Consider the following 57671-nt stretch of genomic DNA (forward strand, 5'->3'; position numbering starts at 1 on the left):
ATTATTACCGCCTTGCTGGCTACCACTTTTCAGACGATCGTTTCCGCCACGCTGGAAGTTGGATGCATTGTTGATATCCACCTTTTCCTTGTTGATACGGACACGTTTCTTCTTGCCATTGGCATCGGTACTGTCTTTCAAGTCCTTCGTCTTATTATCATCGCGGCGGATTTCCTTGATAATAGCCTCTTTCATCAGCTTCTTCTGATCCTGACGCTGCTTTTCTTTTTCTTCACGCTCCTTACGTTTTTCTTCTTTCGATTTTTTCTTCGGGCGTGTAGACTGGTTCAGCGCGGCGAGGTCTATTTGTCCGATGACGTTAATCTTCGATACAAACTCAGGCTGATGTATTTTGAATATTTCTTCTTTATCTTCCGAAACCGCTTCTTCGGTTGCGGCGGGAGCAAGTTCTTCGTCAGATGCCGGTGCAGGCTCAACAGCAACAGACACCGGTTCTTCCACAACAGGGGCAGGTTCTACCACCGGAGCAGGTATCGGCTCGGGCTGAGGTTCGGGAACAGGTTCCGGTTTCGGCGCCTCAACAACAGATACAGGCTCTTCCGCCTTCACTTCTTCAATCACCGGCTTCTCCGGTTCCGCTTCTTTCTCTTTTTCCACAGTATGTTTGCGATTCAGCTTATCCAAATCAATTTTACCGACAGGCTTAAACTTCGGACGTGCATCTTCGGGAACCACAGCCTTGACCACCTCTTCGGCTTTCGGTTTTTCCTGTGTTTCCTTGTCATAACCGTCAATAGACACTGATGCCTTGTTGCGATCCTTACTCTGACGTTCCTGAATGAAACGCTCCGTTTTCAATTTAAGATCCTTATCTGTACTAAACTCTTTCACGAGCAAATCATACTGCTCGTCGGTAATCTTCGTATTGGGATTTGCTTCAATGGCATATCCCTTCTTTTGCAAGAACTCAACTACCGTCGTGATTCCTACATTTAAATCTCTTGTTACTTTATTTAACCTTATCGTCATACTTTAATTTAATGAATGATGGAGAAAGAAGCGGATTTCAGTGATTAGTGATAATGATTAGTCGCTAAACACTAAGCACTAAACGCTAAACACTAATTATTCTCTTCTTCAAACTCCGATTTCAAAATGCGTAATACTTCGTCCACCGTTTCCTCTTCCAAATCCGTCTTCTCAATCAACATCTCGCGCGGAGCATTCAACACAGCCTTGGCGGTATCAATACCGATAGCCTTAATCGCATCGATTACCCAACCGTCAATCTCATCGCGGAATTCATCCAAATAGATGTCTTCATCCTCTACCGCTTCATCCAATTCGCGGAATACGTCAATAGTGTACTCAGTCAACATACTGGCCAGTTTGATATTCAAACCACCTTTACCGATAGCCAGCGATACCTCTTCCGGTTTCAGGAAAACTTCCGCCTTGTGTTCTTCTTCGTTCAGACGGATAGAAGATATCTTGGCAGGGCTAAGGGCACGCTGTATAAACAACTGAATATTCGATGTATAGTTGATAACATCGATATTCTCGTTGCGAAGCTCACGGACAATACCATGGATACGGCTGCCTTTTACACCGACGCAAGCACCCACCGGGTCAATACGGTCATCGTATGACTCAACGGCAATCTTGGCACGCTCACCGGGAATACGGGCAATCTTCTTGATAGTAATCAGTCCGTCATTGATTTCAGGTACCTCCATTTCAAACAGGCGTTGCAGGAAAACGGGTGACGTACGGCTCAAGATAATCTTCGGATTATTATTCTTGTTGTCAACGCGGGCCACCACGGCACGGGCAGTCTCACCCTTACGATAAAAGTCACTCGGAATCTGTTCAGTCTTGGGCAACAACAATTCATTGCCTTCGTCATCGAGCAGCAACATCTCCTTTTTCCAAATCTGATAAACTTCTGCATTGATAATAGTACCTACCTTATCAATGTATTTATTATAAATACTGTCTTTTTCCAGTTCCAAAATTTTGGAAGCCAATGTCTGGCGCAAGTTCAGGATAGCACGGCGGCCAAACTTCGCAAAGTTCACTTCATCCGTCACTTCCTCTCCCACTTCATACGAAGCGTCAATCTTCCGGGCTTCGCTCAAAGAAATCTGCAAGTTCGGATTTTCAAGGTCTTCATCTGCCACAACTTCACGATTACGCCATATTTCGAAGTCACCCTTGTCCGGGTTCACAATTACGTCGTAATTCTCATCGGTACCGAACATCTTTGCAATCACACTGCGAAACGACTCTTCGAGTACGCTTACCATAGTGGTTCTATCAATATTCTTCAGTTCTTTAAATTCCGAAAAGGTATCTATCAAGCTGATAGTTTCTTCTTTCTTGGCCATAGTCTTATTTAAAACTAATTAAGTATTTAGTATATTTTATCTCTTCGTATGTAAAGGTTATATCTTCATCCACCATTTTAGGACGCTTGGCTCCCTCCTCTTTCACTTTCTTCTGAACGGTAACGGTAAATTGCCGCTCGTCGGCATCTTTCAATGTTCCGCAATACTTGCGACCGTCTTTAGCCAGCACTTCCACATCTTTGCCGATATGGTTGGTGTATTGCTGCAACACTTTAAACGGTTGTCCGATGCCGGCAGAACCGACTTCCAGCTCGTAATCCTCATCCTCACGATTCAGTCGGGACTCTATGTAGCGGCTCAGCTCTACACAATCCTCAATCCAAACACCTTCTTTGTGGTCTATCTCCACCACAATCTTGTCATCAGGGCTGATTATGACTTCCACCAGGAAGTAATCTTTATCCTTCAGCCACTCGTCTACAATCTGACAAACTGTTTTCTTTTCTATCATAGATTAACCATTAAGAACGAAAAAGAGGAGCTTAATCGCCCCTCCACCTTTCATCCGTTTCGGTTGCAAAGATATAAATAATCTGTTCGACTACAAAATAATAGGAGAAAAAAAGAATATTTAGCACTCCTGCCGAAATTTATCCTCCATTCAAAATTAATCACTACATTTGCATGGTTCTTTAAACTCAATCATCATGGCACATCACCTGAATACCAATAAACAGTTTATGATAGGTAACGGCATCCTTGCGTTTGCCGTAATATTCGTTGTTGTCATTTTTGTCTATATGAGTATGCGTTTGCAGCGCCAAAAGGAAGGTGAACGATACTTTGCCGAGACCTATAATGTCACTTTAGTAAAAGGATTCACCGGTGATTCCATATCTATCCTGCTCAACGACAGCGTACTGATAGACCAACGTATCGACAAAGAGCCTTTCAATTTCGAGATAAAACGGTTTGCCGAGCAAAGCGCCCTGATGATAGTGGACAAGACAACCGACAAGCTCTCCCTGTTTGAGCTGAGCGAAAAAGGCGGTAACTATCGTTTTGAAAAAGACGACGACGAAGTGAAGTTACTGGCACAGGAAGAGTAAAACCGCAACCGCACCATCCGTGCCAGCTTATTGGCACAGCCGCGCCTGTTTGACGGCACAGTTGTGCCTGTTCAATGGCAAAACAGTGCCTATCCGTCGGCACAACACCCGTTTTAGAAGTCCGTCTTATACTTTCTCAGTTCATTGCGTAAAAGTTGCGCCTTACCGTCCGTCATGCCGTTAAGCAATGCCCAAAAGCGTTCGCCGTGGTTCATTTCACGGGTATGCGCCAACTCATGCAACAATACGTAATCAATCAAATGCCGGGGCAACAGGACAAGGAAATAGGACAAATTGATGTTTCCTCGGGCGGAGCAACTTCCCCAACGCCCGCTACTGGAATTGATTTTCACGCTTTTATAAGAAAGATTGTGCTGCAGCGAAAGCGCATAAAGCCGGGGCGGAAGAATAATCTTGGCATTACGTCGCAAAGCTTCCTCTATCACCTTACGCAGCCAGGCTTGCAGCTCTTTATTTGAGAAGTCTGCATTCGGCGGACAGATAATCTGCATCTCTCCCAATTCCGAACGTGAAAGGAAACGGTCTCGTTCTCCACTAACCAGACTCAGTTTAAAGAACTCCGTATCGATGCGGTAGTTCAAATCAATTAACGGACGGCTTTGTCTCTGTCGGGCAACCCTCAGTCGGGAACGCAACTGTTCTATGGCATTCTTTACTTCCCCAATGGTTGTACCCGGTGGAACAGTCACATGAACAGCATCCTCACGCGTACGAAAAGTCAAACGTCGGGCACGGATATTCACCCGTACCAACAAGCGTCCCAACTCTTCATCCTCTAAAACATGTTCCGTTATCATCTGTTCTTTTCTCCTTGAAATAAGGACAAAAGAACGAAGAATCGTTCGAAAAAGCAAGCGGTTCTCTATCAAAAACGAACAATGTGTTCAAAAACGCACACTGCACTATCATTGTTACAACCTCAAAAACAGAAACTTATGATTATGGCATAGAATTTGAATAGTAATCGATAACAAGACGTTCCCGGCAAAAAAAATCATGAGCCTCGCAACTTTTTGAGCATAGACTCCGTCTAACAAACAAAAGAACTTAAAATAAATGAGTATGAAAACTTTAGCAACAATCATCGCATTCAGTATTTTCACATTAAGCGTAACAGCTTGCTCACACAATCACACGTACAGCTCCGGCCTGTTTGGTGGAAAGACAATCAAAGCAAGCAAAAACTATGTAACCAAGAATATCAAAGTGGATAATTTCACCGGTCTGAACTTAGCAGGCAGTCCGGACGTTACGTACACACAAAAGGCGGGAAAGCCCACAGTAGAAGTATATACTTCCGACAATATCGTAGACCTTCTGGACATTAACGTAGTCAACAATACACTGAATATCAAATTCAAGAAAGGCGTTAATGTATCTTATAATAAACTGGAAATCCGTATCTCTTCCGAAACACTTAATAATATCTCCGTTGCAGGATCGGGAAATGTAACATTAGCCAACGGCTTGAAAACAAATCAACTGAAAATGTCTGTAGCAGGCTCGGGAGATATCAATGCAAACAACATCGCTTGCACTAACGAGCTTAGCATATCCATCGCCGGCTCCGGTGATATACAAGGCAGTAATATCACTTGCACCAATCTCAAAACATCTGTAGCCGGTTCGGGAGATTTGAAACTCAACAATGTATCGGCTACCGATACCGAAGCATCTGTTGCGGGGTCGGGTACGGCAATATTGACAGGAACAACTCAAGAAGCCAGTTATCGTGTAGCCGGCTCAGGTGACCTGTTCGCTTCCGACTTGCAGGCAAAACGTGTCTCAGCAAGCGTATCCGGTTCGGGAGACATCAAATGCCATGCCACCGACTTTTTGAAAGCGCGTACCAGCGGAAGCGGAGATATCGGTTATAAAGGCAATCCGGAGTTGGACTTCCCCAAAAAAGGATTATACAAACTCTGATTTGGTTATTCATTGCAAAGGATACATAAAAGGGACGCTGCATCACGCGGCGTCCCATCTATCTTAGTTAGTTTTTATAAAATTTTGAGAGAATTGAAACTTCACAGCCTCTGTTTTTTGTTTTAATAAAAGCACACTAACTATATTATATTTAAAGCAAATGAAAATGTTATTTTAAAAAGCAAATGAAAACATCTATTCTTTAACTTCCTTCCCCTTGTTTACACGATGCAGACTATCCAGAATCTGTTTTTCGTGTGTCACGGTTATATCTCCCGAAAGAGCAACCGACGGAGCGGAAATCTGTTTACCGATAGTATCGGCTGCGGCTACTTCCTTTACATCGGCAAAGAACGAGTGTTGCATTACATTACCCAATGAAAGTACCACTGCCACTACTGCTGCGGCTTTGAATAACGGCATGAAGCGTGCGGTCAATGTCATGCGCTTGGCTTTCACAACCGGAACCTCAATCTCAGCAAGCACCCGTGCATCAAAATCCGCACCTAAATGTTCCTCTTGCTGGAATTGCTGATATACAAACAAATCTTTATAACGCAGCAGATGTTCGGGGATTTCCTCTTTTGTAAAGAAAGCACGCAACTGCGCTTCTTCCTCAAGAGAAGTCTCACACCGCCAATAGCGTTCTAAAAGTTGTTCTATATATTTAAAGTCCATAACCTTCTATATCAATAAACCGTTGTTTAACTTTTTGCCGCGCCCTGAAAAGATTCACTTTAACTTGCTCCTCTGTCAAACTCAAGACAACCGCAATTTCTTTATAACTCTTACCTTCAACATCCCTCAACTGCATAATCAGCCGTTGTTTTTCGGGAAGCTCATTCATCAGCCGGTGTATCAAAATCATCCGTTCTTTACTTACCAAGCTTTCGTAAGGGCTTGATGCATCGGAAGTTTCTTCCATATCGGGCGTAAGTTCCACCGTTTGAGCATCTCTCCTTTCGCTACGGTCTATCGCCAAATTCCTTGCCACTGTCAGACAATAGGCTTCGACAGAACCGAACTGCGTCCACTCATCACGCTTGTTCCATACCCTAATCAGCGTTTCCTGCACAACATCTTCCGCTTCCGCCCGATTGAATGTAATTCTTAGGGCCAACCGAAAGAGCTTGTCCTTCAGAGGGAGAATGTCATCACGAAAACTGATTTCTTGCATCTCTAATTAATTGACGGTTCAGTAAGCCGAAAGTTACAACCTACCACCACTTTTTTTGAATTATTTTTTGATACGGGTTCCGCTATCACTATTTATGGCTGAAGCTAAGGTAATTACAACTTCCGAGACCCCGGTATCCAAAGCTTCAAAAGAATTCTCCAGCTTAGGAATCATACCGCCTTGAATAACTCCTTCGGCAACATATCGCTTAAACTCTTCCGGAGTAATCTGGGGAATCACACTGTCATCGTCATTCTCGTCACGCAGTACACCTTTCTTCTCAAAGCAATACACCAGCGTCACATCAAATTGTCCGGACAATGCCTTAGCCGTTTCTCCGGCAATCGTGTCGGCATTCGTGTTCAGCATACATCCCTTACCGTCATGCGTCAACGGAGCCATTACCGGCACAACTCCCTTATGAATAAGGTCACTCAGAAAAGTACCGTTCACTTGCCTTACATCACCTACAAAACCATAGTCCACCTCTTTTACCGGACGTTTCACGGAGCGGATTACATCCATGTCCGCACCCGTCAGACCGAGTGCATTGACACCGCGCGCCTGCAAACCGGCAACTATGTTCTTGTTTACCAATCCACCATATACCATTGTCACCACTTTCAAGGTTTCGGCATCGGTGATACGGCGCCCGTTTACCATTTCGCTTTCAATACCCAACCGGGCTGCGATTTTCGTTGCCGAACGTCCGCCACCGTGCACCAACACTTTATAACCTTCGATAGCGGCAAAATCATCCAACAACTTGCAGAGAGTGGCTTCTTCTTCCACAATTTTGCCACCCACTTTGATTACTGTCAGTTTCTCTCTCATTATTCCAAATATGTATATCCGTACAAACCGGAACGATAATTAGACAAAAATTCCTTCCCTTCTTCCAAAGATATACGCCCTTCCTTTACAGATTGGGTTACCCATGTTTCTAAAGTACGTACCAGCTTCTTCGGACTGTATTGCACATAATCCAAAACTTCCGCCACTGTCTCACCGTCAATGACCTGTTCTATTGTATAGCCCTTGTCGCTTACAGATACATGTACCGCATTCGTATCACCAAACAAGTTGTGCATATCGCCGAGAATTTCCTGATACGCACCCACAAGGAATACACCCACATAATAGGGTTCCTTGCTCTTCAAAGAGTGCACCGGCAAATAATGCGAAACATTTTTGGTAGAGATGAAGTTGGCAATCTTGCCATCCGAATCGCAGGTAATATCCTGTAACGTAGCCGTCCGGTCAGGTTTCTCGTCCAAACGCTGGATAGGCATGATGGGGAATATCTGGTCTATCGCCCAAGAGTCAGGCAAAGACTGGAAAAGTGAGAAATTACAGAAGTATTTATCCGCCAGCAACTTGGGAAGTCCGCGGAATTCATCGGGAGCATGCTTCAAACCGCCGGCTATCTGGTTTACTTCACGCATGATAGACCAATACAACCGTTCAATCTTGGCACGGGTCTGCAAGTCTACAATACCATGACTGAATAAGTCGAGCGCCTCTTCGCGTATCTGTTGCGCATCATGCCAGGCTTCCAGCATCTTGTTCTGGTTCAATGTATCCCAAATACCGTAAAGCTCCCGCAACAGTTCGTGATCGTTTTCGGTTACCTCTTCCTCATCGTCCCATTCGGGAAGATTGGTTGTCTCCAGCACCTCGAAAATGAGTACGGAATGATGTGCCGTCAAAGCTCGTCCGCTCTCCGTTATTATATTGGGATGAGGAATACCGTTCTTATCGCTGGCATCGACCAAAGTAGATATAGAGTCGTTCACATACTCCTGAATGGAATAATTCACGCTACCTTCACTGTTGGAAGAACGCGTTCCGTCATAATCCACACCCAAACCGCCGCCGATATCCACAAACTCGACTTTGAATCCCATGCTGTGCAACTGCACATAGAACTGAGACGCTTCACGCAAGGCTGTCTTAATGCGGCGAATCTTCGTAACTTGGCTTCCGATATGGAAATGTATCAATTTCAGACAATCCTGCATACCCTTATCCGCCATAAAGTCGAGCGCTTCAAGTAATTCGCTGGAAGACAGTCCGAATTTGCTTGCATCACCGCCGGAGTCTTCCCATTTACCACTTCCCGATGAGGCCAACTTAATACGAATACCGATATTAGGCTTCACGTTCAATTGCTTCGCCATTTTGGCTATCAACTTCAGCTCGTTCAGTTTTTCTACTACGAGGAAGATGCGTTTTCCCATCTTCTGCGCCAGCAAAGCAAGTTCAATGTAGCTTTCATCTTTATATCCGTTACAGATGATCAGCGAATCGGAGTCCATATTGATAGCAATCACTGCATGCAGTTCGGGCTTGGAACCAGCCTCCAGTCCAAGATTGAACTTCTTGCCGTGGCTGATGATCTCCTCAACCACCGGGCGCATCTGATTCACTTTAATAGGATAGATAATAAAATTCTCCGCCTTGTAGCCATATTCCTCAGCCGCCTGTCTGAAACAACAGGAAATCTTCTCAATCCGGTTGTCGAGGATGTCGGGAAAGCGAACCAGCATGGGAGCCGTCACGTCACGCAGTTGCAATTCGTCGACCAATTCTTTTAAATCGACGCCAACTCCGTCTTTACGCGGTGTTACTACAACATGACCTTTGTCATTGATACCAAAGTACGAAGTGCCCCAACCGGTAATGTTGTACAGCTCTTCTGAATCTTCAATACGCCATTTTCTCATTTCTTGTTACTCTGCTGTTTTAGTAGTTTATTTATAAAAAGGGATACAAAAATACATATAAATCTGAAACATCCTGCCTTTTCGGATGAAAAACACACATTTACAAGGGATTAAATGTCCAACAAATTACGTAACTGCTGTACGGACTCAGCTATCTGACGTCTGCTTTCCAAACGTCCGGCATCAAAACGGTAGCGAGCCTGCAAATAGAAAGGAGCTCGTTTATCCAATGCGTCCACAATAAAGGCGCGCAACTCCTCGTCCGTCTTTCCTTGCAGGATAGGGCGCTGATGGGTTGCCACTCGTAAACGATTGAATAATATATCGGGATGCACATCCAAGAATACGGTTTGCCCATGTCCGTTCATGTAGTCCATATTGTCGAAGAAACAGGGAGTGCCGCCACCGGTCGAGATAATGACATTTTCAAACTCAGATACCTCATGCAGCATATTTCGCTCCAATTCACGAAAAGAGGCCTCTCCCCGCTCGACGAACAATTCACGAATAGATTTGTGAAAGCGTTCTTCTATGTACCAGTCCAAGTCGATGAAGGGTACATTTAATTCGCGGGCAAAAGCCTTTCCTAAAGTTGTTTTACCAGCTCCCATGTAGCCGGTCAAAAAGATACGTATCATAATTGCTTACCGTTTGCGGGCAAAGATAAGCAATTCCATAGTGAGACTACCTCACAATCAACGGAAAATTTTAATCCGCTCGCTTAACTCCTGGAACTCCTTCTCTCCGGGTTCGGCGGTCGGCGTACCAAAAGGCATTTCGGCTATCAGCATCCAGCTTTCCGGTAAATCCCAGGTACGACGTACTTCATCATCGATCAGCGGATTATAATGTTGCAATGAGGCTCCCAAACCCGCGTCTTCCAGCATCGTCCAAATAGCAAACTGATGCATGGCCGATGTATGCTGTGACCAAGTCGGGAAGTTTTCGCTATAAGAGGGGAATGCGTCCTGCAATTTCTTTACAATTGCAGTGTCCTCAAAATACAGCACAGTACCATGTCCGGCAGCAAAGCAACCGTCAATCTTGGCTTCCGTCTTAACGAAAGCTTCAGGCGAAATACGCTGTTTCAACGTGTTCTTTACAATATCCCATAATTTCTTATGCTCATCACCCAGCAACAGAACGATTCTTGTTGACTGCGAATTAAAGGCCGACGGCACATTCTTTACTGCCGTACGGACAATATGTACCACTTCCTCGTCCAAAACCGGAGAATCGTTACCAATGGAATAATAGCTGCGTCGATGCTCCAACGCTTCTGCAAATGTTCTCTTCATATATTTTTATTTTATTATTAGTTTATCCATAATTCGTGAATTACAAAGCGGGGCAAGCCATATTTCCCCTTAACCCCTCAACTATCCTCAATTTAAAAGAACAAATGAAAAAGACCAATTGTTCGAATTTGTGAAATATATTTGTACCTTTGCCATAAGTTATGAAGAAAGAAAAATTCTACGTTGTATGGACGGGTGGCACTCCGGGTATTTATACATCCTGGACTGACTGCCAACTACAAACCAAAGGCTACGAAGGGGCGAAATACAAATCGTTCGAGACTCGCGAAGAAGCAGAAAAGGCCTTTGCCTCTTCACCATACGATTACATCAAGCGCAATATATCCGCAGACGGCAGGCGACCCAAGCTTTCTCAAAACACAGACGCCCTCTACCCGGCCGCCGTCCTCGAAAACAGTCTTGCCGTAGATGCCGCATGCAGCGGAAATCCCGGAGCAATGGAATATCGGGGAGTGCACGTTGCCAGCTGCCAGCAGGTTTTTCACTTCGGCCCCATGTACGGCACCAATAACATCGGAGAGTTTCTTGCCATTGTTCACGGCCTGGCCTTGCTGAAACAAAAAGGCTTCGATATGCCTATTTACAGCGACAGCGTTAATGCCATCAGCTGGGTGAAACAGAAGAAATGCAAGACCAAATTACCCCGCGACCCCAAAACCGAGCAACTTTTCCAACTGATAGAACGCGCTGAGAAATGGCTGCGTGAGAACACCTATTCCACCCCTATCCTAAAATGGGAAACCCAACAATGGGGTGAAATACCCGCAGACTTCGGAAGAAAATAACAGGGCGTAACGTTTATATCCTCATGGCTGAATACCCGAATATTCAGCGTATCATGTCGTTACGCCTAAACTTCATCCTGCAGTTGGAAAACAAGATTTACTTATAGAGCTCCCGTGTTATACATGCTCCGCCTTTATCCCAAAGACTGCATATCATTCAGTTTTTTATAGTAGCCGTCTTTAGCGAGAAGTTCCTCATGCTTGCCGCGTTCTACGATTTCTCCCTCATAGAGTACGCAGATTTCATCCGCATTCTTAATTGTAGAAAGACGATGCGCAATGGCAATCGTGGTACGAGTCTTCATCAATCGCTCCAAAGCCTCTTGCACCAAGCGTTCCGACTCTGTATCGAGTGCGGAAGTGGCCTCATCCAGAATCAGTATAGGAGGATTCTTGAGGATGGCGCGGGCAATACTGATACGTTGGCGTTGTCCACCGGAAAGTTTGCCGCCACGGTCACCGATATTGGTATCGTAACCTTTCTCGGTATCCATAATAAAATCGTGGGCATTCGCTATCTTGGCAGCTTCGATAACTTGTTCCATTGTGGCATTCTCTACACCGAAAGCTATGTTATTGAAGAAAGTGTCATTAAAGAGAATGGCTTCCTGATTGACGTTTCCTATCAGACCGCGCAAATCGGAGATACGCGTATCTTTGATGTTAAGACCGTCTATCAATATCTCGCCCGATTGTACATCGTGATAACGGGGCAACAAATCAACCAACGTGGATTTTCCGGAACCGGATTGTCCTACCAATGCGATAGTCTTGCCTTTGGGCACTGTCAGATTGATATGCTTCAATACTTGGCGGGAACCGTCATAACTGAAACTGATGTCCTTAAATTCCACCTTATCATCCAACGAGGAAAGCAGCTTCGGCCGGACAGGTTCTTTAATAGGATTCTCCGCAAAGAGTATCTTGTCGATACGTTCCATGGAGGCGAGTCCTTTGGGTATGTTGTATCCGGCTTTGGAGAATTCCTTCAACGGATTGATAACGCTGTACAGTATCACCAAGTAATAGATGAACGAAGGGGCATCGATTGTAGCGCTATTACTGAGAATCAACGTTCCGCCAAACCACAGTACGATAACGATAACGCATGTTCCCAAGAACTCGCTCATGGGATGCGCCAATGCCTGACGGGTAGCTACCCGATTGATGGCATCGCGATATTCGTTGCTGCACTTATTAAAACGTTCCATCATCTTATTCTCGGCGATGAAAGCTTTGATGATACGCAATCCGCCCAAGGTTTCTTCCAGCTGCGACATGGTATCGCTCCATTTTGCCTGAGCATCCAGCGACTGTCGTTTCAGCTTTTTACCTACCGTACCCATTATCCAGCCCATACCCGGAAGAACCAGCAATGTAAACAGCGTCAGCTGCCAACTGATAGCTATCAAGGTGCCGAAATAGGCTATAATCAGTATCGGGTTCTTTATCAGCATATCCAGCGAACTGGTAACAGATGTCTCCACCTCGGTAACGTCACCGCTCATGCGGGCAATAATATCGCCTTTCCGTTCTTCGGAGAAAAAACTCAACGGCAGGTGTAACACCTTATTATATACTTGTGCACGGATATCACGCACCACACCCGTACGAAGAGGAATCATCACAGCCGAAGAGGCGAAATAAGAGAATGCTTTCAGTAAAGTCATTACTGCCAGGAAGACACCCAAAATCAGCAATGTTAATGAACCGCCCTGCGAGGCTATCATCTCGGTGACGTAATAATAGAAATTATTAACCGCTATATCTTTCAACCCCACTCCCACAGCATCCCAAGGGATAAATTCGTAGGTCTTGGTATCCATTTTGAAAAGTATCTGAAGAATAGGAATAATCAGAGCGAAAGAGAATATATTCAGAATTGCCGATAGCAAGTTCAGGAACAATGCCCATATCAGATATTTCTTATAAGGCGGAACAAAACGCCGCAGGAGTCGGAGGAATTCTTTCATTCGGTTAGCAGTTAATTCATTACATTGTGTATTGGGGACAAAGATAGTACAAACCAAGGGGAGAATAAAATACGGAACAGATATTTTTATCAAACGCAACATGATAATCGCGGTTTTTTCGTAATCTTGGCAATAATTGTGTAGCTTTGTAGTTAAATCAAGAAATGATTAATCGACTTGATAAGTTAAGAAACTAACTCTAAAAAAGAAATGAAACCATACGATTATCTGATTGTAGGCAGCGGTTTATTCGGAGCTGTATTCGCTCATGAGGCTCATGAAGCCGGTAAGAGATGCCTTGTAATAGAAAAACGCCATCACATTGGCGGTAATATCTATTGTGAGGAAATAAATGGTATTAATGTACACAAATATGGCGCCCATATTTTTCATACTGATAATAAAAAGGTCTGGCAGTATGTAAATCAGCTGGTGGAATTTAACAGATATACCAATTCTCCAATCGCCAACTATAAAGGGAAATTATACAATCTTCCTTTTAATATGAATACTTTCTATCAGTTATGGAATGTGCGTACTCCAGCAGAAGCCAAAGCAAAAATACAAGAACAATGTAAAGAGTACGAACATATAACCAACCCGCAAAATTTAGAAGAACAGGCACTAAAACTTTGCGGAAAAGATATTTACCAGCGACTGATAAAAGGATATACGGAGAAACAATGGGGACGTTCTGCAACAGAGCTTCCGGCATTTATCATTAAACGCATTCCGTTCCGCTTTATTTTCGATAATAATTATTTCAACGATTCATATCAAGGTATTCCCATCGGTGGTTATAATCGTTTAATCGACGCTTTGCTGGAGAATATAGAAGTCCGCACCGGAATTGATTATACGGAACACCGCAAAGAACTGGACTCTTTAGCGGAAAAAGTGCTCTACACCGGCTGTATAGATGAATATTTCGACTATGCATGCGGACATTTGGAATATCGCAGCTTACGGTTCGATCACAAGTTTCTTGCCGATGTAGAGGATTTCCAAGGTAATGCAGTTGTAAACTATACTGACCGTGACACTCCTTACACCCGCATAATCGAACATAAGCATTTTGAATTCGGCAAACAGCCTTCTACTGTCATCACCTACGAATATCCCGACGACTTCGAACAAGGGAAAGAGCCTTATTATCCGGTAAATAACGAGAATAATACCCAAATCTTCAATAGGTATCAGGAATTGGCTCAACAACAGAAAACCATGTTATTCGGAGGCAGATTGGCACAATATACTTATGCAGACATGGACGACACAGTAGCAGCGGCATTGGCATTGTGGGAAAAAGAAATTACTGTAACTAATAATTAAGTATCCAGGAATTTATATCAAACTCCTCTTTTACTTTCTCACTTACTGCAGTTACCGGGGTAGTGACAAACTCCGGTAACTTACGCAGATCATCTTCTTCCAATATAAAGATGTTATTAGGGTGATAAAAAGAATACTCCTTAATACTCTTATTATTCGTTATCAGCTTCTTATCAAAAAATAGAGCTTCCAAAGGCCTTAAGGAGATACCTGTCTGTTCTGTTGTTATATCGACGACACAACTACACCGGCTCACATTCTGTATATTTTCGAAATAAGATATACCTTTCATTTTTCTTTTGAATATTAGGAATGAGCACGGCAAGCCCAGCCTTTCAAATAAAGCCTTGTATTCCAACAAGACATCTCGGCGATTCTTTTCATAACCGATAAAGTACAATCCTTGTGTTACATCAGACGTTAGTTTACTTTTGTTGGGAAATCTAAAAAAAGGAGGTTTTACCGCAATCTCCGGATAAATACGTGCATCATCCGCATTGAAGCTACTTATCCGATACATCTTACTGATAGCCTTCATATATTTACTTCTCTTTTCAGAAGTATAACGATGAAAAAGCTGACAAATTGGAGTCCAATAAAAAAGATTTCGCTCTACGGAAGAAGGTAATATTTTATCGATAATACGCAAATCTACAAGATGCCTGTTATCAATAATAATTATTCTTGCATTTTCTTCGATAAGCGAAAGTTGTTCCAAGGATTCACTTCTAATATACAAGCTGCGGAAAAACCAATATAATCCCAGTCGACGAAGCAATCCACGCACACAACGTAACAGCAACGTATCTTTAATGTCTTTTAAACAAATTTCCTTTATTTGAGAACTATCAATCCCCAAATAATATAATTCAAAGGCTGATAATCAGCATGTATAATATAAGTCATATATTCTTAAAACGATTTACTTCAGATAAGTTTCGATAATGTGTCCGTAGAAAGTCTTTTTCCCTTCCGGAGTTTTGAGAGATAACGGTATCTTATAGGTTAATTTATGAAAATCATAATTAGAACAAAATTCAGTCCACCGTTCTTCCGTGTATTCTTGATTTAAACACTTACCAAGAGGTCCCATAACTGTTATCGGTACTTCTTCAATCATTTGATGTATAGCTGGCACATTGGCACGAGCTATGGCGAATGTATAATCAATCAATAAATATTCTATCAGTTTATTATGGTTCTGCCAATATTTTAAGAACATATCTGAAATAAATGCCGGCAATAGATTTCCTTTACCACATGCCAGAAAAAATCCGGTCCATCCTCCTCTTGAAATATTATAATAAATAGGTAAATGATGGCAACTCCAAAATATCCTAGAGGGCTTGATAAAATCACCGATATTCTTGCAAGGAAGCAACACTGTGCTATCCATCCAGATTCCGCCATGAGCCTTCAACAATAACATACGCAATATATCGGACAAATGAGTCAAAGTTATGTTACCCGCTTTCCATTTCTGCAAAATACAATCCGGCAAAGTGACATATTCATGATAATTATCCCCTGTTATCAATATAACCGGATGGTTGCCAGCATGCATTAAAATAGAATTATAACAGGCTTTCACAATATCCGGCATAGAATCTCTGCCTTGCCACCAACAAACCCAAATAGGAGACACATCTGTAATCTGTTCACTGTTTTCTAATGAAGAATGTTTATAGTTAGCAATGACTTCCTTACCGCCGGAAAACAACAGATGACGTACAATAACATATTGCTTACAAGAAACAATAAATCTTTCTATGCGTTTGAAAAAACGTTTAGTCTTAGATTGTTGCATCGGGAAATGGCTCATTTCTTCAAGTTATAATTTCATATATTTAGGCTTACGTAGTTTCAATACATACGGAAGCAATTTAATAAACCGCAATAAACTGTTCTTCAAAGACAACAAGGGACGTTTACCTCTCCAAGGCGTCATATCCAAATAAGTATAGTATTCTCTTCGTAAAGGATGCATACTATCATAGTTCCAGGGTTTCTTATTAGTATAGTGTAATATAACCGGACTTTCCAAATCTTGCTTTAACGTCGGCCAATGCTCAATCTTTTTTTCCATGCCATACCGGTAGAAAGCATCTTGCATATTCCACTTTAGAGACACAAATAACTTATGTTCATGCAACAGGGCGTTCAAAAGGTCTTGGTCATTGTAACGGATTCTTTCGGGATAAGCCAAGAAATACTTAACGCATTGTTCATCTACTTTATGTTCTCTCCAATACTTCAGATTAATCAATAACACACCTGCATTGAAATAAGAATATTTAGAATCGTATTTCAAAGTTTCATAACGCTCCATATCATCGTATCCGATATCTTCTACGCATCCCACTGCATAATCCGTAAGATCTGTATTCCAAAACTCCGATATGTCTCCTAAAATAACAATATCACAATCCAGATACAACACTTTATCTACCGTTGCAGGTAAAATAGCGGAAAACATACAACGATAATAAGTAGCCATAGAAATACGTTTACCAAACTTCCTGATAGAGAAATTTGCCAATAACTCCGGCGAAGGGAAGTAAAAGCAAACCTCATTACCATAAGAAGCAGCTAAAGACTTCAATATATTCTGATCTTTTTCCGGTAAACCCGGAGCAACAATATGCACACAAATATCAGCCGTTTTATTGTTCTCAAATAAAGAAACCAATGTAACAGCGCAATGTTGCGTAAAATTAGCATCAATATTGCAAGCTATATGAATCATAAGAAGATTTGATTAATTATTATTTTGACCTGTCATCTGAAAATATTTATCCATCACAAGCAATGAAATCAACCGCTCCCGTTCAGCATCAAAAAATTGAGCGACATATTCATGAGCATGCTTAACAATCTGTTCCGCTTCTACCGGATGATTGATATAATAAGTTAGTTTTTCTTCTAAGTCGGAAAGATCATCTTTAATCTCTATGTAATGATAGTCAGGAATAAGTTTTCCTTCCATAAACCAAGTCTCACAGGTAGGACGTGTCATTACAGCAATAGAATTAGAAGACATTACCCATTTCAGATTAGAAGCAACATCATTCCCTTCAAGCGCCATAATAAATTTATAATCAAGATGTTCTCGAATAGTTTTCTTGGGAGTCATCCAAACTTCAGGATAACCTTCATTCCTACCTACCACGCCGCAGTCACAAATAGAAGAACCAAAATATTTTTGAAGGAATTTCTCACGAATACGACTAAGGCGGATTTTACCACGAAAAACAGCCTGATCGCGTTTTTGTGAGAAAGGAACAGGATCATTCAGAAAAATAAAATGACGTAGCTTATCCAATTTAAGTATGACCGAATATGCATTATCTTCTTTCAGTAATCTACTTTTTACAATCGAGGGAAATTCCGGAGTAAAATATACATCCCCGGGAATATAGGCAATACGCAAACTTCGACTAAACCAACGTACAGCATATTGCAAATCAAAATAATACGCTTTATGGAAAGTAGATGGACGAAAATTCTTTATCTCATCCAAATATACATAGTAACTATGTTTATGCTCATGCAATATTTTATCAGGCAATTCTACCGGATACTGCATTTTATTATAATAGTTCACTCGTTCGTAGATATAATCTCTATCCGGTCGAGTCTCTACTTGTTTCAAATACTCTTTTCTACGTATACGATAAAAGCCATTAGGCACACACATCTGCAGATATCCTTTTAAAAAAAAGAGTATTTTGGGCGGCTTTCCACTGCGAAGTTTATATAAGAGGCTATCGCTCATTTAGAAATAGTATATATTAAATATTCATTGAATAGACACAAAGATAGAAGTTATTTCTTATCTAAAAAATTGTTATACGTTTTTTCTCACATCTTACCCAAGCGTTCATGTATCCCGTCGTAATACGCTTTCCATAATTTAGGAATATCACCCCACTGATAGGCATCGGAAAACGGACAGGTTACAAAAGCTGTTAAGATATAACCTATTACTCCATTAAAACCGCGAAGATATTTTACCGCCCAATTACGACCATAATGATGATTCAAATAAGTAGAATTACGTATCTGGTAAAAACGTTTCCACTTTTTCTTTTTGTTCCGCTCACTCCAACTATCATTTGAAAAAAACTTTTCTTTATCCATTAATGCTGTGGGAACATACAATATCTTATAACCGGACTGCACTGTACGAAGACAATAGTCCGTATCATCACAAAAGATAAACAGTTCTTTATTAGGGTAACCTATCTTCTCAATGACCTCACGCTTTATGAATGGTCCTTCAAAGGCTGCCCCTTGTATCTCGACAGGCTCAGTTACCGTTTGCCTTGATAATTTTCCGGTATACATGGAAGCAAAAGGATTTGTCAAATTATATCCTTGAAACTCATGTGTAAAGAGCTTACCTTCCTGTAAACGACGCGGTGCAAGTATCCCTATATTCTTCTGATCGGCATGCAGTAACAACTGTTCTAAACAATCAGCACGTGGAAAAACATCGTCATCCATACACCAAATCCAATCCGCACCTGCCTGATACGCATATTGTATCCCGGTATAAAATCCGCCTGAACCTCCTACATTGGTTTGATTGATAACAGTCAGTTCCGGTTGCGTCTTCAACCACTCGGCAGTAGCATCGGTACTTCCATTATTGACAACTACGATTGAAGTAACCGGTTTATTCTGCCGTAGGCAGTGAACAGTCCGCTTCAACAGTTCTATTCGATTATAGGTGACTACTACAGCTATAATATTCATGGCTATTTTAATAAAGATTATTAATCTTTCCCGGTTGAGTACTTCTATAGGAAACCATCAACTCAAAACACTTTTCCGCATCAAATCCACGAACCTTTGCATACTCTTCCGCCATCCAACGATGCATCTGCGGAGTAGCCGGTAAACGTTCAAAGTTCTTACAACCGGCTTTCATGCCGATAGTCCCGATAAACATACGATTCAAATCCACAATCTCCAGTTTAATTCCCCCCGGTACTTTCTGAAACAGAATATTTTCGCGCCCATAATCTTTATGAGCATATCCATGTTCATGGAGGATAGCAGTTACCCGCCCTATCTCACGCAAAACCTCCTCTTCATATTCAAACTTTTGTTTGAATAAGTCATTATAAACATAAGGACATGTTGACAAACAGCTCACATAGTAACTTCTATCGAACAAGAGGCCACTGCGAACGTTAAGATATCCTACCGGCCGGGGAGTCCCCACTCCTATCTTCAGGTACATGTCGGCATGATCATAAGAACGCTTTGCTTTAGAAGGGCGGAAAATACCATACACAAAACGATTGATAAAGTTAGGACGATGAAAAGACTTGACAACATATTCTCGACCATTATACTTCATCTTTCTTAATTCATTACGCCCTTTATGAATAACAACACCTTCATTTCTTTCAAAACGTTCTGGTAAAGACAAGATAAAATCTCTTAACTCTTCAAAATCCTGATGAATAACTAAAGTACGAGGATGAAGTATATCGTTTTTCCGGTTCATTTCAGATTCCATAAATATATCAAATTTTATCTAATCCTCTCGTATACTTCAACCAATAGTATTTCAACGGATTTTTATATTTCAACTGTTTCCACGGACGGCTACCATGCGGTTGGTGTAACACCGGCAATGTAGTAAACAGATAATTCTTAAACCCTTCTTTCAAAGATTGATGCGAGATGGTCACATCATGCCAGTTCTTTTCAGGATTTAATTGATGAAAATCGAAAGCTTTCAGAAAATTCAAAGTCAGCAGAGAGCAACAAAAACTACAATGTTTCTTCTCGGGAAAAACCTGGTTCTCCTTACCTTTTGCGAAAAGATAAGGGTAATTGATTTCTCCTTTTTCATCTACTGTGACGGCGGCGGCGATACCACAGTCTATTCGTTCCGTCGCTCCGTCAAATAAAGCTTGCAATGTATTCTTCTTTACCAAAACATCCGACTCGACAATAATCAAACCTGCCTCCGCTTCAATGGCACGTTGTTGAGCCATTTGCAGAACCAACAAATAGTTCGGTGATGGATGATCCGTAATTTCTGCAAGATTCACCAACTCAAAGCCCAGTTTTTCAGACGCCTCTTTCAACCTAACCGTGTTTTCTTCCGTACTGAAATCATTGTAGACGGTATAAGTAAACGGCGTTTGAAAACCGGATGCCATAATGGCTTCCACGGTTTGCAGCGTCAATTCAATAGAATCCTTTACGGGAGTAATGATATGAATACACTTCATTGGATATATAATTAGTCTTTATTCAACAAGCTATAAGATTCCCACAAGTTGACAAAACTATACAATATTTTGCATACAGCCAAACAGTTCCCTGCATTTATTCCTTATCCGCTCTCCGCTTAACCCGTATGCTTTACTTTCAATACGGCAAGATTTAATTCGATAGTTGTTTCCGAATCCGTCGCTTGAAGATTATTATCCAATAAATCGGAAAACAAATCACCGCTTTTCTCCAATCAAGGATTTCTGTTATTCCTCAGAAGCATCTGGCAAGCTGTTTATTGTACGGGAAAGTTCACGCAATTTGGCAAAAGTCTCAATTATCGTAAACGTTGCATTATGGCACGGGAACTTTTCAAGATGGCAGCAAGCATATAAAGGCCTCTTTCTGCAAAATTTAGCAAGCGCATTCATCAGTATATAAATTTATGATTTAAACAATTGATCAAAGGTATGCATTATTACATCAGGAACATCTGTTCTCACGAATTATTTCTAACTTTGCCTGCAATAAACAAAAGCGTTATGAAAGTAATTGTCGATAATAAAATACCTTTTATAAAGGAAGCCATCGAAAAGATAGCCGATGAAGTGGTCTATACGCCGGGAAAAGACTTCACCCCTTCTCTGGTGAAAGATGCGGATGCACTCATCATCCGCACACGCACTCGTTGCAACCGAGGATTATTGGAGGGCAGTAAAGTAAAGTTTATTGCTACGGCAACCATCGGCTTCGACCACATCGATACGGAATACTGCCGTGAAGCCGGTATTACATGGACGAATGCCCCCGGCTGCAATTCCGCTTCCGTAGCCCAATACCTACATTCATCTTTAATTTTACTGCAAGAATCGAAAGGTATTAATTTATCGGAAGCTACTATTGGCATCATCGGAGTAGGGAATGTAGGTAGTAAAGTTGCAAAAGTGGCACAAGAATTGGGAATGCGTGTCTTACTGAACGACCTTCCTCGTGAAGACAAAGAGGGGAAACAGAACTTTTCATCCCTGCAAACACTTGCAAAAGAATGTAACGTACTCACTTTCCACGTACCTTTATATAAAGAAGGTAAATACAGAACTCACCATCTGGCCGACACAGCCTTTTTTCAATCATTAAAGCAAAAACCCGTCATCATTAACACCTCACGCGGAGAAGTAATCGAAACCGATGCACTGCTGAACGCTTTGGAAACAAAACTGATTTCAGACGCTATCATCGATGTTTGGGAAAATGAACCGGCTATAAACCTCACCCTATTAAAGAAGGTATTCCTCGGTACACCGCACATCGCCGGTTATTCGGCAGACGGTAAAGCCAATGCAACCCGTATGTCGCTGGATGCTCTATGCCGGTATTTCAATATACAGGCGGACTATCAGATTATTCCTCCTGCCCCAAGCCAACCGCAAATTACGGCAAAAACCTTGTCAGATGCCTATTTGCAAATATACGATCCCCGACAAGATAGTAATGCACTCAAAACACATCCGGAATTATTTGAAAAGTTACGGGGGGACTACCCTCTAAGAAGAGAAAAAAAAGCATACACAATTCTGAACCATTCGGAATAATATGTCGCTTCTCTTAGAAATCGTATTCCGAAAGGCTATCAGCGCACTTCCGACAACAAACTGTCGATAACCTTCGGATAATACTCATACTCCAGCGCATGTACTTTCTTTGCTATATCCCCTACTGTATCCTCCGCCACAACAGGACATTTGTACTGTACTATAATTTCGCCTTCATCGAAATGTTCATTTAAATAATGTATGGTAATACCGGTTTCTGTTTCACCGGCAGCCACTACTGCTTCATGCACCCGATCACCATACATCCCCTTACCGCCAAACTTAGGCAATAAGGAAGGATGAATATTTATAATTTTATTAGGATAAGCATGCAAGATACAGTCCGGCACACGTGCAAGGAAACCGGCAAGGACGATAAAGTCGATTCCTCTATTTTCCAACAAAGACAATACAGCTGTCCCGTCCATCCATTCGGCCTTGCCCATACAGGCGAACGGAACATTCAGACTACGTGCACGTTCCAAAACAAAGGCACTCTCTCTATTAGTCAAAACCAGCTCTACGTTCACCAATTCGCTATTTTGGAAATAACGGATGATATTCTCTGCATTTGTCCCGTTACCGGAAGCAAAAATAGCAATGTTTTTACTCATAAACCCTCCAATCCCTGCACAAAACCGTGAAAAATGTGCAAAAATGTGCATTTAATTCATCAAATATTTGCGAGGAATGATAAATATTCATTCCTTTGCACCGCAAATTTAAAGAAATAAAACTAATTATTAATTAAAAACTTATCGTCGACAAATTAGGCGTTGAAGAATCAGAAGTTACTAACGAAGCTAGCTTCACTAACGATTTGGGAGCAGATTCTCTTGACACTGTAGAACTTATCATGGAATTCGAAAAAGAATTCGGTATCTCTATTCCTGATGACCAAGCTGAGAAGATTGGTACTGTAGGCGATGCTGTATCTTACATCGAAGAACACGCTAAGTAATCTTAATCCATTCATTTCTTAGTATGGAATTAAAAAGAGTTGTAGTAACAGGTCTTGGCGCCATTACTCCCATTGGCAACACAGTACCCGAGTTTTGGGAAAATCTCGTGAATGGGGTTAGTGGAGCGGGGCCTATTACTCATTTCGACGCATCGCTTTTCAAGACCCAATTCGCATGCGAAGTGAAGAACTTTGATGCCAATCAATATATCGACCGCAAAGAGGCTCGCAAGATGGACTTGTACACTCAATATGCCATCGGTGTAGCCAAGCAAGCGGTAGAAGATTCCGGTCTTGATGTCGAAAATGAGGATTTGAACAAAATCGGCGTCATCTTTGGTGCCGGTATTGGTGGAATCCGTACATTTGAAGAAGAAGCAGGTAACTATGCCCTCCATAAAGAAAACGGTCCCAAGTTCAATCCGTTCTTCATCCCGAAGATGATTTCGGATATTGCTGCCGGACAAATTTCTATTCTGTACGGTTTTCATGGTCCTAACTACGCGACTTGTTCCGCATGCGCCACTTCTACCAATGCTATCGCTGACGCATTCAACCTCATCCGTTTGGGTAAGGCTAACGCTATCATCAGCGGTGGTTCGGAAGCAGCTATTGCCGCTTGTGGTGTAGGTGGTTTCAATGCCATGCATGCTTTATCTACCCGCAATGACTCTCCGGAAACCGCATCTCGCCCGTTCAGCGCGAGCCGTGACGGTTTCATCATGGGTGAAGGCGGCGGATGTCTGGTTCTTGAGGAACTGGAACACGCTAAAGCACGTGGTGCCAAGATTTATGCAGAGGTTGCCGGTGTGGGAATGTCTGCCGACGCTCATCACTTAACCGCTTCTCATCCGGAAGGTTTGGGAGCCAAACTGGTAATGACAAATGCGTTGGAAGATGCAGAAATGAAACCCGAAGAAGTAGATTACATCAATGTTCATGGTACATCTACTCCTGTCGGTGATATCTCGGAAGTGAAAGCTATCCAAGAGGTATTCGGAAAACATGCCTATGAGTTGAATATCAGCTCCACCAAATCCATGACAGGTCACTTGCTGGGTGCTGCCGGTGCGGTAGAGGCTATTGCAAGTATCCTTGCCATCCAAAATGGCATTGTTCCTCCGACTATCAATCACGAAGAGGGTGATAACGACGAAAACATCGACTATGACCTGAACTTTACGTTCAACAAGGCTCAGAAGCGTGAAGTGAACGTGGCTTTATCCAATACTTTTGGATTCGGCGGTCATAACGCATGTGTTATTTTCAAGAAATACGCAGAATAATACGGTCGTGTTACGTAACCAAATAGACAAAATAAGGCTCTTATTCCGTAAGGATAGAGAGTCTTATTTTTGTTTTTATAGGATACTTGGTTTTTTTCCCCGTGATATTCGGTTCTATCAGCAGGCTCTACTGCATAAATCCACCTCTGTCCGCTCCGAGAAAGGACGTCCGTTAAACAACGAGCGATTGGAATTCTTGGGTGACGCCATCTTGGACGCCATCGTAGGAGACATTGTATACAAGCACTTCGAGGGCCGTCGTGAAGGTTTTCTTACCAATACCCGTTCTAAAATCGTGCAACGGGAAACCTTGAACAAACTGGCCGTAGAAATAGGACTGGACAAACTTGTCAAGTATTCCACCCGTTCTTCGTCACACAACAGCTATATGTACGGCAACGCCTTCGAAGCATTTATCGGGGCTATCTATTTGGACCAAGGCTACGAACGTTGCAAGCAGTTCATGGAGAAAAAAATCCTCAAGAACTACATCGACCTCGACAAGATGTCACGCAAGGAAGTCAACTTCAAATCCAAACTTATCGAATGGAGCCAGAAAAACAAAATGGAGGTTTCCTTTGAGTTGATAGAACAGTTCCTCGACAGGGATTACAACCCGATGTTTCACACAGAAGTTCGCATAGAAAGCCTTTCTGCCGGCACAGGTACGGGCTATTCCAAAAAAGAGTCACAGCAAAACGCCGCACAAATGGCATTGAAAAAAATCAAGAACGACGAAGCCTTCAAAGAAGCCATTGAAACTGCCAAAATACAGAACCACGCGGCAAAGGAAGATATTGCAGCAGAGGAAAACGAAACCGTCACAGAAAATACTCCCGTTGCAGAAACATCAGAGGTTCTCGAAGCTACGGATAATACAGAACCTACGGATACTGTACAAGATACAGCCAAATCACCCGAAACAAATCCCCATACGCTTACCCTGAACGACTAAATCATGGTCTTCAGTCACTAATTTGAGTTTTCCGGCTATCTCCTCCAGAGGCGCGGAAGATATTTCATTCCCTTTCAACGTTACCATACGTCCAAACTGCCCTCCTGCAATCAATTCCGTAGCATGACCACCCATACGGGTCGACAAATTGCGGTCAAAAGGCGTAGGCGAACCACCGCGCTGAATATAGCCCAAAACAGTCTCACGTGTTTCAATACCCGTTTCGTATTCAATCTCTTGTGCGATATATTCAGCTGCGCGTTTCCTGCCATCCGTCTGAATCCCCTCGGCAACCACAACAATAGAATAAGGCTTCCCCTTCTTCAGACGATTCAAAATCGTATCGCCTATATTATGGATATTATAAGAAAGCTCGGGAATTAAAATCACATCACCGCCACCGGCCATACCGGAGTACAGCGCAATCCAGCCCGCTTTATGCCCCATCACTTCTATCACCATCACCCGCTTGTGCGAACTGGCGGTAGAGTGTAACCGGTCTATGGCATCCGTAGCAATACTGACGGCAGAATCAAAGCCGAAAGAGAAATCGGTTCCCCAAATGTCATTATCAATGGTCTTAGGTACGGAAACGATATTCAATCCCATAGCAGCCAGCTTGGCAGCTGTTTTCTGCGTGCCGTTACCGCCGATACAGACTATGCAGTCCAGCCCCAACTCCTTTACATTCTGTTCTATCAGAGCAGGTTTGTCTACATCGGATACCACCCCGTTTTTCTTGAACGGCTTTTCACGGGAAGTACCCAACATCGTACCGCCCAGATTCAATAATCCCGACAGAGACTTGTCCGTAAACGACTCCACATCTTTTGTCAACAGTCCTTGAAAACCGCTATGGATACCTACCACCTCCATTCCGTAGTAATTGATGGCGGTTTTACAAACGCCGCGAATAGTTGCATTGATACCGGGGCAATCCCCGCCTGAAGTCAGAATACCGATTCTCATGATGTTTTAGTTTAAATTACGGTTCTTTTCACCTATACGGACGTAAAGATAGAAAAAAAAGAGAAAAAAGATAGAGATGCCGATAAATAAGATTATTTTTGCGCACTTAAACAGATTTCAATAAGAACGATGAATATTACAAAATTTCTGAATAAAGTATACTTCACCCCCCGCTTGAAAGAAATCGAACTGTATACCGACCATGCAAGCGAACTGCAAGCAGGTGTCCTGAGACGTTTGGTACGCATGGCCGCCAATACGGAATGGGGAAAGAAATATGACTACGCTTCTATTCGTACTTATGAAGATTTCAAAAAACGCCTTCCTATACAAACTTACGAAGAAATCAAACCTTATGTAGCCCGTTTGCGTGCCGGTGAGCAGAATCTGCTATGGCCTTCGGAAATACGCTGGTTTGCCAAGTCTTCGGGAACTACCAATGATAAAAGTAAATTCTTACCTGTCAGCAAAGAATCTCTGCAAGATACTCATTATCAAGGCGGGAAAGATGCCGTCGCCATCTATTTGGGAATAAATCCCGAAAGCCGCTTTTTCTCCGGAAAAGGATTGATTCTCGGCGGCAGTCACAGCCCTAACCTAAACTCCAATCATAGTCTGGTGGGCGACTTGTCCGCCATCCTGATACAGAACGTACACCCGCTGGTCAACCACATTCGCGTACCAAGCAAGGAAATCGCTCTGATGAGCGAGTTCGAACCCAAAATGGAAGCCATAGCCAACAGCACGCTTCATACCAACGTCACCAATCTTTCGGGTGTACCTTCCTGGATGCTGGTACTTATCAAACATATACTCGAGAAAACCGGAAAACAGTCTTTAGAGGAAGTATGGCCTAACCTGGAAGTATTCTTCCATGGCGGAGTAGCTTTTACTCCTTACCGGGAGCAATACAGACAGGTTATCAAAAGCTCCAAGATGCACTATATAGAAACATACAATGCGTCCGAAGGCTATTTTGGCACACAGAACGACCCGAACGATCCGGCTATGCTGCTGATGATCGATTACGGTATCTTCTATGAGTTTATTCCATTGGAAGATGTCGGTAAGGAAAATCCTCGTATCTGTTGTCTGGAAGAAGTGGAACTCAATAAAAACTACGCAATGGTTATCTCCACTTCTGCCGGGCTTTGGCGTTATATGATTGGAGATACTGTGAAGTTCACCGGTAACCACCCGTATAAATTCGTCATTACCGGACGTACTAAGCATTTCATCAACGCTTTCGGCGAAGAACTGATTGTAGACAATGCGGAAAAAGGGCTGACTAAAGCCTGCGCTGCCACGGGAGCACAAATTATAGACTATTCCGCCGCTCCTGTTTTTATGGACGAACATGCCAAATGCCGTCATCAATGGCTGATTGAGTTTGCTCAAATGCCGGACAGTCCGGAGAAATTTGCCCAAATACTGGATGACACCCTCAAAGAAGTAAACTCCGATTATGAAGCTAAACGACAGAACGACTTGGCTTTGCAGCCATTAGAGATAATTGTCGCTCGCAAAGGCCTGTTCCATGATTGGTTGGACAGTAAAGGCAAGCTTGGCGGACAACATAAGGTACCGCGCCTCAGTAACACGAGGGAACATATTGAGGAAATGTTGAAACTCAATTTCAAAGAATAATACCACCGCCCAACAGCAAGCCGGTTGCATCATAGAAAGCGGCGGCTTGCCCCGGAGCGATAGACTCCAACGGTTCCAACAACGATACTCGCAGATGTCCGTCCCCTTCCAAAGTAACCATACAACGGTTTGCTTGTTTACGATAGCGTATCTTTACGATCACTGTCTCCGCCCCTAACACCCGATGTGTACTGATAAGGTTCCAGTCCTTAAGATACATTTCATTTTTATACAAGGAGGCAAGCGGTGCAAGTACCACCTCGTTCGTGTCCATTTTGATTTCCTTCACAAATACGGCACGATTCAGATGAAGCCCCAGTCCACGCCGCTGACCTATCGTATAGAAAGGATATCCTTCATGCCATCCTAATATTTCCCCCTTTTCATCGAGAAAATGTCCCCTGCCCGGAAGCTGTTCCGCAGGGACTTCACGTTTCAAGAAAGAACGATAGTCCAACGGACAGAAACACACTCCTATACTGTCTTTCTTAGTGGCGACACGCATAAATCCACGTCCAGCGGCATAAGCACGTGCCTCCTCCTTTGTCATATCCCCCATCGGGAGTAACATTCGTTTCAGGATATCTTGCTTCAAACCCCACAAAAAGAAAGTCTGATCCTTATCTCTGTCGGCTGCCGGAGCGATATAATAGGTGTCCTCTAAAAGGAGTTTACGTACGTAATGTCCGGTAGAAATCCAATAAATTCCCTTTTCATCGGCTATTTCCGCCAAAAGCTTCCATTTCAGCTCATTATTGCAAAGGGTGCAGGGAACAGGAGTATGCCCCGCCAGGTATTCATCTATAAAATAGCGAATAATACGTTCACGGAAAAGCTTCCTCGCATCATATATAATATGCTCAATACCCAGTCTATCAGCCAGCGTACGGGCATCTTCCAGATATTCCGCTTTTCCATCCGCCTCATAAAAACGAAAGGTAACCCCCGTTACTTCATAGCCGGCCTCCTGCAATTTCATAGCAGCCACAGAACTATCCGTGCCGCCGCTCATACCCAATAATACACGTTCTTTTGAGTTCATGCTGCAAAAATAGTATTTCATCCTGAGAAAACTCTATCTTTGCCACTTTCAAAAAAATAATCAATTTTAAACCATGAGACAAGACTATCGCCTGCTCGTCCTCGACCTGGACGGCACCCTGACTAATTCGAAGAAAGAAATATCACCACGCAACCTTCGTACTCTACTGCGTCTGCAACAAAGCGGCGTACGCCTGGTGCTGGCTTCCGGCCGTCCCACCTACGGTATTGTTCCCCTGGCAGAACAGTTACAAATGAAAGAACACAACGGGTACATTCTTTCCTACAATGGCGGAGAAATCATAAACTGGAACACCGGCGAACTACTATACAAAAACCTGCTTCCCGATGAAGTGCTTCCTATCCTTTATGAAACCGCTATTGACAACCGGCAAACCATCCTCACCTACGACAATGAGTTCATCCTCACCGAAAATCCCGACGACCCATATGTCAAGAAAGAAGCATTCCTCAACAAAATGCAGGTGCGACGCGTAGATAACTTTCTGCAAGAGACGCCCCGCCCCCTTCCCAAATGCCTCATCGTAGGCGAACCGGAACAACTCATAAATACGGAAACCGAACTCAGCCTGCGTCTGCAAAGGCAAATCAGCGTATACCGTTCGGAACCTTATTTTCTCGAACTCGTACCGTTAGGCATAGACAAAGCCCGCTCTCTCGCCGTATTACTGGAAAAAACAGGTATCACCCGCGAAGAAATGATAGCCATGGGGGACGGTTACAATGACCTCAGCATGATAAAATATGCCGGACTCGGCATAGCCATGGGAAATGCGCAGGAACCTGTCAAAGCAGCGGCGGATTACATTGCTCCAAGCAATGACGAAGATGGAGTAGCCATAGCCGTAGAACAACACTTCCTACATGCTTTTTAGAACAGATAGCCCTAATTTACAAATATTTGTTATACCTTTGCCTTTCCAAAAAGAACTAATTATCAAACGTTATGGAACAACAACTGACCATTTACAACACCTTAGATAGAAAAAAGGAGTTATTCGTGCCTCTGCATGCTCCTCACGTGGGCATGTATGTTTGTGGACCGACCGTTTACGGAGATGCCCACTTGGGGCATGCACGTCCTGCCATTACTTTCGATTTGCTTTTCCGCTATCTCACACACATCGGCTATAAAGTACGTTATGTCCGCAACATCACCGATGTAGGACACTTAGAGCATGACGCAGACGATGGCGAAGATAAAATCGCGAAAAAAGCCCGTTTGGAGCAACTCGAACCCATGGAAGTGGCACAGTATTATATCAACCGTTACCACAAGGCAATGGAAGCGTTGAACGTGCTTTCTCCAAGCATCGAACCACATGCATCGGGACACATCATCGAGCAGATAGAGCTGGTAAAAGAGATATTAAAGAACGGCTACGCTTACGAAAGCGAAGGCTCCATTTACTTTGATGTAGCCAAATACAACAAAGACCATCATTACGGCAAACTGTCCGGACGTAACCTGGATGATGTACTGAATACCACCCGCGAACTGGACGGCCAGGAAGAAAAGCATAATCCCGCTGACTTTGCATTGTGGAAGCGCGCCCAACCCGAACATATCATGCGCTGGCCAAGCCCGTGGAGTGACGGTTTCCCCGGCTGGCACGCCGAATGTACCGCAATGGGTAAGAAATATCTGGGTAAGCATTTCGATATCCACGGTGGCGGCATGGACCTCGTTTTCCCGCATCACGAATGTGAAATCGCACAATCCGTAGCATCACAGGGCGATGACATGGTACACTATTGGATGCATAACAATATGATAACCATCAACGGGCAGAAAATGGGTAAAAGCCTCGGTAACTTCATCACACTGGATGAATTCTTCACCGGTTCAAACAAGACGCTGGCACAGGCTTACAGTCCGATGACTATTCGTTTCTTTATCCTTCAGGCACACTACCGCAGTACGGTAGACTTCAGCAACGAAGCCCTGCAAGCAGCGGAAAAAGGCCTGACAAGACTTATGGATGCCGTACATGGGCTGGAAAAGATTACGCCGGGCAAGGCTTCTACGGTAGACGTAAAAACATTACGCGCCAAATGCTATGAAGCTATGAACGATGATTTGAACTCTCCGATTGTAATAGCCCATCTTTTTGACGGCGCCAGAATGATAAACAACATTATTGCAGGCAATGACACCATTACAGCCGAGGACTTGCAAGAGTTGAAAGAAACTTTCTACCTCTTCTGCTTCGACATATTGGGACTGAAAGAAGAGAACAACTCCAACGAAGAACGCGAAGCCGCCTTCGGTAAAGTAGTGGATATGCTGCTGGAAGAGCGCATAAAAGCCAAAGCCAACAAGGATTGGGCTACATCCGACAAAATCCGCGATGAACTGACCGCATTAGGTTTTGCCATCAAAGACACCAAAGACGGATGTGAATGGAAGCTGAACAAATAAAAATCTAAAAGACGAATCCGAAGCCGGCGTACCAGCCGAGCTTCTTCGTCTGATTAGACCAATTCAACTCTATTTCCAACGGTCCCAAAAAACTATTATACATATAGCCGATGCCCGTTCCTACCAAGTCGTAAGAGTGGGAATCCTCAAATAACTCATGCAACTTATCGGAGCTGCGTCCGTAGTTTCCCGTCACCGATACATACTGATTCTTAAATATCCGCTGACGAAGCTTCAAACCGGCAACAATCAATGAACCGGAAGCCAACTCCGCACGGTTAATCCCTACAAAAGGTATTTGTTGGGGCATATAACGTCCGGCAATATTTCCACCCAACATATTAGTAACAGCAAAAGAATAGTTATCACCTCCGGTAAGAATACGCCCGTCAATAGACGGAATAATCGTAAAATTCTTTAACGGAGTGAAACACCCTTGCCAATGCGCCGAGAAGGCCGAAATAGGGCTGTTATCTTCGTATTGAAACAGATTATCCGTATACAGATGATACATTACGGACCATGACAAACCTTTGGTGGGTACGCTTCTCCCATTCAGATTATTATACAACAGCCCGGCAAAATAGGTAAACAGCGACTTATTTCCAAACATAAGTGCATCCACCGGCTCCAACGACAGCAAATCATGGTAGTTGTAGTGCTCGAAATTAAGACCTGCACTCACTTGAATCTTATTCCAATCCTTTGCGACTCCGGCGGTAAGCTGCTGATGGGTAAAAGTCAAATCAAGTGTACGCTTTCCCTCATTATAAATATTAATATCCTTGTAATCAAACCGGTAATTAATTCCCGTCTGCCAGCCCTTACTCCACTGATAATTATAACCGATTCTTGCCATCGTCCGTTTTCCTAAACGGGCGGTAAGGCTCACTTGCGATTCTTTTTGTTTTCCCAGATAAATATCCGTATTCGCCTGCAAGGCTGCCAGCTCTTCCGTATCAAAACGGATACCGACATTCAGCTTGTTTTCCCGTATGGCAGGAGCGGCTATCTGTGGATCAACGGGAATAGTCTTGCTCTTTTCTGCGTCAGGGATAGGAAAAGGTCCCGGGCGACGGGGCTGATAATCTTCTCTTAGCCCCATCTTCTTTTTTAATGTAAGCAGTTTATCCCAATCGGCCATAGCCGCCTGTTCTCCACGCACTATCAAGGTATCAATCGCTTCTTTGGTGAAACTTGCCGCAGAATAGCCCGATACATCCACTTTAATATGTAAATCGGTCTTGCGAAGATTCTCTTGATATTTTTTCTCTCCCTGCAGATTAATGATTTGCCCGAATATATCTTTCACCGATTTCAGTTGCCCGGCATCCAGCAAAGGACTTTGTACATCCACTCCGATAATAATATCAGCCCCCATCTGCAAGGCCACATCTACCGGATAATTATTCACCATACCTCCATCTACCAAGACCCTGCCATTCAGATTGACAGGTGCAAATACCCCGGGTATCGACATACTGGAGCGCATGGCCGTAGCCAACACACCTCTGTGAAACACAACCTCGCTCCCATCCACCAGATTTTCGGAGACACATGCGAACGGAATAGGCAGCCGGCTAAAGTTTACAGAATCCTGATAACCCTCTGTCAATACCGAAAACAACTGTGCAATATTCTTTCCCTTAATAATTCCCGCATCCGAAATGTCCGCCGACTTCAACGTAAAAGGAATAGACAGCACATAACGCTCCGACCGCAAACGATCGTCGAGCAATACATCTTTAGGATTGGGAGCGTCCGACAAAACGAACTTCCAGTTCTGCGCATTCACCATACTGTCCAATTGCTCCGGAGTATACCCTATGGCATATAAGCCTCCAACAATAGCCCCCATACTGGTGCCCACCACATAATCTATCGGAATACCCGCTTTCTCTATCACTTTCAAGGCACCGATATGAGCCGTACCCTTCGCTCCGCCTCCGCTCAGCACAATGGCAACTTTCGGACGCTCTTGCGCCATAAGCAATAACGGAAGCAACAGCAAACAGCCCAATAACCTATATTTCATCTTCGTATGGATTTACATGAGTAAGAGAAAATAAAACAACTTATTCTTCCGATAGTTCACTGCCGGTAAAAGGAGTTACCGCCGGTTCACACAAAAAAAGGAAGGTCCTTCTTCACAGAAAAACCTTTCTTCCCTACAAAAGGATGTATAACAAAATATTTTGCAACAACCTTTCACAACAGTTATTTCTATTTATCGTATGGTATTATGTCAGATAAGATACGCTCTCTATACCAGGGGTCATCAATCTCTTTCAAGACTTTCCCCATTTCCGCACACAACTCGTTTACTACTTCTTTATTCTCCTCTAACGGAAGATTATTCATTTGATAGGGGTCTTTCTCGTCATCGAACAACAAACTCTTTACAAGCTTGCGATTATCACGGTCTATATAAAGCGCCAGTGTGTAACGGGCTGATTTAAAGCCGCGCGATGAAGGGAAATAAGAACGAACTTTACCGTCCGCATCTTTCTTTCCGTCCAGGTTCTGAATATAAAGAGCGCCCGTAGGACGTACAATATCAGCTTTTTCATTGAAGAACAGCGGAGCATAATTACGTCCCTGCACATCCGTAGGGATGGAATCGGACAGACCTGCCAATCCCAATAAAGTAGGCATGATATCCGGAGAGGAAAGCATTAAGTCATCCAAACGGGGCTTAATCTTATCAGGGAAACGAACGATGAACGGTACGTTCATGGACTCGGAGAACGGGGAATTCTTCGGGTCATCCGTATGCTGGCTGCACATTGTTTCACCGTGATCGGAAGAAAAGACTACAATTGTATTTTTGTCCAGTCCCAATTCCTTCAAAGCATCGAGTATCTGTCCGAAAGCGCGGTCTACACCCGTAACTGAAGCAAAATAATAACGTGCGCTTTCCGCTTTCTTCATTGTAGGGTCAGCATTAGGACGAATCAATAAGCTATCCAATGGCCGGTCCTTATATAAATTGAAGTCCTGCTCCATGCAGTCGTCCAATGAGCGATAAGGGCTATGTGGCGGATTCATACCTACCATTATAAAGAACGGTTTCTTCGGGTCGCGTACATTTCCCTCATTCTTCAGATAAGAAACAACCTTACCCGACTCATGCAGCGGAGACCATTCACGCGGATCATGCCGTTTACCGTCTGTGTCCCAATAATGCGGATTCTTATGCTCATCGAATGTTCCGTAAGCGTACCAATAGTTAAATCCATGACGACGGTCCTTCGGTGTATAAGCGTCCCATGCGGGTACACGGTCTTCTACGTATTTTCCCGGACGCTGGGGGTCATTGGGAGTCGGGAAGTCAGCATGCAGTTTACCGAAATAGGCACAGTCATATCCCGCATTACTGAATACATCGCTTACACAGTCTACATCCTCGCGCAATGAGCTGATAGGACGGTCCGAATTACAGTTCAAAGGGATACCGCTCTTGTTAGGATACATTCCCGTCAGCAATGAACCCCGATGAGGGCTGCTCAACGGACAGTTGCTCATGGCAGAAGTCAGTACCAAAGACTCTCTCGCAAAATCATTCAGACGAGGGGTATGCACCGGGTCATTCCGGAAGTTCACTTTCTCCCGAAAACCTTCCTGTCCCCAAAATTCCATCGCCTGATTACGGTACTGGTCAGGAAAGACATAAATAACGTTCGGTTGTCGGGCCTGTTCCGCCTGCGGAGCTTTACAACCCTGCAAGGCGAACAAGCCTAAACCACCTAACAATATATTCAATTGATTTCTCATTTCTCCAAGTCTCTTTTACGCATCAAAGCTTCCAAGAAATAATAATCGGCATAGTTCAGAGGAACATCTATTTCCGCGCCGTGAGGAATACTGCCTACCGAATGCATCAGGATAAAGTTGCCGTTAGTTCCTACCTCCGCACGATAGGCCGGAGAAGCGAGGCTTTCCATAATTCGGTCTGCTGTTTCCTTATAACCCTTATTAGGAATATACGTACTCAATTCGTAAAGCGCAGAAGCCGTACATGCTGCGGCAGAAGCATCACGAGGCTCGTTCGGAATGTTGGGAGCATCGTAATCCCAATAAGGAACCAAATCCTCCGGAAGATTCTTGTTATTGAAGATAAAGTCATAAACTTTTTCAGCGTGATCCAAATATTTGGAATCGTGAGTGTAACGATAGCACATTGTATAACCGTATAAAGCCCATGCCTGTCCGCGAGCCCAAGACGATTCATCAGCATAGCCTTGCGCCGTCTGTTTCTTGCGAACCTCACCGGTTGCGGGATCATAATCTACTACGTGATAGCAACTGTTGTCGGCCCTGAAATGGTTAGCCATGGTAGTATCGGCATGTTTCACGGCTATATTATAGAAAGTAGAGTCACCCGACAGCTTGGTAGCTTCGAACAACAGCTCCAAGTTCATCATATTGTCGATGATTACCGGACATTTCCAACCGCGTTCTGCCTGCCAGCCTTTGTCGGCATCCCAAGATTGAATAACGCCTGCACCCGGACGGAAGCGGGTAGACAATGATTTGGCAGTCTGAATAATTACAGGTTTGTATTCCTCTTTATTGGCAAAACGGTATCCGTTCAGATAACTGGAACCGATCATAAAGCCTACATCATGATGCCAGGTCAGATATTGTACGGAATCCAAGGCTTCCGTATACTTTTCCGCCAACGGCAACCACTTGTCGTCACCGGTCAACTCGTATGTATACCAAATATTACCGGGAAAGAAGCCGGAGCACCAGTCATCAATGGGAACATAATGAATGCTGCCATCCTTATTAATGGTACGCGGATTAAGAATTTTACCTGATTTCTCGATAATGTCCGTCTGAAGCATTTCCTGTGCCACTGCATTATCAATATTCTCCTGGATGAAGTCATTTGCAGGCTGCTTTTGTCCTGTACAACCTGCCAAAACAAGAAGGGAAATACCCAATGTAGTAAGAGCTGTTTTCATAATAAAGGATTTATTTATTAAATTGTTGTCGTTTTTTCGATGGCAAATGTAGCACGGTTATACGGAAATGACCCACCTAAATCATCCAATTAAAAGCTAAAATTGTTACATTTGCATCGGAAAGCATCTGTTTTTCTCTATGCTGTCCGTGAATCATTGAATCACCAATCATTAAATCCCTAAATTCCATGACTCCACAAGAGTTTTTCAAAAAAGATCTTTTTGCCGGCAAAACCGGTGTAGAACTGATAGAAATAAAAGAAGGATATAGCAAAGCGCGTCTGGTAATTACGGAAGAACATCTCAATGCCGGACACCGCACCCAAGGCGGAGCGCTCTTTACGTTAGCCGACCTCGCTTTGGCCGCAGCCGCCAACTCTCACGGCGTACTGTCCTTTTCACTGTCTTCCAATATCACTTTCCTGCGCGGCAGCGGTGTAGGCGACACATTGTACGCCGAAGCCCGTGAACGATACGTCGGACGCACTACCGGATATTATCAGATTGACGTTACCAACCAGAAAGGAGAACTGATAGCCACATTCGAGTCCAGCGTTTTCAGAAAGGGGGACGCATTGCCCTTTACTTTGTAACCACGGAAGTCATCGGATAACGATTGCCTCTTACACTTTTGAGAAACGCTTTTGCCGAACCGAAGTTCAAATACATATCCAAGCGTATGGGAAGGTGGTTTTTATCGTCTGAAACGAAGAAAGTAATCACTTCCTTCTCTTTTCCCTTTTTGTATTCCACAAAAGAAAATACAAGACAACGGTAGATTGTATCGTTGTTTGCCTCTATTTCTTCCTTTCCGCGGTAAATCAGAGTCTGTTCTTCCACCCTGCGTCCCGTTGCCATAGGGAAAAGTATCTTCTCGCCTATCTTATAGTCTTTGGGATCGTAAGAGCGGGCTTGCGCCAGAATACTCAGCATATCAAAAATACAACGGCTGTCACTGTATTCCATTTCCTGCGGTTCACGCACAGGATTATGCCAGGTACGTCTCTGCTTCACGGTAGACACACCGTCATTATACGAGAACCACGCCTCGTCTACCGTATAGCGTTTTCCCTCCTCGGCTGCCTTACGAAAATAGAGCGGTTCGAGTTTATCGCTGACATAGCAGGTCAGCGTATCACGCATCTTAAAGAAGAAATCCGTTTTCTTACTGCCCACAGAAAGAAGATTGAAACGATAGGCAGGACGGGAACGGTAAGTGGTAGCATTCGTTGTCAGACTCGCCAGCCCTACTTTCTTCCAGATAAATTTCCAGTTGAAATACAAATCATACATTACATGTTCCCCCGATTGGAACGCCTCATTCTTAGCCACACATTGAGCCTGCACAGGCATCATGCCGCCCAGACACAGAAGTCCCGCCAGCAAGAGCAATCCCGCGATTCGTTGCTTTTTAGTAACTATATCCCCTACCGCTGTTGCGATTGCTGTTGTTACGGTTGTTCCGGCTATTTTTCTTTTTCTTGTCTTCATCTGGTTTTTGTTTTTTCAGTTCATCCGGCTTTTGCTTATCCAACGGCTTTTCTTTCACGTTCCAATCCTGAATCAAATCAAAGTTGGCCTTAAATTCCAGTACTTGCGGATAATAATAAACCATTTCAGGCTGGCGTTTGGTGGCATAATCACCTGTATCCCATACGCCATTCCCGTTTGTATCGTTAATGAGCCGGGCCCCATATTTACCCGGATTCAAATAATAGAAGTCAGCTTTTCCTTCCACGACCGGCACAGTTCGTACCACCTTGTCTTGGGCATCCAGCAGTTCTACGAATGCCAAAGAATCGGCTCCGGTAATATTGAAGAATATCTGCCCGTACTCTTCCAGTTTTTTCACCGTGAACTCTTTCTTCACTTTATCGGTAAACAAACCATATAATCCGTGAAAAGCGGTCGAGTCTACTTCAAAGGCGTAACTTTCACCCGGTTTCCAGTCCGCATACAGATTGTAGCGTTTCAAATCCAGCGAATCCCGCATGAAATCAAACGGCACATCCTGCCATAACGTATCCACCTTCTGCCTTACATGCAAGGCGGTGTCAATAAAGCTGGCTATCGGTTCCGTAAAGCTCAATGTGATATAATCGTACACATCCATTGCCGAAGGCGCATATACATCCATTGCCAGGAACGGGGTCGGTTCCGGTTCTTCCTCACCCTTTTTCCTTCTTTTCTTCTTCTCTTTCTCGGCCTTTTCCTTCTCTTCCTGTTTCTTATCCTGCAGTTTCTTCCAACTTACCTTCGATACCATTCTCAAGGTATCTGTCCGGGGAACCAGCCGATTCAAAGTATCCGTGTACAAATAGGTCAGGCTCATCCGCAACGTATCTTGCTGATAAAGCAAAGAATCCTTTATCCAATAGTGAATCGTATCATTCCGTCCGGTGGTCTGCTCAATGACAAAAGCATCCTTTTCATCGAAATTCAGCCCTTTCATCAGAGGCAGGCTATCGGCCGGAGCCGTAAAATAGAAAGAGAACTTCTCCGGAGTCAGGCGCTCTGTTTTCATAAGGCGCTGCGAGAAAGTCTTTTCTTTGAAGCTGCGCAACAACACATCATCCGGCAAGAAATGAGTATATCTTCTCTCTACAATCGTGTCTATGGTCAAAGAGTCTCTCCAGAGAGTATCCTGGCGCGTACGTTCTTCCATGGAAGGAATAATGATGGAATCATTAAAAGCTATGATTTCCGTAGGCTGGGAGAACTTGAAATTCTGGTCGGCATCCATCAAAGCATAAATACGGTATTTACCCGGAGCAACTCCACGGATAGAAAATCTTCCGCGGCTATCCGTACGACCTACACGATCGAAAGGCAACGTCGTGAAAGCCGAATCGGCCAGATTGGCATGCAAGCCGACCAGCACACCTTTTACCGGTTCCAGATTCGACGCGTCAAGCAACGTGCCGGCAATAGCCATCGAATCGAGCTCCGCACCGGTAGAAAACGTATAAGTAAAGCTCTCCATCGGATTTCCTTCATTATTATCCTGGATAGCATCGGCAAAGTCGATAGTATATGTGGTATTAGCCTTCAGCGTATCTTGCAGGTTGACCACTACCCTCTTGCCGTTCGCCTTTATTTCCGGCTGCTGCACCTGAGGCGGTGAAATAACAACTTTCTCATTCGCTTTCTCCAACTTGATAAACTCGTCAAACTCAATGGATATTTTACTTTTCTTATTATGGAGAGCGCCCGGCAATGGAGAACTCGTGACAAAACGAGGCGGCTCTTCGTCAATCGAGCCACCTTCCAGGCGGCCCACACTGGCACAAGAATATAAAACAGCCGCACTTATGACTGCCCCCAGCAACCGGCGTACAAACGGTTTCATTGTATTATGATGCTTGTAATCTAACATGATGCAAAAATAAAGGTTATCCCGCAATTAGCAGTATGCTTTACAGTATTTTAATCAAAAAACAAGTATTTCTCCCGAGTATATATAAAACATAGTTAAAAAACAGGGATATTCACACCTTATATACAGAGAAAAGAATAATTTTGCGACCGAAAACTAAACAAGAGTATTCAGTTTTCACCGCTATCCTTTTTCTTCTATGATTTACACACAAAAGCTTCAGATTAACTAGAACAAAATTATACAGAGAATAAAAGAGTATGAAGAGTAGATTAGTATTATTGGCATGTTGCCTGGCACTGCTCAGCAGTTGTGGACAAGGTGACAAAAGCACGGGCAAAGCACCCGAATTTGCAGTGATTGCAGTAGAAACTACCACTGCTAACTTGACAAACAGTTATCCGGCTACTATTAAAGGTAAACAAGACGTGGAAATTCGCCCGATGGTGAGTGGTTTTATCACTAAATTGCATGTGGACGAAGGTTCCGTCGTTCGTAAAGGACAAGTATTGTTCAGTATCGATCCTGTGCAGTACCAAGCTGCTGTAAACTCTGCCAAAGCCGCGGTTGAAACCGCAAAAGCCGCTGTAAACACACAAGAACTTACAGTAAACAACAAGCGTACGCTGAATCAAAAGAATATCATCAGCGATTACGACTTGCAAATGGCCGAAAACCAATTAGCACAAACCAAAGCGCAACTGGCGCAGGCGGAAGCACAACTGGTTAATGCCAAGAACAACCTGTCATATACCAGCGTAACAAGTCCCAGCGACGGTATCGTAGGTACTATCCCCTACCGTGTAGGTAGCTTGGTAAGCCCCTCTATGGCCACTCCGCTGACTACGGTTGCCGATATCTCCGAAATGTTCGCTTACTTCTCTATGACCGAAAGACAACTCCTATCGCTGATACGCGAGGGTGGCAGCATCAAGGAAATCCTGGCAAAGATGCCTCAGGTACAGTTGCAGCTGATTGACGGAACCATGTATGCCGACAGCGGACGCGTAGAAACCATCAGCGGTGTTATCGACCAAACCACAGGAGCGGTGAACATGCGCGCCCTTTTCCCAAACAAGCACAACATTCTGCGTAGCGGAGGTACGGGAAACGTGGTATTCCCCAACCCAATGGAGAACGTGATTATGATTCCTCAATCGGCTACCACGGAGATACAGGACAAGAAGTTCGTATTCGTCGCACAGCCGGACAATACGCTGAAAAATACCGAGATTCAGGTATTCAGCCTGAATGACGGCAAGTACTTCTATGTTACCGGCGGTTTAAAAGCGGGTGATAAAATCGTGATAGAAGGTGTACAGAACCTCAAAGACGGACAAAGCATCACTCCTATCACTCCCGAAGAGAAAGAGGCCGAATATCAGAAAGCCCTCAAAGACCAGAAAGAAGGTAATATCCAAACTGCGTTCAATTAACGTTTAACGCCCCTAATCACTAAATAACATGAAATTAGATAGATTTATTAATCGTCCGGTGCTATCTACGGTAATCTCTATCCTGATAGTAATCCTGGGAGTTATCGGTTTGGCGACACTGCCTATCACCCAATATCCGGACATTGCACCTCCAACGGTATCGGTACGCGCTACCTATACCGGTGCCAACGCCCAAACGGTGTTGAATTCTGTCATTGCGCCGTTGGAAGACCAAATCAACGGTGTGGAGAACATGATGTACATGACCTCCAATGCTTCCAATAACGGTTCCGCCGATATTTCCATTTATTTCAAGCAGGGTACCGACCCGGATATGGCAGCCGTTAACGTACAGAACCGTGTCTCTATGGCTCAGGGTCTGCTGCCGGCCGAAGTAACCAAAGTCGGTGTAACCACGCAAAAGCGACAGACCTCAATGTTGATGGTATTCTCCATCTACGATGAGAAAGACCAGTACGACATCGAATTCCTTGAAAACTACGCCAACATCAACCTTATTCCAGAAGTAAAACGCGTAAACGGTGTAGGTGACGCTACGGTGCTCGGTCAGGACTACTCCATGCGTATCTGGCTGAAACCGGATGTAATGGCACAGTACAAGCTGATACCTAATGACATAGCCGGTGCATTGGCCGAGCAAAACATTGAAGCCGCTCCCGGTCAGTTCGGTGAACGCGGAAACCAGAGCTTCCAATACACAATCCGTTATAAAGGCCGTCTCCAACAACCGGAGGAATTTGAGAACATCGTTATCAAAGCCCTTGAAAACGGTGAAGTACTTCGTATGAAAGACATCGCCGACATCGAACTCGGACGTCTGTCATACAACTTCAACAATAAGGTAAACGGCCACAAGGCTGTATCTTGTATCGTATACCAGATGGCTGGGACCAATGCCACACAGACCATCAGTGACTTGGAAAAAGTACTTGACGAGGCTTCCGAAACGTTGCCTTCCGGTTTGAAAATCAATATCGCGCAAAGCGCCAATGACTTCTTGTTCGCTTCTATCCACGAAGTTATCAAGACCTTAATCGAGGCGTTTATCCTTGTGTTCATCGTAGTATATATCTTCTTACAGGATATGCGTTCTACGTTGATTCCCGCCATCGCCATTCCGGTAGCGTTGATCGCAACATTCTTCGTGCTGAAACTGATCGGATTCAGTATCAACCTGCTGACCCTTTCGGCCATGGTGCTTGCCATCGCGATTGTGGTGGACGATGCCATAGTCGTCGTCGAGGGTGTCCATGCCAAGCTCGACCAGGGATATAAATCGGCAAGGACGGCATCTATCGACGCCATGAGTGAATTGGGCGGCGCCATCATCTCCATTACGTTAGTGATGATGTCTGTGTTCGTGCCGGTAAGCTTCATGGGCGGTACCGCAGGTACGTTCTATCGCCAATTCGGTCTGACAATGGCCATCGCCATCGGTTTCTCCGCACTGAACGCCTTGACGTTGAGTCCGGCTTTGTGCGCCATCTTCCTGAAACCGCATAACAGTGATGCCGGCATAAAAGAGCGGATAGGCGTTGCCACGAAAGAGGCCCGTAAAATCATGGTAGCCCGCTATGCCGATTCCATCGGTAAAATGATGCGTCCCGGTCTGACACTGCTCTTTACCGCAATTGCCATTTTAGGTATGATTTTCGGCTTGTTCAGCTTCGAGAATCATCCCGTACTTTGCCTGGTTATGATTGTAATCAGCGTATTGGCACTGGCCGGTATGACGACAGACAAGTTCAAACACTCTTTCAACGCATCTTACGACTCCATTCTGGGTAAATATAAGAAACAGGTACTTCGCTTCATCCAGAAGAAATGGCTGTCCGGCGGCATCGTCGCAGGTTCCATTGTACTGTTGATAGTCTTTATGAACATCACGCCCACAGGTATGGTGCCCAATGAAGACACCGGTACCATCATGGGTGTAGTGACACTTCCTCCGGGTACTTCGCAAGAACGTGCCATGGAAATATTAGACCGTGTAGACAGCCTTGTGGCGGCCGACCCTGCCGTACAGTCGCGTACGGTAATTTCCGGTTTCAGTTTCATCGGCGGCCAGGGACCTTCTTACGGTTCGCTCATTATCAAGCTGAAGAACTGGGAAGAACGTTCCACGATGCAGAATTCAACGGTGGTTTACGCCACGCTTTTCATGCGTGCGCAAAAAATCATCAAGGAAGCGCAGGTATTGTTCTTTGCTCCGCCTATGATTCCGGGTTACTCCGCATCCAGCGATATCGAATTGAACATGCAGGATAAAACCGGCGGTGACCTTAGTCACTTCTTCGATGTGGTGAACAACTATACCGCCGCTTTGGAAGCACGTCCGGAAATCAACTCCGCAAAGACCAGTTTCAACCCCAACTTCCCGCAGTATATGCTGGATATCGATGCGGCCGCCTGTAAGAAAGCAGGTCTCAGCCCGAGTGACATCCTCAGTACCATGCAGGGATATTTCGGCGGTCTGTATGCTTCCAACTTCAACAGTTTCGGTAAGATGTACCGTGTCATGATTCAAGCCGAACCGGACGCAACCAAGAACCTGGAATCGCTCTCCAGCATCAAGGTGCGCAACGGCAACGAGATGGCTCCCATCACTCAGTTTGTATCTATCAAGAAGGTATACGGCCCGGATATCATCAGCCGTTTCAACCTTTACACATCCATGAAGGTGATGGTGGCTCCCGCTAGCGGTTACACATCCGGTCAGGCATTGGCTGCCATCGCGGAGGTTGCCAAAGAAAATCTGCCGACAGGTTTTGCTTACGAGCTCGGCGGTATGGCGCGTGAAGAGGCTGAAACCAGCGGTAGCACCACAGGCTTGATTTTCATACTCTGCTTCGTATTCGTCTACCTGTTGTTGAGCGCGCAATATGAAAGTTACATCCTTCCGCTCTCCGTACTACTCTCCGTGCCGTTCGGTTTGCTGGGTAGCTTCCTGTTTGTCAGCGGTATAGGTTCCTTAGGCAACATACCTGCACTGAAAATGATTCTGGGTACCATGTCCAATGACATCTACATGCAGATTGCCCTCATCATGTTGATGGGTCTGTTGGCCAAGAACGCCATTCTGATTGTAGAGTTTGCCCTCGACCGCCGCAGGATGGGTATGAGTATCACATGGGCTGCCGTACTGGGTGCCGCCGCCCGTTTGCGTCCTATCCTGATGACATCTCTGGCTATGATTGTCGGTTTGCTTCCGCTGATGTTTGCTTCCGGCGCAGGCGCCAACGGTAACCGTACATTGGGAACTTCGGCCATCGGCGGTATGTTAATCGGTATGATATTGCAGATATTCATCGTACCCGCTCTGTTCGTTGCCTTCCAATACCTGCAAGAAAAGGTGAAACCGATGGAATGGGAAGATGTGGATAACTCGGATGCAGAACCTGAGATTGAACAATACACTAAATAAATGCAGAATGAAGAATGATGAATGAAGAATTTTGGCTGCGACAAGCACGCTGCAAGGTAATTCTTCATTCTTTATTCATCATTCTTCATTAAAAAAAACGATTATGAAGAAAGAAATAATAACTCTGATGTGCGCAACTGCTTTATTGAGCAGCTGCCATATCTACAAATCATACGACAGACCCGAAGATATTACTGTGGAAGGTCTGTATCGCGACACCGTCGCCGGTGGCGATACGCTTGCCGCAGATACCGCCAATTTCGGTAATCTACCCTGGAAGGAAGTGTTTACAGACGCCCGGTTGCAGGCGCTTATCGAACAGGCGTTAATCAACAATCCCGACTTGCGCAGTGCGGCACTGACCGTAAAACAGGCTCAGGCTGCATTGATGTCCGCACGTTTGGCTTATGCTCCGATGCTGTCTCTCTCTCCGCAAGGAACGGTCAGCAGCTGGGATAAAGGTAAGGCTACGCAAACCTATTCGCTTCCGGTTACGGCAAGCTGGCAGATAGACCTGTTCGGCCAGTTATTGAATCCCAAGCGCAAGGCGCAGGTTTCCCTGAAACAGACGCAGTTCTATGAGCAAGCCGTACAGACGCAGGTGATTGCCAACGTAGCCAACATGTACTATACATTGCTGATGCTCGACCGTCAGCTGCAAATCAGCGAAGCGACTTGTGACATTCTGAAACGTAACCTCGAGACCGTAGAAGCAATGAAAGAGGCCGCTATGGCAAACAGCGCGGCCGTAGAGCAAAGCCGTACCGCCTATGCGCAAGTACTGGCTTCCCTGCCCGATATACGCCAAAGCATTCGCGAAACGGAGAACGCACTATGCCTGATGCTGAACCAACCGGCGCAAAGCATTGCACGCGGCGCATTGGAGGAACAACAACTGCCGTCTGAATTTTCCACAGGCATTCCCTTGCAACTGTTGTCCAACCGCCCTGATGTGAAGGCCGCCGAAATGTCGTTGGCCGCAAGCTATTACGACACCAACAGCGCACGCGCCGCATTCTATCCGCAGATTACTTTAAGCGGTTCCGCCGGCTGGACCAACAGTGCCGGTTCCGCCATCGTCAATCCGGGCAAGCTGCTGGCATCCGCCATCGGTTCGCTGACGCAGCCTTTATTCTACCGCGGCGCCAACATCGCCCGTCTGAAACAGGCCAAAGCACAGGAAGAACAAGCTAAAATCCAGTTCCAAACCACACTGCTCCAAGCCGGAAATGAGGTAAGCAACGCCTTGTATCAATATCAGATGACTTCGGATAAAGCGGTTTCACGCGAAATTCAAGTGAATTCTGCCCGTAAAGCTGCGGAAGATACAAAAGAATTGTTTAACTTAGGCACGTCAACCTATTTGGAAGTCCTGTCCGCCGAGCAGTCCTACCTCAGCGCACAGCTTTCGGAAGTGGCCGACACCTTCGACCGCATGCAGTCTGTAATCAGCCTGTATCAAGCGTTGGGCGGTGGGAGAGAATAATATCAGTTATGAGTTATGGGTTATAAGTTATTCTTGACGGCTCATCTCCCATAACTCATAGCTAATAACTCATAACTTATAACTCATAACTAATTACTTATGATTAGTCCATTAGCATCTGTAGATTCTGCCGCAAAAATCGGTAAGAATGTAACCATTCAGCCTTTCGCTTACATCGAAGGAGATGTGGAAATCGGTGATGACTGCGTGATTATGTCAAATGCAAGTATCCTCAAGGGTACTCGCTTAGGTAAAGGAAATAAGGTACATCATGGCGCCGTACTGGGTAGTGAACCGCAAGATTTTCATTACACAGGCGAAGCAAGTCGGTTGATTATCGGTGACAACAACGACATTCGTGAAAATGTGGTTATCAGCCGTGCCACGCACGAAAGCGGATGTACGCGCATTGGCGATAATAACTATCTAATGGACGGTGTTCACCTCTGCCACGACGTACAAATAGGCAATCACTGCGTACTGGGAATTAAGAGCACAGTGGCAGGCGACTGCCGCATAGACGACTGTACAATCCTGAGCAGTAACGTTATCCTGCATCAGAATTGCCACATCGGCAGTTGGGTATTGATTCAGGCAGGTTGCCGCATCTCGAAAGACGTACCGCCTTATGTTATTATGAACGGTAATCCGGCAGAATATCACGGTATCAATGCGGTGGTACTCCAACACAAGCATCAGGTTACCGAGCGTATCCTGCGCCATATCGTAAATGCGTACCGCCTGGTATATCAGGGAAACTTCAGCATACAGGACGCTTTGCAGAAAATCGAGGATCAGGTTCCGATGAGCGACGAAATACATAACATCATCAACTTTATCCGCGACTCGAAAGGTATTGTAAAGTAGCCTCCGGTACATAAGGAAAGAACATACAGAGTGTAGCGAACGCCGTTCCCCGGCGAATTCGCTACACTCTTTTTTTATTGGGATGCGACCGGGTAAAAGTATATTTCCCCATATCGCAAAGTACTTATGGCTGCTACGCAATCTTAGAATAAAAGTTTCATTTATAAAAACCAAAGCTTTATTCTTATAAACCAAAGTCTAATTTATAAGAATAAAAGCTTTGTTTTAAGATTGCATGGCATCGGAACGGACTTTCCATCCCGATACGGCAAGTTCTTAACAGGGAAAGTGGCGATTGCCACCTTATACTTTATTCGAAGCGTAACGCTCCGAAAAATTCCGGACAGTGGAAGTTCGGTTTTTCCAAGTCAATGGGATTCCATGACAGAAAATGGGGAGTTTGCAACTTATCACCGCATTTATAGAAATTGGCACGGATAGTCTTACCGTCCAATGAGGTAATGTTATGCATAAAGAAAGCGGAATAAGGTATTACCAAGGCCACCTCCCAACTGCATTCTCCTACCCGTTCCTCAAAATCCTCACGCCCCAAGGAAGACCAACGTTGCACTTTATCAAGAATTTCCTGCGACGCATGCCGGCGATCGGAGCGTCCGGCTCCCGCGCCGATAAGCAGCCGCCCCGCACAGTTACATTCCATATTGTAATATACTCCGTCTCCGGCAGGAATGGAGAAGAACTCCACACAGGCATCTTCCCAAACCGGTCCGTTGTCTTTGCCCGCGACCGCGCGTACGCTGGCCTCTTTCACTTTATAGTGAATCAGGATAGCATTGTCCGTATGGGCAATACGGAATTTAACGTCCGGGCAATATGGATATGCCGCCCAGTTCACCGTACTAATCGGCTGAAAAGCCACTTTTTCTTCATCCAACAGAGCAGGCACCGCTTCTACCGGTATATTTGCCATACTCACTTTCTTGACATCCAGTTCTTTCATTGTCTTATTTTTGGGAGTTAACGCGAATAAGGGCAAGACACAGCAGCCCATCATCGCCGCCATTATATACCTCTTTAAATGCATGAAGCTATGAATTTCTGCATTTCCGGAGTATGTTCCTCTACGCTTTGAAGCAGTTTGAATTGCGCCTTCGTACGTACCAGGTTATGTTCCGGATATTGAATCTTATAATATGTATCGCCGTTGATATAATCGGCAAGAAAGCGTACGCACTGCATATAGGGGAACAGGGCGGCCGCATAGGGCAGGTTCTCTATTTCTATCGGCAGCAGGAAAGATTTGGCCGACTCCAGATAACCTTTTGTGAACGCCTTGAATATTTCCATATCGAAGTTCACATTCGCGAGGTCTTTATCATCTTCCAGTCCTGTATTGGCTCCCGAACGCAGGAAATCGCCAAAGTCGGAAAAGACAAAGCTGGGCATTACGGTATCGAGGTCGATGACACAAAGGACATTGCCGTTTTCATCAAACATCATATTATTGACTTTCGTATCGCAATGGCAAACGCGCTTGGGCAGTTTGCCTTCGCGATGCAGGCGTTCCGCCTTGCACATTTCATCGGCACGACGCTCTATCTCATCCAGAAAATACCGTACTTCCTTTACACGTCCGGCAGCATCGGCCGCCACGGCATCGCGAAGCTGTTTCAGGCGGAATTCCATATTATGGAAATCGGGAATCGTCTCGCCCAGCTCATCGGGAATATCAGCAAGCATGGCCTGGAAATTGCCGAAAGCTACACCTGCATAATACGAATATTCGGGGTCGACCGTTTCGTATGTTCTGGCATTGGGAATAAACGCCATGACACGCCAATAATTCTCTCCGTCATGCCAATAAGTTTTTCCGGTATCGGCAGGAAGGAAACGCAACACTTTACGTTCAATGTCCTTCTCGCCTTTCTCTTCCAGTTTCTTACGGATATGAGTGGTTACGGCATCGATATTGGCCTGCAACATTTCCACATTTTGGAAAATGGCATGATTGATACGCTGCAATACGTAATCGGGGGCATCGGTTCCGAGCGTGCTTACTTTATAGGTGTCATTAATAAGGCCGGCCCCTAAAGGCTTGATTTCTTGAACTGTACCCTGCAATTGAAAATGAGATACGATAGATAAAAGGTCTTTCATGATAATAAATAGATTAATTTATGATACAAATATACGTTCTTTGCCACATATAATAAGTTTATTATTGTTCGATGAACATCCAAAAATATACATTTAAGCAGACATAACCGCAAAATCCAAATAATAAATGAGAATCTTTGTATAAAATATTCTTATATTTGTGACTGAAACCTTAAAAACAACTCAACGTGCAGAAGCTTATCATCAGATTATTCTTCATTTTAGCGAGCGCGGCTTTCGCAAATGTACATGGGCAGAACATCACTTTCAATCATCTTACCACCGACGACGGACTATCGCAGTTCTCTGTAAACAGCCTGTATGTCGATGAAAACGGAATTTTATGGATTGGTACGCGCGAAGGGCTGAACCGCTACAACGGAGAAGATATAAAAACCTACAAGCTACGGAAGAATGACCCCAACAGCCTTTTCTGTAATACGGTATCGCGCATTGTAGGCAATCACAACGAAAGAATCTATCTGCTCTGCACCGAGGGAGTGGCCGAATTCAACCTTTCCACCCAGAAATTCACAACTTTGCTGCAAGGTAATATCAGCAGCATTTACTACAATAACGGCCTTTTCATCGGTAAGAAAAATGAAGTCTACCGCTATAACGAGGAGACGGGCAATTTCGACCTTTACTATCAATTGCCCGGCGAAAACCTGGAAATCATTTGCATGCACATCTATAAAGGTTACTTATGGATGGGCACTACCACCAACGGCGTGTATCGCTTGGACATAGATAAAAAAGAACTGACACACCCCATTAAAAAAGGGAATATCACCAGTTTCTATCGCGACAGCGAAGGAGAACTTTGGATTGGCAGCTGGGAGGAAGGATTGTTCCATGTAAAAACAGACGGGAAAATCGAGAACTTCAGGTACGACGCCAAGAATCCGCACAGCCTTTCTTCCAACTTCGTACGAGCTTGTTGTGAGGACAATCTGGGCAATATATGGATAGGTACTTTCAACGGGCTGAACCGTTACAACAAGAGTACCGGATTATTCCAGAACCACACCGCCAATGACATACAGACCGATGGCCTCACCCACTCTTCCATCTGGTGCATCGTAAAGGATAATCAAGGTACGCTCTGGCTGGGAACTTACTTCGGCGGTGTAAACTACTTCAATCCGGAATATGAAATCTACACCCGCTACTCCTATTCCTCCAACGAAAAGAAAGGGTTGAGCAATCCGGTTGTAGGACGTACCATCGAAGATAAAAACGGTAATCTGTGGATAGGTACCGAGGGCGGCGGACTGAATTATTACAACCGCCGCACGCGCGAATTCAAATGGTACCGCCCTCAGGAAGGGCGCAACAGCATTTCGCATAATAATGTGAAAGCGCTTTATTATGACGCCGATAAAGAAATTATATGGATAGGTACTCATCTGGGCGGTCTTAACAAACTGGATATACGTTCAGGACATTTTACCCATTACCGCATGGAAGGGAATAATCCGCAATCACTCCCGTCGGATATTATCCGCGACATCACCCCCTACAAAGACCTTCTGATTATTGCCACGCAAAACGGCGTATGCCTCTTTAACCCCGCCAACGGGCAATGCCGGCAACTGTTTAAAGACAGTAAAGAGGGAAAATCCATTAAAATGGTAGCGGATGTCGTATTCGACTCGGAAGGTACATTATGGATTGCCGCCACCGGAGAGGGAGTATTCAGCTATCGTTTCGATACCCGCAAACTGACGAACTACCGTCATGATGCCGCCAATCCGAACAGCCTCAGCAATAATAACGTGAACAACATAACACAAGACAGCAAAGGAAACCTATGGTTTTCCACCTCCGGTAGCGGCCTCGATTTATACCGTCCTGAAACCAATGACTTCGAGAATTTCGACAAAGGGAAAAACGGCCTGGCCAGCGACTGTATCTATGAAACGCAGGAATCTCCCACCAGCGGTAAATTGCTGCTCATCACAAACGAAGGTTTTTCCATCTTTGATTACCGGAATAAAGATTTTAACAATTACAGCGCCGAGAACGGCTTCCCGCTGACAGCCGTCAATGAGAACGCGCTCTGCGTAACCCGTGACGGTGAGATTTTCCTGGGTGGTGTACAGGGTATGATTTCTTTCCACGAAATGGAGCTGAACTTCACCCCGAAACCCTATAAGATTATCCTCTCACGCCTCATCGTCAACGGGCAGGAAATCCATGTAGGAGACGAAACCGGCATCCTGCAACGCTCCTTGTGCCATACCGAAGAGATAACTCTCGATGCAGACCAGACCATGTTCAGCATAGAGTTCGCCACATCCAATTACATTCCGGCCAACAAAGACGATATTATTTACAAACTGGAAGGTTTCTCCAATGAATGGACAAGCACGCGCGGACTGCATACCATTACTTACACCAACTTGAATGCGGGCACCTACAAACTGCTCATTAAACCGGAAGGAAAAGATGAAAGCCTTTGTCCGCAAGTACCGCTTATCATCCATGTATTACCGCCATACTATAAAACAACGCTCGCCTACTTTATATATTTTATCATAACGGGAGTGGTTTTATGGTATTCGGTGCGCGCCTACAAGTCAAGAATCAAGCTGCGTGAGTCTTTGAAATACGAACAGAAGCATATTCAGGATGTAGAAGCGCTGAACCAGTCCAAATTGCGCTTCTTCACCAACATCTCGCATGAGTTCCGCACTCCGCTGACTCTTATCGTGGCTCAAGTGGAGACTTTGCTGCAATTACAGAACTTCACCCCCGCTATCTATAATAAGATATTGGGTATCTATAAGAACAGTATCCAGCTACGTGAGCTAATCACCGAATTGCTCGATTTCCGCAAGCAGGAACAAGGGCATATGAAAATTAAAGTCGGCCCGCACAATATCGTGAATTTCTTGTATGAAAACTATTTACTGTTCCTTGAATATGCCAGCGCAAAGCAAATTAACTTCAATTTCGATAAAGGAACCGATGAACTGGAAGTGTGGTACGACCAAAAGCAGATGCAGAAAGTCATCAATAACCTCTTATCCAACGCCATCAAGCATACGGAAGCGGAAGATACCATTACGCTCAGCGTGAAGAAAGAAGAGAACAACGTCGTAATCCGCGTGAAAGATACGGGAAGCGGTATCGATGCCAAGGAAATCGATAAGATATTCGACCGTTTTTATCAGATAGACCCGATTAACTCCACCGATGCCGGCAAGAGCGGTACAGGTATAGGACTGGCTTTGACCAAAGGTATTGTGGAATTACATCATGGTACTATTCGTGTGGAAAGCGAGCTGGGTAAGGGCACGAGTTTCATCGTTACACTTCGCTTAGGCAATAAGCTCTTTACGGAAGAACAAATCAGCCGGAACCCGGATTGTGTGCGTCAGATTGAAATTCCCAAGCCGGAAACAGATGCCTTCCTGAAAACAGAACTGGAAGAAAATGCGCCCATCATACGCATTCCGGATGCCAAAATGTTGATTGTAGAAGACAATGAGTCCATTCGCGAGATGCTCGCCAATATCTTTAAGCCATTCTACCAGATATTGACGGCCGCCAACGGAGAAGAAGGTTGGCAGCTGGTACGCGGTGAGATGCCTTGCATTGTGGTGAGCGATGTGGTTATGCCCAAAATGTCGGGAACAGAGTTGTGCAAACTCATAAAGAGCGATTTTAACACCTGTCACATCCCTGTGGTATTGCTCACCGCACGTACCGCCGTCGAGTTGAATATCGAGGGCTTGCGTATCGGCGCGGACGATTACATCACCAAACCGTTCCACACGAACTTACTGATATCCCGTTGCAACAATCTGGTGAACTCCCGCATCCTCTTGCAGGAAAAGTTCAGCAAACAGCCGCAAACAGCCGCACAAATGCTTGCCACCAATCCGATTGACAAAGACATTCTGGACCGTGCCATGGCTATCATTGAGCAGCATCTGGACGATACGGAATTTAATGTCAACGTCTTTGCCAGGGAAATGGCTATGGCGCGCACCAATTTGTTCACCAAGCTAAAAGCGATTACAGGACAGACCCCGAACGACTTTATACTGACTATCCGCTTGAAAAAAGGCGCTCTGATGCTGCGCAACAATCCCGAGCTGAACATTACGGAAATTTCCGATAAGATAGGATTCAGTTCCTCACGCTACTTCAGTAAGTGCTTTAAGGACATCTATCATGTCAGTCCGCTGGCTTATCGTAAGGGGGAAGAATCCGATAAAGACGAGGAAGAAGTAACAAGCGGAAGGTAAGGAGCGTATCTTTTTGTACTTTTTATGCTTCCGTGTGTACTCCTTTATACACACAGACCGGAAGATAGCGCATATCTTTGGACACAGAATCAAACTTTAAAGTCCAAAGGCTATGAAACATTTATCTAATCTTTTACCGTATCTTCCAAGTACGGTCCTTCTGATAGGATGTGGCAGCCCATCCAAACAGGAGGCGAAGAACGACCAACCCCAAAAGCCTAATGTTATCTATCTTATCGCTGACGACTTAGGCATCGGCGACCTTAGCTGTTATGGCGCCACTAAAGTAAGTACTCCGAATATCGACCGCCTTGCCGGTCAAGGCATGCAGTTTACCAATGCGTATGCCACCTCTTCCACAAGTACCCCCTCACGCTTCGGACTGCTGACAGGCATGTATCCCTGGAGACAGGAAAATACAGGTATTGCCCCCGGTAACTCCGAACTGATTATCGATACAGCCTGTGTCACAATGGCCGATATGTTCAAAGAAGAAGGCTATTACACCGGAGCCGTAGGCAAATGGCACTTGGGATTAGGCCCTAAGGGTGGAACGGATTTCAACCATGAAATCAAGCCGAACACGCAGGATATCGGCTTCAACTATGAGTTTATTATCCCGGCTACGGTAGACCGGGTTCCCTGTGTTTTTGTAGAAAACGCGCATGTTGTAGGACTTGACCCCAAAGATCCCATCACCGTCAATTATGACCATAAAGTAGGCGACTGGCCCACCGGACTTGAAAACCCCGAATTGGTAAAGATGAAACCCAGTCAGGGACATAATAACACCATTGTCAACGGTATCCCCCGCATTGGCTGGATGACCGGTGGAAAATCCGCTCTTTGGGTGGATGAGGATATTGCGGATGTTATTACCGGTAAAGCAAAAAATTTCATCGTTTCACATAAAAACGAACCGTTCTTCCTGTATATGGGCACGCAGGATGTGCACGTTCCCCGCGTTCCTCATCCGCGTTTTACCGGAAAGAGCGGCTTAGGTCCGCGCGGTGACGTTATTCTGCAACTGGATTGGACTGTCGGAGAAATTATGCATACCCTCGACAGCCTGAATATTGCCGACAATACAATCTTCGTATTATGCAGCGACAATGGCCCTGTCATCGACGACGGCTATCAAGACCAAGCCTTTGAGCTCCTGAACGGACATACCCCCATGAAGCATTATCGCGGCGGCAAGTACAGCGCGTTCGATGCCGGAACCCGTATTCCGTTTATCGTCCGCTGGCCGAATGGAATCAAACCGGGCAAACAACAAGCGCTATTCTCCATGATTGATGTGTATGCCTCATTCGCAGCCCTGTTAAATCATGAACTTCCCGCAGGTGTAGCTCCCGACAGCCGTGACCAGCTAAACAACTTCCTCGGCACAGATACCATCGGATGTGACTATGTGGTACAACAAAACCTGAATAATACCCTATCCATCATTCAAAATAATTGGAAGTACATCGAGCCAAGCGATAAACCCGCTTTGGAATATTGGACAAAAATGGAAATGGGGAATAGTCCTAAGCCTCAGCTCTATAATCTATCTACCGATCCTTCAGAAAAGGAGAATATAGCCGAAGCTCATCCGGATAAGGTGAAAGAACTGTCCGCTTTGTTGAATGAAGTAAAAGGTGCGAAGGAACAGCAGGACAGCAAATAACAGGAATTCAATCTGTCCGTAGATAATGTACGAAATCAGATTATTTGCGGACAATTAGTGAATGTTTTCGCCTCGAATACTCTATACATTTGCGAGGTGATTTTCACTTTGATTCGAGTAAATCCAACTAAAAAAACAACCTTTTTTCAATAACCAATTAAATTAATATTTATGAAACAGAAATCTAAGCTACTAAAGACATTAGGTATTATGTTACTTTTTGTATTATTTGCCACCCAAGCAAATGCGCAAAATATTACAGTAACAGGTACAGTAAGTGACAATCTGGGCCCGGTCATCGGCGCCTCTATACAAGTGGAAGGAACCAGCAACGGATGTATCACGGACATTGACGGTAATTATAGCTTACCCAATGTTCCTTCCAACGCAACTCTGGTGTTTTCGTACATCGGTTATCAGACACAGAAAGTGGCAGTAGCCGGAAAAACAAAAATCAATGTAAAACTGAGTGAAGACAGCCAATTACTGCAGGAAGTTGTAGTAGTAGGTTACGGCGTTCAGCGCAAGAGCGACTTGACAGGCGCGGTAGCTTCCGTGAAAACTGCAGATGCGTTAAAGAGTACTCCGACAGGTAACGTATCCGATGCCCTCCAAGGACGTATGGCCGGTGTGTCTGTTCTCTCCGGTTCCGGTGACCCGAGCGGTGACAATACAATCCGTGTCCGTGGTATTAACTCTATTACCGCAGAAACCGGTCCGCTGGTTGTTATCGACGGTTTCATCGGTGGTTCCCTTCAATCATTGAATCCTGCGGATATTGCTTCCATAGAAGTATTGAAGGATGCTTCCGCAACAGCTGTTTATGGTTCGCGCGGTGCCAACGGTGTTATTTTAGTAACCACCAAAAATCCTGAAAAAGATAAACTGACCGTATCTTTCAATGCATTCGCCAATATCAAAACCGTTGCCAAATATCCGGACAACCTATCTCCCTATGAATATGCCAATTTAGTAAATGATTACGGAAAAGAATATTTCGGTAAGGGAGATAATTATTATTACAGTCCGGAACAACTTGCGGCTTTCAAGTCCGGAAAAGCAGGCTTTGACTACTCGAAAGAAATATTCCGCAGTCCTGCCGTTACTCAAAACTATGAACTTTCTATTGCCGGCGGTGGTGAAAAAACAACATTTCTCGCCTCTCTCCGTTACCAAGACGATCAAGGTATTATTAAAGAATCAAGCAGCCAAATCTATAGCTGGCGTTTAAAAGTAGATACCAAAATTAAGAAATGGTTGAAAGCGGGTTTGAATATGTATGGTCACTACCGCGAAACAAGCAAGCCCCGTATCAGTGAATATGATGGATTGATACAACAAAGTATGTATTTTCCAAGTACCATCGAACCTAAAAATGAAGAGGGAGAATATAACAACAACTTCTTTGATGGCGGTAAAGCATATAATCCGATGGGGTACATATGGGAAGCCGACAATTCCAACAAAACTATAAATAACCGCATACAAGGCTATGTTCATTTTGACATTATAGATGGCTTGAGCTTCCGTTCTCAATTGGGTGTACTCTTTGACAACAGACTGAACACATCAGTAGAAAACGAACAAGGCTATTATTCTTACAAGAATAGTCTGACGCAAGGACAGGCACGCAGTTACTGGAATACTTCATGGTTAAACACCAACACGCTAAGCTATGTAAAAGAGTTTAATGAAAACCATCGTATCAACGCTACGGCGGTATTTGAACAATCGTATGATAACAACTACAACCACACCGGTACAGCCTACAATTTAGACTATATCGATATGATTGGCATCAACAATCTGGCATGGTCCGCATCAGATTTGGCAGCTATTGCATCCGACCGCACAATCAACACCTTGATGTCCGGTATGTTGCGCGTCAACTATGTATTCATGAACCGTTACATGCTTACCGCCTCTATCCGCGCCGACGGTTCTTCACGCTTGAAAGACAAGTGGAGTTATTTCCCCTCTGCCGCATTGGCTTGGGATTTAAAACAAGAAAGCTTCTTGAAAGACAATAGTTTTATCGACCAATTGAAACTTCGTTTAGGCTATGGTTCTGTAGGAAACCAGGCGGTAGAAGCGTACCGTATTTATTCCAAAATGGCTCCGGTGACTGTAACAAATGCAAGTGGAAACTCTGCCACAGCTTATAAAATAGACCGTCCGGCCGCTTCTTTCCTCAAATGGGAACGTAACGACCAATTCAATGTAGGTGTTGATTT

Annotated in this window: 47 protein-coding genes (2 of these 47 only partly in view); 19 read left to right on the forward strand and 28 right to left on the reverse strand. The window is 44.4% G+C overall.

Annotation, left to right across the window (positions count from 1 at the left end; translation table 11 throughout):
• The 3 genes from infB to rimP all read right to left on the reverse strand — a co-directional run.
• A protein-coding gene (infB, locus tag BHV73_RS00885) for a translation initiation factor IF-2 (RefSeq protein ID WP_087413131.1) crosses the window boundary here: on the reverse strand, positions 1-990 show its 5' end (the start). It extends 1962 nt beyond the left edge of the window; 990 of the gene's 2952 nt are visible here — the first part of the coding sequence; the start codon lies at positions 988-990; the stop codon falls past the left edge of the window.
• A gap of 92 nt (positions 991-1082) precedes the next feature.
• Positions 1083-2348, reverse strand: coding sequence for a transcription termination factor NusA (nusA, locus tag BHV73_RS00890; RefSeq protein WP_009120280.1), 1266 nt, complete (start codon positions 2346-2348; stop codon positions 1083-1085).
• Between the two features lie 4 nt (positions 2349-2352).
• Positions 2353-2820, reverse strand: a complete 468-nt coding sequence (gene rimP, locus BHV73_RS00895) for a ribosome assembly cofactor RimP (RefSeq protein ID WP_009120279.1) — start codon at positions 2818-2820, stop codon at positions 2353-2355.
• A 196-nt stretch (positions 2821-3016) separates the two neighbouring features.
• Here rimP and BHV73_RS00900 point away from each other — a divergent pair, with 196 nt between their 5' ends.
• Entirely contained in the window at positions 3017-3418 is a 402-nt protein-coding gene (locus BHV73_RS00900) for a hypothetical protein (RefSeq protein ID WP_022217817.1), read from the forward strand.
• A gap of 113 nt (positions 3419-3531) precedes the next feature.
• Here BHV73_RS00900 and BHV73_RS00905 read toward each other — a convergent pair whose 3' ends face one another.
• The gene (locus BHV73_RS00905; RefSeq protein WP_087413132.1) at positions 3532-4236 is read right to left on the reverse strand and encodes a YgjP family zinc-dependent metalloprotease; all 705 of its coding nucleotides are present in this window, start codon (positions 4234-4236) and stop codon (positions 3532-3534) included.
• A gap of 265 nt (positions 4237-4501) precedes the next feature.
• Here BHV73_RS00905 and BHV73_RS00910 point away from each other — a divergent pair, with 265 nt between their 5' ends.
• Positions 4502-5365 (forward strand): head GIN domain-containing protein, encoded by an 864-nt coding sequence (locus BHV73_RS00910; RefSeq protein ID WP_022217819.1) that lies wholly within the window; start codon positions 4502-4504, stop codon positions 5363-5365.
• Between the two features lie 195 nt (positions 5366-5560).
• Here the strand turns inward: BHV73_RS00910 and BHV73_RS00915 are convergent, their stop codons facing one another.
• From BHV73_RS00915 to BHV73_RS00940, 6 genes are all read right to left on the reverse strand, one after another.
• A complete protein-coding gene (locus BHV73_RS00915) occupies positions 5561-6043 on the reverse strand; it encodes a PG0215 family putative anti-sigma factor (RefSeq protein WP_009120275.1) in 483 nt (160 codons plus the stop codon).
• Positions 6033-6542, reverse strand: a complete 510-nt coding sequence (locus tag BHV73_RS00920) for a GFO_1088 family ECF-type sigma factor (RefSeq protein WP_022217821.1) — start codon at positions 6540-6542, stop codon at positions 6033-6035. Before BHV73_RS00920 ends, BHV73_RS00915 begins: the two co-directional genes overlap by 11 nt.
• A 60-nt stretch (positions 6543-6602) precedes the next feature.
• Positions 6603-7376, reverse strand: a complete 774-nt coding sequence (gene argB / locus BHV73_RS00925; protein WP_022217822.1) for an acetylglutamate kinase — start codon at positions 7374-7376, stop codon at positions 6603-6605.
• Positions 7376-9268: a biosynthetic arginine decarboxylase gene (gene speA / locus BHV73_RS00930; protein ID WP_009120272.1), complete on the reverse strand. Its 1893-nt coding sequence runs from the start codon at positions 9266-9268 to the stop codon at positions 7376-7378. Before speA ends, argB begins: the two co-directional genes overlap by 1 nt.
• A gap of 110 nt (positions 9269-9378) precedes the next feature.
• Positions 9379-9906, reverse strand: coding sequence for a shikimate kinase (locus BHV73_RS00935; RefSeq protein ID WP_009120271.1), 528 nt, complete (start codon positions 9904-9906; stop codon positions 9379-9381).
• A 57-nt stretch (positions 9907-9963) separates the two neighbouring features.
• Positions 9964-10566 (reverse strand): nitroreductase family protein, encoded by a 603-nt coding sequence (locus tag BHV73_RS00940; protein WP_022217823.1) that lies wholly within the window; start codon positions 10564-10566, stop codon positions 9964-9966.
• 161 nt (positions 10567-10727) lie between these two features.
• Between BHV73_RS00940 and BHV73_RS00945 the strand changes: the two genes are divergently transcribed.
• Positions 10728-11372 (forward strand): ribonuclease H1 domain-containing protein, encoded by a 645-nt coding sequence (locus tag BHV73_RS00945; RefSeq protein WP_022217824.1) that lies wholly within the window; start codon positions 10728-10730, stop codon positions 11370-11372.
• Between the two features lie 134 nt (positions 11373-11506).
• On the opposite strand, the gene BHV73_RS00950 is transcribed toward BHV73_RS00945, so the two are convergent.
• Positions 11507-13345, reverse strand: a complete 1839-nt coding sequence (locus BHV73_RS00950; RefSeq protein WP_087413156.1) for an ABC transporter ATP-binding protein — start codon at positions 13343-13345, stop codon at positions 11507-11509.
• A 210-nt stretch (positions 13346-13555) separates the two neighbouring features.
• Here BHV73_RS00950 and glf point away from each other — a divergent pair, with 210 nt between their 5' ends.
• Positions 13556-14677, forward strand: a complete 1122-nt coding sequence (gene glf, locus BHV73_RS00955; protein ID WP_022217826.1) for a UDP-galactopyranose mutase — start codon at positions 13556-13558, stop codon at positions 14675-14677.
• Here the strand turns inward: glf and BHV73_RS00960 are convergent.
• The 7 genes from BHV73_RS00960 to BHV73_RS00990 all read right to left on the reverse strand — a co-directional run bounded on the left by BHV73_RS00960 (position 14667) and on the right by BHV73_RS00990 (position 20931).
• Positions 14667-15536: a WaaS/CpsH family glycosyltransferase gene (locus BHV73_RS00960; RefSeq protein WP_286736000.1), complete on the reverse strand. Its 870-nt coding sequence runs from the start codon at positions 15534-15536 to the stop codon at positions 14667-14669. The genes glf and BHV73_RS00960 overlap by 11 nt on opposite strands.
• A 63-nt stretch (positions 15537-15599) precedes the next feature.
• Positions 15600-16484, reverse strand: a complete 885-nt coding sequence (locus tag BHV73_RS00965; protein WP_087413134.1) for a capsular polysaccharide synthesis protein — start codon at positions 16482-16484, stop codon at positions 15600-15602.
• A 24-nt stretch (positions 16485-16508) separates the two neighbouring features.
• The gene (locus BHV73_RS00970; protein WP_022217829.1) at positions 16509-17423 is read right to left on the reverse strand and encodes a glycosyltransferase family 8 protein; all 915 of its coding nucleotides are present in this window, start codon (positions 17421-17423) and stop codon (positions 16509-16511) included.
• 12 nt (positions 17424-17435) lie between these two features.
• The gene (locus tag BHV73_RS00975; RefSeq protein ID WP_009120263.1) at positions 17436-18452 is read right to left on the reverse strand and encodes a glycosyl transferase family 90; all 1017 of its coding nucleotides are present in this window, start codon (positions 18450-18452) and stop codon (positions 17436-17438) included.
• 86 nt (positions 18453-18538) lie between these two features.
• The gene (locus BHV73_RS00980; protein WP_022217831.1) at positions 18539-19435 is read right to left on the reverse strand and encodes a glycosyltransferase family 2 protein; all 897 of its coding nucleotides are present in this window, start codon (positions 19433-19435) and stop codon (positions 18539-18541) included.
• A 7-nt stretch (positions 19436-19442) separates the two neighbouring features.
• Entirely contained in the window at positions 19443-20207 is a 765-nt protein-coding gene (locus tag BHV73_RS00985; protein WP_009120261.1) for a lipopolysaccharide kinase InaA family protein, read from the reverse strand.
• Positions 20208-20214: 7 nt separating this feature from the next.
• Positions 20215-20931 carry a hypothetical protein gene (locus BHV73_RS00990; RefSeq protein ID WP_022217832.1) on the reverse strand — a complete coding sequence of 239 codons (717 nt, stop codon included), beginning with the start codon at positions 20929-20931 and terminating at the stop codon, positions 20215-20217.
• Positions 20932-21456: 525 nt separating this feature from the next.
• Here BHV73_RS00990 and pdxB point away from each other — a divergent pair.
• Positions 21457-22506, forward strand: a complete 1050-nt coding sequence (gene pdxB, locus BHV73_RS00995) for a 4-phosphoerythronate dehydrogenase PdxB (RefSeq protein ID WP_022217834.1) — start codon at positions 21457-21459, stop codon at positions 22504-22506.
• A gap of 38 nt (positions 22507-22544) precedes the next feature.
• On the opposite strand, the gene purN is transcribed toward pdxB, so the two are convergent.
• Positions 22545-23171: a phosphoribosylglycinamide formyltransferase gene (gene purN, locus BHV73_RS01000; RefSeq protein WP_087413135.1), complete on the reverse strand. Its 627-nt coding sequence runs from the start codon at positions 23169-23171 to the stop codon at positions 22545-22547.
• Between the two features lie 92 nt (positions 23172-23263).
• On the opposite strand from purN, the gene BHV73_RS01005 reads away from it, so the two are divergent.
• From BHV73_RS01005 to rnc, 3 genes are read left to right on the forward strand one after another with little or no spacing between them, the layout of a single operon-like run.
• Complete coding sequence (locus tag BHV73_RS01005) at positions 23264-23467, forward strand: acyl carrier protein (RefSeq protein ID WP_286736041.1); 204 nt, start codon at positions 23264-23266, stop codon at positions 23465-23467.
• 23 nt (positions 23468-23490) lie between these two features.
• Positions 23491-24753, forward strand: coding sequence for a beta-ketoacyl-ACP synthase II (gene fabF / locus BHV73_RS01010; RefSeq protein WP_009120256.1), 1263 nt, complete (start codon positions 23491-23493; stop codon positions 24751-24753).
• A 7-nt stretch (positions 24754-24760) separates the two neighbouring features.
• Positions 24761-25708 carry a ribonuclease III gene (gene rnc, locus BHV73_RS01015; RefSeq protein ID WP_022217791.1) on the forward strand — a complete coding sequence of 316 codons (948 nt, stop codon included), beginning with the start codon at positions 24761-24763 and terminating at the stop codon, positions 25706-25708.
• On the opposite strand, the gene BHV73_RS01020 is transcribed toward rnc, so the two are convergent.
• Entirely contained in the window at positions 25667-26677 is a 1011-nt protein-coding gene (locus tag BHV73_RS01020; RefSeq protein ID WP_009120254.1) for an ATP-dependent 6-phosphofructokinase, read from the reverse strand. The genes rnc and BHV73_RS01020 overlap by 42 nt on opposite strands.
• A 129-nt stretch (positions 26678-26806) precedes the next feature.
• On the opposite strand from BHV73_RS01020, the gene BHV73_RS01025 reads away from it, so the two are divergent.
• Positions 26807-28324: a GH3 auxin-responsive promoter family protein gene (locus tag BHV73_RS01025; RefSeq protein ID WP_022217790.1), complete on the forward strand. Its 1518-nt coding sequence runs from the start codon at positions 26807-26809 to the stop codon at positions 28322-28324.
• Here BHV73_RS01025 and mnmA read toward each other — a convergent pair.
• Positions 28314-29366, reverse strand: a complete 1053-nt coding sequence (gene mnmA, locus BHV73_RS01030; RefSeq protein ID WP_087413157.1) for a tRNA 2-thiouridine(34) synthase MnmA — start codon at positions 29364-29366, stop codon at positions 28314-28316. The two genes, BHV73_RS01025 and mnmA, sit on opposite strands and share 11 nt — an antisense overlap.
• A gap of 73 nt (positions 29367-29439) precedes the next feature.
• Between mnmA and BHV73_RS01035 the strand changes: the two genes are divergently transcribed.
• Entirely contained in the window at positions 29440-30261 is an 822-nt protein-coding gene (locus BHV73_RS01035) for a Cof-type HAD-IIB family hydrolase (protein ID WP_087413136.1), read from the forward strand.
• Positions 30262-30332: 71 nt separating this feature from the next.
• A complete protein-coding gene (gene cysS, locus BHV73_RS01040; RefSeq protein ID WP_087413137.1) occupies positions 30333-31808 on the forward strand; it encodes a cysteine--tRNA ligase in 1476 nt (491 codons plus the stop codon).
• A 4-nt stretch (positions 31809-31812) separates the two neighbouring features.
• On the opposite strand, the gene BHV73_RS01045 is transcribed toward cysS, so the two are convergent.
• The 3 genes from BHV73_RS01045 to BHV73_RS01055 form a co-directional block, all read right to left on the reverse strand.
• Positions 31813-33843 (reverse strand): patatin-like phospholipase family protein, encoded by a 2031-nt coding sequence (locus BHV73_RS01045; RefSeq protein ID WP_087413138.1) that lies wholly within the window; start codon positions 33841-33843, stop codon positions 31813-31815.
• Between the two features lie 188 nt (positions 33844-34031).
• Positions 34032-35582: a sulfatase family protein gene (locus tag BHV73_RS01050; protein ID WP_022217785.1), complete on the reverse strand. Its 1551-nt coding sequence runs from the start codon at positions 35580-35582 to the stop codon at positions 34032-34034.
• Positions 35579-36778 carry a glycoside hydrolase family 88 protein gene (locus tag BHV73_RS01055; RefSeq protein WP_022217784.1) on the reverse strand — a complete coding sequence of 400 codons (1200 nt, stop codon included), beginning with the start codon at positions 36776-36778 and terminating at the stop codon, positions 35579-35581. The genes BHV73_RS01050 and BHV73_RS01055 overlap by 4 nt, the downstream gene beginning before the upstream one ends.
• Positions 36779-36966: 188 nt before the next feature.
• On the opposite strand from BHV73_RS01055, the gene BHV73_RS01060 reads away from it, so the two are divergent.
• Positions 36967-37371 (forward strand): hotdog fold thioesterase, encoded by a 405-nt coding sequence (locus tag BHV73_RS01060; protein ID WP_009120246.1) that lies wholly within the window; start codon positions 36967-36969, stop codon positions 37369-37371.
• Here the strand turns inward: BHV73_RS01060 and BHV73_RS01065 are convergent.
• Together BHV73_RS01065 and BHV73_RS01070 are read right to left on the reverse strand one after the other, a co-directional pair.
• On the reverse strand, positions 37361-38269 hold the full coding sequence (locus BHV73_RS01065; RefSeq protein ID WP_087413139.1) for a DUF3108 domain-containing protein: 909 nt from the start codon (positions 38267-38269) through the stop codon (positions 37361-37363). The two genes, BHV73_RS01060 and BHV73_RS01065, sit on opposite strands and share 11 nt — an antisense overlap.
• Positions 38190-40154 (reverse strand): Ig-like domain-containing protein, encoded by a 1965-nt coding sequence (locus BHV73_RS01070; protein WP_286736023.1) that lies wholly within the window; start codon positions 40152-40154, stop codon positions 38190-38192. The genes BHV73_RS01065 and BHV73_RS01070 overlap by 80 nt, the downstream gene beginning before the upstream one ends.
• A gap of 260 nt (positions 40155-40414) precedes the next feature.
• On the opposite strand from BHV73_RS01070, the gene BHV73_RS01075 reads away from it, so the two are divergent.
• The 4 genes from BHV73_RS01075 to lpxA all read left to right on the forward strand — a co-directional run bounded on the left by BHV73_RS01075 (position 40415) and on the right by lpxA (position 47388).
• Positions 40415-41590 carry an efflux RND transporter periplasmic adaptor subunit gene (locus tag BHV73_RS01075; RefSeq protein ID WP_009120243.1) on the forward strand — a complete coding sequence of 392 codons (1176 nt, stop codon included), beginning with the start codon at positions 40415-40417 and terminating at the stop codon, positions 41588-41590.
• A gap of 28 nt (positions 41591-41618) precedes the next feature.
• Complete coding sequence (locus BHV73_RS01080) at positions 41619-45035, forward strand: efflux RND transporter permease subunit (protein ID WP_022217781.1); 3417 nt, start codon at positions 41619-41621, stop codon at positions 45033-45035.
• A gap of 103 nt (positions 45036-45138) precedes the next feature.
• On the forward strand, positions 45139-46521 hold the full coding sequence (locus BHV73_RS01085) for a TolC family protein (protein WP_009120241.1): 1383 nt from the start codon (positions 45139-45141) through the stop codon (positions 46519-46521).
• Positions 46522-46620: 99 nt separating this feature from the next.
• Positions 46621-47388: an acyl-ACP--UDP-N-acetylglucosamine O-acyltransferase gene (gene lpxA / locus BHV73_RS01090; protein WP_009120240.1), complete on the forward strand. Its 768-nt coding sequence runs from the start codon at positions 46621-46623 to the stop codon at positions 47386-47388.
• Positions 47389-47698: 310 nt separating this feature from the next.
• Here the strand turns inward: lpxA and BHV73_RS01095 are convergent, their stop codons facing one another.
• Both BHV73_RS01095 and BHV73_RS01100 read right to left on the reverse strand, forming a co-directional pair.
• Positions 47699-48400, reverse strand: coding sequence for a carbohydrate-binding family 9-like protein (locus tag BHV73_RS01095; RefSeq protein ID WP_373129599.1), 702 nt, complete (start codon positions 48398-48400; stop codon positions 47699-47701).
• A gap of 23 nt (positions 48401-48423) precedes the next feature.
• Entirely contained in the window at positions 48424-49506 is a 1083-nt protein-coding gene (locus BHV73_RS01100) for a phosphotransferase enzyme family protein (protein WP_009120238.1), read from the reverse strand.
• Between the two features lie 188 nt (positions 49507-49694).
• On the opposite strand from BHV73_RS01100, the gene BHV73_RS01105 reads away from it, so the two are divergent.
• From BHV73_RS01105 to BHV73_RS01115, 3 genes are all read left to right on the forward strand, one after another.
• Positions 49695-53765: a hybrid sensor histidine kinase/response regulator transcription factor gene (locus BHV73_RS01105; protein ID WP_022217777.1), complete on the forward strand. Its 4071-nt coding sequence runs from the start codon at positions 49695-49697 to the stop codon at positions 53763-53765.
• 112 nt (positions 53766-53877) lie between these two features.
• Positions 53878-55437: a sulfatase family protein gene (locus BHV73_RS01110; protein ID WP_022217776.1), complete on the forward strand. Its 1560-nt coding sequence runs from the start codon at positions 53878-53880 to the stop codon at positions 55435-55437.
• A gap of 171 nt (positions 55438-55608) precedes the next feature.
• Positions 55609-57671, forward strand: partial view of a SusC/RagA family TonB-linked outer membrane protein gene (locus BHV73_RS01115; RefSeq protein ID WP_009120235.1) — the 5' portion only. Its footprint extends 1030 nt past the window's final position; 2063 of the gene's 3093 nt are visible here — the first part of the coding sequence; the start codon lies at positions 55609-55611; its stop codon lies off the right edge, out of view.

The organism is Bacteroides sp. 44_46 (assembly GCF_001915465.1).
In the GTDB taxonomy this organism is placed as follows: domain Bacteria; phylum Bacteroidota; class Bacteroidia; order Bacteroidales; family Bacteroidaceae; genus Bacteroides; species Bacteroides clarus.

Bases quoted from the DNA above. Each gene is read 5' to 3' on its own strand.
- BHV73_RS00975 (WP_009120263.1), bottom strand. From the start codon at position 18,452: ATGAGCGATAGCCTCTTATATAAACTTCGCAGTGGAAAGCCGCCCAAA.
- BHV73_RS01100 (WP_009120238.1), bottom strand. From the start codon at position 49,506: ATGAAAGACCTTTTATCTATCGTATCTCATTTTCAATTGCAGGGTACA.
- BHV73_RS00935 (WP_009120271.1), bottom strand. From the start codon at position 9,906: ATGATACGTATCTTTTTGACCGGCTACATGGGAGCTGGTAAAACAACT.
- BHV73_RS00965 (WP_087413134.1), bottom strand. From the start codon at position 16,484: ATGCAACAATCTAAGACTAAACGTTTTTTCAAACGCATAGAAAGATTT.
- argB (WP_022217822.1), bottom strand. From the start codon at position 7,376: ATGAGAGAGAAACTGACAGTAATCAAAGTGGGTGGCAAAATTGTGGAA.
- BHV73_RS01055 (WP_022217784.1), bottom strand. From the start codon at position 36,778: ATGAAAACAGCTCTTACTACATTGGGTATTTCCCTTCTTGTTTTGGCA.
- BHV73_RS00920 (WP_022217821.1), bottom strand. From the start codon at position 6,542: ATGCAAGAAATCAGTTTTCGTGATGACATTCTCCCTCTGAAGGACAAG.
- rimP (WP_009120279.1), bottom strand. From the start codon at position 2,820: ATGATAGAAAAGAAAACAGTTTGTCAGATTGTAGACGAGTGGCTGAAG.
- BHV73_RS00940 (WP_022217823.1), bottom strand. From the start codon at position 10,566: ATGAAGAGAACATTTGCAGAAGCGTTGGAGCATCGACGCAGCTATTAT.
- BHV73_RS01110 (WP_022217776.1), top strand. From the start codon at position 53,878: ATGAAACATTTATCTAATCTTTTACCGTATCTTCCAAGTACGGTCCTT.
- BHV73_RS01050 (WP_022217785.1), bottom strand. From the start codon at position 35,582: ATGAGAAATCAATTGAATATATTGTTAGGTGGTTTAGGCTTGTTCGCC.
- BHV73_RS01065 (WP_087413139.1), bottom strand. From the start codon at position 38,269: ATGAAGACAAGAAAAAGAAAAATAGCCGGAACAACCGTAACAACAGCA.
- BHV73_RS01070 (WP_286736023.1), bottom strand. From the start codon at position 40,154: ATGTTAGATTACAAGCATCATAATACAATGAAACCGTTTGTACGCCGG.
- fabF (WP_009120256.1), top strand. From the start codon at position 23,491: ATGGAATTAAAAAGAGTTGTAGTAACAGGTCTTGGCGCCATTACTCCC.
- BHV73_RS00985 (WP_009120261.1), bottom strand. From the start codon at position 20,207: ATGGAATCTGAAATGAACCGGAAAAACGATATACTTCATCCTCGTACT.
- BHV73_RS00900 (WP_022217817.1), top strand. From the start codon at position 3,017: ATGGCACATCACCTGAATACCAATAAACAGTTTATGATAGGTAACGGC.
- BHV73_RS01080 (WP_022217781.1), top strand. From the start codon at position 41,619: ATGAAATTAGATAGATTTATTAATCGTCCGGTGCTATCTACGGTAATC.
- pdxB (WP_022217834.1), top strand. From the start codon at position 21,457: ATGAAAGTAATTGTCGATAATAAAATACCTTTTATAAAGGAAGCCATC.
- speA (WP_009120272.1), bottom strand. From the start codon at position 9,268: ATGAGAAAATGGCGTATTGAAGATTCAGAAGAGCTGTACAACATTACC.
- BHV73_RS01060 (WP_009120246.1), top strand. From the start codon at position 36,967: ATGACTCCACAAGAGTTTTTCAAAAAAGATCTTTTTGCCGGCAAAACC.
- glf (WP_022217826.1), top strand. From the start codon at position 13,556: ATGAAACCATACGATTATCTGATTGTAGGCAGCGGTTTATTCGGAGCT.
- nusA (WP_009120280.1), bottom strand. From the start codon at position 2,348: ATGGCCAAGAAAGAAGAAACTATCAGCTTGATAGATACCTTTTCGGAA.
- BHV73_RS01045 (WP_087413138.1), bottom strand. From the start codon at position 33,843: ATGAAATATAGGTTATTGGGCTGTTTGCTGTTGCTTCCGTTATTGCTT.
- BHV73_RS00915 (WP_009120275.1), bottom strand. From the start codon at position 6,043: ATGGACTTTAAATATATAGAACAACTTTTAGAACGCTATTGGCGGTGT.
- BHV73_RS00945 (WP_022217824.1), top strand. From the start codon at position 10,728: ATGAAGAAAGAAAAATTCTACGTTGTATGGACGGGTGGCACTCCGGGT.
- BHV73_RS00970 (WP_022217829.1), bottom strand. From the start codon at position 17,423: ATGATTCATATAGCTTGCAATATTGATGCTAATTTTACGCAACATTGC.
- cysS (WP_087413137.1), top strand. From the start codon at position 30,333: ATGGAACAACAACTGACCATTTACAACACCTTAGATAGAAAAAAGGAG.
- mnmA (WP_087413157.1), bottom strand. From the start codon at position 29,366: ATGAACTCAAAAGAACGTGTATTATTGGGTATGAGCGGCGGCACGGAT.
- BHV73_RS01035 (WP_087413136.1), top strand. From the start codon at position 29,440: ATGAGACAAGACTATCGCCTGCTCGTCCTCGACCTGGACGGCACCCTG.
- BHV73_RS00980 (WP_022217831.1), bottom strand. From the start codon at position 19,435: ATGAATATTATAGCTGTAGTAGTCACCTATAATCGAATAGAACTGTTG.
- lpxA (WP_009120240.1), top strand. From the start codon at position 46,621: ATGATTAGTCCATTAGCATCTGTAGATTCTGCCGCAAAAATCGGTAAG.
- BHV73_RS01020 (WP_009120254.1), bottom strand. From the start codon at position 26,677: ATGAGAATCGGTATTCTGACTTCAGGCGGGGATTGCCCCGGTATCAAT.
- BHV73_RS00990 (WP_022217832.1), bottom strand. From the start codon at position 20,931: ATGAAGTGTATTCATATCATTACTCCCGTAAAGGATTCTATTGAATTG.
- BHV73_RS01095 (WP_373129599.1), bottom strand. From the start codon at position 48,400: ATGGGCTGCTGTGTCTTGCCCTTATTCGCGTTAACTCCCAAAAATAAG.
- BHV73_RS01025 (WP_022217790.1), top strand. From the start codon at position 26,807: ATGAATATTACAAAATTTCTGAATAAAGTATACTTCACCCCCCGCTTG.
- BHV73_RS00950 (WP_087413156.1), bottom strand. From the start codon at position 13,345: ATGAAAGAATTCCTCCGACTCCTGCGGCGTTTTGTTCCGCCTTATAAG.
- BHV73_RS00905 (WP_087413132.1), bottom strand. From the start codon at position 4,236: ATGATAACGGAACATGTTTTAGAGGATGAAGAGTTGGGACGCTTGTTG.
- BHV73_RS01075 (WP_009120243.1), top strand. From the start codon at position 40,415: ATGAAGAGTAGATTAGTATTATTGGCATGTTGCCTGGCACTGCTCAGC.
- BHV73_RS01085 (WP_009120241.1), top strand. From the start codon at position 45,139: ATGAAGAAAGAAATAATAACTCTGATGTGCGCAACTGCTTTATTGAGC.
- purN (WP_087413135.1), bottom strand. From the start codon at position 23,171: ATGCACATTTTTGCACATTTTTCACGGTTTTGTGCAGGGATTGGAGGG.
- BHV73_RS00910 (WP_022217819.1), top strand. From the start codon at position 4,502: ATGAAAACTTTAGCAACAATCATCGCATTCAGTATTTTCACATTAAGC.